Source organism: Streptomyces sp. NBC_00322, from assembly GCF_036147535.1.
Classification (GTDB): Bacteria; Actinomycetota; Actinomycetes; order Streptomycetales; family Streptomycetaceae; genus Streptomyces.
The window spans coordinates 2,303,493-2,361,163 of sequence record NZ_CP108019.1 but is presented as its reverse complement, the minus strand read 5'-3'; the positions used below and the strand labels follow the sequence as shown (position 1 = coordinate 2,361,163).

Below are 57,671 nucleotides of genomic sequence, written 5' to 3'. Positions count from 1 at the left end.
GGGCCGCGCAGCTGTCCGAAGTGGCGGATGCGCGCAGGACGTTGATCGGGCTGAGTGTGCTGCTGGCGGATGTGGGCATCGCCCTGGTCGGGGTCGCGTGCTCCACCGACGAGGAGGGGCTGTACTGGCAGTGCATCGAGGCGATCGACGCCGCCGACGAGTCGAGCGACCGGGTACGCGGGATGCTGCGGCGGCTCACGGTGCGGGACGGCGACAGGCCTCCCGAAGCTGTCCTGGGCAGAGCGGGTCCGGCGCCTGCGCCGGAGGTGCGGGAGGCTCCCGTGGCGTCGAAGGTGCCGAGGGTGACCGGGGTGCGGGAGCCGTCGGGCCCGCCGGCCCCTTCCCGAGCGCCGGGCTCCCCCGGACGGTCGGGCTCCTCGGGCCCGCCAGGCTCCTCAGGACTTCCGGGCTCATCCGGACTTCCGGGCTCGTCCAGCTCGGCGGACGGCGCGGGCATATCCGTCGATGCGGTGGACGCGTCGGCGCGGTCGTCGTGAGGTCGGACGCACTGCGCGATGGGCAGCGGGCGCCGCCGGGCTGAGGACTCTCACCCGACCGGGCCAGTGCGGGTCTGGCCAGGACCGTGGGGTTGGCGGCCGTTCGAAGGTGCAGGATGGATGCATGGATCTTCGAATCTTCACCGAGCCCCAGCAAGGGGCGAGCTACGACACCCTGCTGACCGTTGCCAAGGCCACCGAGGACCTCGGATTCGACGCCTTCTTCCGCTCCGACCACTATCTCGCCATGGGGTCCGCCGACGGACTGCCCGGACCGACCGACGCCTGGATCACCCTGGCCGGGCTGGCCCGGGAGACCAAGCGGATCCGCCTCGGCACGCTGATGACCGCGGGCACGTTCAGGCTGCCGGGAGTGCTGGCCATCCAGGTCGCCCAGGTCGATCAGATGTCGGGCGGCCGGGTCGAGCTTGGCCTCGGCGCGGGCTGGTTCGAGGAGGAGCACAGGGCGTACGGCATTCCGTTCCCCAAGGAGAAGTTCGCGCGGCTGGAGGAGCAGCTGGCGATCGTCACCGGGCTGTGGGGCACGGAGACCGGCAAGACCTTCTCGTACGAGGGCAGGCACTACCAGCTCGCCGACTCGCCCGCGCTGCCCAAGCCTGTCCAGGGGAAGGTGCCGGTGCTGATCGGCGGGCACGGGGCGACCCGCACCCCGAGACTGGCCGCGCAGTACGCCGACGAGTTCAACATCCCGTTCGCCTCGATCGAGGACAGCGAGCGGCAGTTCGGCCGGGTCCGCGCCGCCGCTGAGGCGGCCGGGCGTGGCCCGGACGACCTGGTGTATTCCAACGCCCTGGTCGTCTGCGTGGGCAAGGACGACGCAGAGGTGGCGCGCCGCGCCGCCGCCATCGGACGGGAGGTGGAGGAACTGAAGGCGAACGGCCTGGCCGGCTCGCCCGACGAGGTGGTCGACAAGATCGGGCGGTACGGCGCGATCGGTGCGTCCCGTATCTACCTCCAAGTCCTGGACCTCGACGACCTCGAGCATCTGGAGCTGATCTCGGCCCAGGTCCAGTCCCAGCTGAGCTGATCCCTGTGCGCCCCGCCCGCCTCCTCGCCTCCGCCCTGGCCGAAGGTGTCGTCGTCCTCGACGGCGGCCTCTCCAACCAGCTGGAGGCACAGGGCTGCGATCTGTCCGACGAGCTCTGGTCGGCGCGGCTGCTCGCCGACGATCCCCGCGAGATCGAGACGGCGCACGCGGCCTACGTGCGGGCGGGTGCGCAGGTGCTGATCACCTCCAGCTACCAGGCCACCTTCGAGGGCTTCGAGCGGCGTGGAGTCGCACGGGAGGAGGCGGCGGGGCTGCTCGCCCGCAGTGTTGAACTGGCGCACACTGCAGGTGAGTTGGTTCCGCACGAGGTGTGGGTCGCGGCATCGGTCGGGCCGTACGGGGCGATGCTGGCTGACGGCAGCGAGTACCGGGGGCGGTACGGGCTGTCCGTGCGGGAGCTGGAGCGTTTCCACCGGCCGAGGATCGAGGCCCTCGTCGCGGCGGGCCCCGATGTGCTCGCGCTGGAGACGGTGCCGGACATGGACGAGGCGGAGGCCCTGCTGAGGGCGGTGGACGCGTACGGGCTGCCGGTCTGGCTCTCGTACACGATCACCGGCGAGCGCACCCGGGCCGGGCAGGAGCTGGCGGCGGCCTTCGCCCTTGCCGCAGGACGCGACCAGGTGATCGCGGTGGGGGTGAACTGCTGCGATCCGCACGACGCGGACCGCGCGGTGGAGCTGGCGGCGGCGGTCACCGCCAAGCCGGTCGTTGTCTATCCGAACAGTGGGGAGCGGTGGAACGCCGAGGAAAGGAGGTGGCGGGGCGGGTCGACGTACGACCCGGGCAGGGTGCGGGACTGGCTGGGGTCCGGGGCCCGGCTGGTGGGCGGCTGCTGCCGGGTGGGGCCGGGGCAGATCGCCCAGCTCGCGAGGGCCGTCACGGAGGTCACCGAGGGCGGCGGCCGGTAGGGACGCGGGGGGCGCGGTGCGTGTCGGACAGCGCGCCCCGGGCTGCCCGCACGCGGCGGGAATTCCCTGGTCGGGACGGGTGAATCCAGCCATACTCGGACGCGTGTTCCTGACGATCAGTACGACCGGTACCCCAGAGCGTCCCGCGACCGACCTCGGTTTTCTGCTGCACAAGCATCCCGACAAGGCGCAGACGTTCTCCACCTCGCACGGCACGGCGCATGTCTTCTATCCCGAGGCGTCCGCCGAGCGCTGCACGGCCGCGCTGCTGCTGGAGGTGGATCCGGTGGCGCTGGTGCGGCGCGGCAAGGGGAAGGGCCGCGGTGGAGCGCCCGATTCGGCGCTCGCGCAGTACGTGAACGACCGGCCCTACGCCGCGTCCTCGCTGCTGGCGGTCGCGCTGAGCAGTGTGTTCAAGAGCGCCCTGCGAGGCGTGTGCGCCGCGCTGCCCGGGCGGGCCGAGGCCCCGATGCCGCTGCGTGTCGAGGTGCCCGCGCTGCCCGCGCGCGGTGGCGCCGAGCTGGTCCACAAGCTCTTCGGGCCGCTGGGCTGGACATCGGTCGAGGTGGAGCCGGTCGCGCTGGATGAGAAGTTCCCGCAGTGGGGCGACTCGCGTTACGTACAGCTGGTGCTGGAGGGGGAGCTGCGGCTCGCCGACGCGCTGCGGCAGTTGTACATCCTGCTGCCGGTGCTCGACGACGCCAAGCACTACTGGGTCGCGCCCGACGAGGTGGACAAGCTGCTGCGCGCCGGCGAGGGCTGGCTGGCCGAGCACCCCGAGCAGAAGCTGATCACCAGCCGCTATCTGTCCCGGCGCTGGGGGCTGACGCGGCAGGCGATGGAGCGCCTTGAGCTGGTACGGCTCGCCGAGACCGACGACCTGGAGGTCGAGGCCGTCGACAACGCCGTGGACGAGACGACCGATACGGAAGAGAAGCCGGTGCCGCTGGCCGAGCAGCGGCGGGACGCGATTCTCGAGGCGCTCCGCGGTGCCGGGGCGAGCCGGGTGCTCGACCTGGGCTGTGGCCAGGGCCAGTTGGTGCAGGCGCTGCTCAAGGACGTTCGCTTCACCGAGATCGTCGGGGTGGACGTCTCGGTGCGTGCGCTCACCATCGCCGGGCGGCGGCTGAAGCTGGACCGGATGGGCGAGCGGCAGGCCGCGCGGGTCACGCTGCTCCAGGGCTCGCTCACGTACACCGACAAGCGGCTCGCGGGTTATGACGCGGCCGTACTGAGCGAGGTCATCGAGCACCTGGATCTGCCGCGGCTGCCCGCGCTGGAGTACGCGGTGTTCGGATCCGCACGGCCGCAGACGGTGATCGTGACCACGCCGAACGTCGAGTACAACGTGCGCTGGGAGACGCTCCCCGCCGGGCATGTCCGCCACGGCGACCACCGCTTCGAGTGGACGCGTGCGGAGTTCCGCGCATGGGCCGGGGCGGTGGCCGAACGAGACGGCTACGACGTCGAGTTCGTGGCCGTGGGGTCCGACGACCCCGAGGTGGGGCCGCCCACTCAGATGGCTGTGTTCAGCAGAAACGACAAGACCGAGACCGAGAAGGAGGCGAAGGCCGCATGACCACGTCCGCCACGACCACCGCGCCCGTGAAGCGCAGGCTCCCGGTGACCGACCTGTCCCTCGTCGTCCTCGTCGGCGCCACCGGATCGGGCAAGTCCACCTTCGCCCGCAAGCACTTCAAGCCCACCGAGGTCATCTCCTCGGACTTCTGCCGCGGCCTCGTCGCCGACGACGAGAACGACCAGAGCGCGAGCGGCGACGCCTTCGACGTACTGCACTACATCGCGGGCAAGCGCCTCGCGGCCGGACGGCTGACCGTCGTCGACGCCACCAACGTCCAGCCGGAGAGCCGCAAGCAGCTGGTGCGGCTGGCGCGCGAGTACGACGTGCTGCCGATCGCGATCGTCCTCGATCTGCCGGAGGAGGTGTGCGCCGAGCGCAATGCCGGGCGCCCCGACCGGGCCGGGATGCCCCGTCATGTCATCCAGCGCCACCGCCGCGAACTGCGTCGTTCGCTGCGCGGCCTGGAGCGCGAGGGCTTCCGCAAGGTGCACGTCCTGCGCAGCGTGGAGGAGGTCGAGGCCGCCGAGGTCGTCCTGGAGCGCCGCTATAACGACCTCACCCATCTCACCGGCCCCTTCGACATCATCGGCGACATCCACGGCTGCAGCTCCGAGCTGGAGACCCTGCTCGCCAAGCTCGGCTATGTGGACGGAGCACACCCCGAAGGCCGTACGGCCGTCTTCGTGGGTGACCTGGTCGACCGGGGACCCGACAGCCCCGGCGTCCTGCGCCGTGTGATGAGCATGGTCGCCTCCGGCCACGCTCTGTGCGTGCCGGGCAACCACGAGAACAAGCTCGGACGCTGGCTCAAGGGCAGGAACGTCCAGCACACCCACGGACTGGCCGAGACCATCGAGCAGCTGGAGAAGGAGGACGACGCCTTCCGCGAGCAGGTACGGGAGTTCATCGACGGACTCGTCAGCCACTACGTCCTCGACGAGGGCAAGCTCGTCGTCTGCCACGCCGGTCTGCCCGAGAAGTACCACGGGCGCACCTCGGGACGGGTCCGCTCGCACGCGTTGTACGGCGACACCACCGGCGAGACCGACGAGTTCGGCCTGCCCGTGCGCTACCCGTGGGCGGAGGACTACCGCGGCCGGGCCGCAGTGGTTTACGGCCACACACCCGTGCCCAACACCTCATGGATCAACAACACCATCTGCCTGGACACCGGAGCGGTTTTCGGCGGCAAGATGACCGCGCTGCGCTGGCCGGAGCGCGAGCTCGTCGACGTACCGGCCGAGAAGGTCTGGTACGAGCCGGCCAAGCCGCTCGGCACCGAGGCTCCGGGCGGTCGCGAAGGCAGGCCGCTCGACCTCGCCGATGTGCAGGGGCGCCGGGTCGTGGAGACCCGGCACATGGCCCGCATCGGCGTGCGCGAGGAGAACGCCGCGGCGGCGCTCGAAGTCATGAGCCGTTTCGCGGTCGACCCGCGGCTGCTCACCTACCTGCCGCCGACGATGTCGCCGACCGCGACCTCGAAGGAGGAGGGCTATCTGGAGCACCCGGCCGAGGCCTTCGCCCAGTACCGGGCGGACGGCATCGCCAAGGTCGTGTGCGAGGAGAAGCACATGGGCTCCCGGGCGGTGGCGCTGGTCTGCCGTGACGCCGGGGCGGCGCGGGAGCGCTTCGGGGTCGACGGCCCCACGGGCGCGCTGCACACCCGTACCGGACGACCGTTCTTCGACGACCCCTCGGTCACCGAGGAGATCCTCGACCGGCTGCGCACGGCCGTCACGGCGGCCGGGCTCTGGCAGGAACTGGCCGCATCCGACAGCGCCTCCGGCGCGTGCGACTGGCTTCTGCTGGACGCCGAGCTGATGCCCTGGTCGCTCAAGGCGTCCGGGCTGCTGCGCTCGCAGTACGCGGCGGTGGGAGCCGCATCCGGCGCCGTCTTCCCGGGCGCCACGGCTGCCCTCGAAGCGGCCGTCGCACGCGGCGTCCCGGTGGACGCGCTGCTCGCCAAGCAGCGCGACCGGGCCGCCGACGCCGCTGCCTTCACCGAGTCGTACCGGCGCTACTGCTGGACGACCGAGGGGCTGGACGGGGTGCGTCTCGCGCCGTTCCAGATTCTCGCCGTGCAGGGGCGTTCGCTCGCCTCCGTGCCGCACGACGAGCAGTTGGCGTGGCTGGACCGGCTGGTGGAGCACGACCCGACGGGTCTGCTCCAGGTCACCCGTCGCCTCCTCGTCGAGACAGCCGACGAGGCCTCGGTCGGCGCCGGAGTCGACTGGTGGCTGGAGATGACCGGCAGGGGTGGCGAAGGCATGGTCGTCAAGCCGCTGCAGGCCCTTTCGCGGGACGGCAAGGGCAGGCTCGTGCAGCCGGGCATCAAGGTTCGCGGCCGCGAGTACCTGCGGATCATCTACGGCCCCGAGTACACCCGCCCGGAGAACCTGGAACGGCTGCGCAACCGGTTCCTGAACCACAAGCGCTCGCTGGCGCTGCGGGAGTACGCGCTGGGGCTTGAGGCCCTGGACCGGCTTGCCGGCGGGGAGCCGCTGTGGCGGGTCCACGAAGCGGTGTTCGCGGTGCTGGCACTGGAGTCGGAGCCGGTCGACCCCCGCCTCTGAGGGGTGTCCGGCGGATCGGGCTGGATCCGCCGGACATCCTAATCGGACTCCTGATCGACGGTACGAGGGGCGCACGGGTGCGGGTGAGGGGCGCACGCCGGTTTCTCGTTGACGCTCAAGTGCCGGGACACCTAGCGTTTTTCACCCACCCCGCTGTGTGACGTGACATCAACTCTGAGGCTGAGAACGCCACTTGACGTGGGAGGAAGCACACACCGACAGAAGCCGTGGTCCCCCGGAAAAGGGCCAGATGGATCGTTGTGGGGGAGCGATGAGTCTGTTCGGCCAGGACCGCTCGTTCCTCGAAGCCCTCAGCGTTCAGGACCGCCGGGCGCTGCTTGCCGAGGGTGCACCCCGTACCTACGAACCCGGCGACGTGATGATCCGCGAACGGGACACCACGACCTATGTGCTGGCGCTGCTCTCCGGATGGGCCGTCGTCTCGGTCGAGACGGAGCGCAGCGCCCGGCTCATCCTCGCGCTGCGCGGCGCGGGCGAGGTCGTGGGTGATCAGGCCGCCGTCGACCAGGGTTCTCGCAGCGCCACCGTCACCGCACTCGGCCGGGTGGACGCGGTGGCCGTGTCCGGCGTGCGTTTCCGGGGCTTCCTCGCCGCCCGGCCGCACGCCACATCGCTGATCATGCGTCAGCTCAGCACCAGGCTGCGCAGCTCCGACATCGAGCGCCGCTCCCTCGCCTCCGGGACCGTCCTGCAGCGGCTGGCCGCCCGCCTCGTCGAGCTCGCCGAGCGGGCCGGTCGCCGTGCCGACGAAGGCATCGTGCTCGAACTTCCCTTGCCGCAGCACGACCTGGCGGCAGCCATAGGAGCGACCCGGGAGGCGGTCGCCAAGGCATTGCGCCTGCTCAGGGAGCAGGACGTCGTCCGTACAGCCAATCGCCAAGTGATCGTCACCGATCTTCAGGTGCTCCTGCTGCTCGCCCAGGGCCGGGGGCAGCCACCGGGGACACGTCCGTCGGAGAAATCTCCGCCGGCTGTGTAAACGGCTACATCGCCGGTTGCCGAGCGCGGCAAGAGTTGTCCTGTCACCAAGCGCCACAGCACACGCAGGGAGTCCCAGTGAGCAGTGCGGGAGCCGTCCACAGACTGGTCGTCTTCGGAGACGCCTGTGGTTCGGGGGAGTTGGGCCTGGAAGCCAAGAAGCGCATGCGCGCCGCGATGTACGAGGCGTTCGCGGAGGCTTACGCATCCGTCGGCATCGAGCCGGGCCGGGTTCACCAGGAGGACAGGGGGGACGGCATACTCGCGGCCCTGCAGCCCGAGGTGCCGCCGACCCTCATGGTCGGCAGGTGGGTCGACACCCTCTACGAGAGCCTGCGGGAGCTCAACGACGGCAGCGCACAGCGCTTGCGGTTACGTGTCGGCATGAACGCGGGCCTCGTCCTCAACGACGGCAAAGGCCTTGTGGGACGCGCGGTGGACCTCGCCTGCCGGCTGTGCGACAGCGCCGCGGCGAAGCGGGTCATGACCAACGCCGCCGACGCCGACCTGCTGATCGTGGTCTCCGACTGGCTGTACGCCAATGTGGTCGCCGAGGGCGGGCGCTATGTCGAGCCGGGCCACTACCGCCAGGCGCCGGTGAAGAACAAGGAGACCGACGAGGCGGCATGGTTCCTCATTCCCCGCCGGCCGGAGCCGCCGCTCGGCGGTCCGGCCGGGCATCAGACCGGCGGTGGGCCGAAGGGGGACGGCCCACCGCCTCCTTCCCCGCCGGAAGTGAACCCCGCAGCGGGCGATGAGCCGCCGACGAAGCCGACGCCGACGCCGACGCAGCAGTACAACGCCCAGGGAGACATGCAGATCTTCAAGGGCAACAAGATCCACGGTGGATTCACCGGCATCCGCAAAGACCGCCCGGGCACGGGAGGCGACGCCGCATGAGCGACGAGGACGAGGCCCAGCCCCAGGACGAAAAGAGCGAGGAACCGCAGCCGCAGTCCTCCGCCTCCGAGAACAGCGGCGACTCGGGCGAGCCGCAGCAGCCCGAGGCCAACCCCTTCGAGAAGGCCGGACGCAACCCCCTCGGCGGCGCGGGCGGCACCGGCGGCGCCGGCACCGCGCACGCCGCCCGGCGCACCTTCGCGCCCGGCCGTGCCGAGCGCACGTACGACATCCGCGGCGACGGCCAGGTGTATGAGGGCAATCTCTTCATCGGCCAGTTCGGCCCCGACAGTCAGCCCGTGGTCCAGGGCAGGGTCCCGCAGGAGACGCTGAAACAGCTCGCCGACGTCTACTGCGAGGCCTCCGGCTACCACCGGATGAAGCAACTGCTGCGCACCGACGGCCTTCTGGTGCTGTGCGGCGAACCCGGCAGCGGCCGCAAGGCCACCGCGCTCGCCCTGCTCTCCGAGCTGACGGGCAACCAGGTCACCCGCCTCGACCCCACTCACGCGGTGCACGAGATCAACGAGCAGATGATCGAGAGCGCGGCCGGGCATCTGCTGGAGCTGCCGCAGGACGACGGGCGGCGCGAACCCGAGCGCGGCCGGGGCGAGCACCGCAGGGAAACCCGTAGGCCCAGCCGCCTCTCCGAGCTTCACCTCGACCGCTTCGCCGAACTGCTGCGCAAGGCCGATGCGTACGGAGTGGTGCTGATCGAGAGCGGAGACTTGGCCGACCGGGTGCTCCGCGGCCGCTACGGCATGTACTGCCCGCCCGCCCCCGCCGATGAGGTGCTCCACCGCCACCTGCGGGTGCTGCTCAAGGGCGAGCCGGACGGTGCCCTGGAAAGCGCGCGGGCGCTGGCCGTTCGTACCGATGTGACCGAGGCACTCGGCCTCGACGAGCTGCGGCCCCGGGAAGCCGCCCGGCTCGCCGACCATCTGGCGCGCCGCCAGAAGGGCGAGCTGACGGACGAGCAACTGCTCGACGACTGTGCTTCCTTCGTCCGGGCACAGGCACGCGCGTGGTTCGCGGGGGCCGACCGGCCCGGCACCCTTCCCGAGGCGCAGCCGACGCTGAGCGCCGCCGCCTTCCGTATCGCCGTGGCCGTGTTCAACGGCTCTCCCTACAGCCTCACGGCGGAGGCCGCCGAACTGCTGGCCTGGGAGCTTGCGGTGACCCTCGACCCCGAAGAGCCCACGGGGCGACGGCTCTTCGGCACTCATGCCGAGATCCGCCCGATGGTCGCCCGCTCCGTGCTGGAGGACGGTGAACTCGACCTCGGAGATGCCAAGGTCCCCATGCGGGCCATCCGCTTCCAGGGCGAGGCGCTCGCGACCGCCGTGCTCCGCGAGGTGTGGCACGGCTACCACAATGTGCGCGGCCCCATGGCCCGCTGGCTGCGGGTCCTGTGCGACGACCCGCGCCCCGAGGTGTGGGTGCGCGCCTCCATCGCGGCCGGTGTTCTGTGCTCGTGGGACTGGATCTACGGATTCGGTGAACTGGTGCGCCCCATGGCCACGCTGGACGGCATCGTCCCGCAGATGGCGGCGGCCACGGCGCTCGCCGAGGCGGCGCGCGAGCCGAAGGTGCAGCCTGCTGTCAAGGCGCTGGTGAAGGAGTGGGCGAAGAGCGAGGACGACTCGCTGCGCGACACGGCCGTGCTGGCCCACGGCTATGCCCTGCCGGCCGGATCGGTCAGGTCCTCGCTCGACGCGCTGGCGAGCGTGGTGCGCAAGCTCGACGACGAGGACGCCGCCGTGATCGGCACAGCGTCATTCAGCGTCATGCGGCTCCTTGCGTCCGGTGAGCCCGAGACGGTCGTCGAACGGCTCGTCGACTGGCTGGAGGACGGGCGCCGCAAGCTCGTCGATCTTGTGCTGATCTCCATGATTGGGACGCTCACCATGCGTACCACCTACCTCTGGGGCCTTGACGAGGTCCCCGAACTCGAGCCGTACGACGCACAGCCGCTGCTCGTCGCGCTGCTGGCGACCCGGCCGGAGCTCGCGCCGGATCTGGCGGCCCTGGTGCGGCGCGCCGTGTCCACCGCCCGCGCCGGCGGGACGGCGCTCGACGAGCTGAGCAGCCTGCTGCGCCGGGCCGCCCGCAATGAGGAGGCGCTCGGGCTGGTCTGCGGGTTCCTGCCGCTGCTCGCCACGACGCGCAGGGACCGCGACCGGCTGCGGAGTCTGCTGGCGGACCTCGTCGGGGACCGCGACAGGCCGATGGACAAGGCGGCAGCGGGGCGGATGTGGGACGCCGTGGGTGAAGGAGCTGAGCGATGACCACACGCGGGGAGGACGAGGAGCCGGCGGCGGCCAAGCAGAACCAGGGCTGGGAGTGGAAGCAGAACCAAAGACCGCAGCAGGAGCAGCGCCAGGGGCAGCCCGCGCAGCCGCCGCAGGAGCGGAACCGGGCGCAGAACCCGGCGCAGAACCGGGAACAGCGCCCGTGGCAGCGCGCGGAGCAGGACGGGAACCGGGACGGGAACAGGGACAGGGATATGGACCGGGACAAGGACCGGGAGCAGCACCGGGAGCGTCCCAAGGGGCCACTCGTACGCGAGTGCTCGCCGCCGTACAGACGCCGCAGCGGCCAGATCGTGGCGGTCGTGATGTACGGCAACGGCGGACACAGCGTGGTGTGGCCGGGGCGCCGCGAGAACCACGAGAGGCGGTGGCTGCTCAGCCGCGCCTACACCGTGTTCGAGGTGCTTCTCGGCCGGAACGTCACCGAGTTCGACCTCCGGCTGCCCGCCTCGGGAGACGGAATCTTCTTCGACGCGTCGGCGAAGGTGCACTGGGAGGTCACGGACCCCTATGTGGTGGTCACCCAACGGGTCTGGGACGTCGCCGAGTTGCTGCACGACGAACTTCTCGACGGGCTGCGCGCCGTGTCGCGGCGATTCGCACTCACCGATGCGCAGCGCGCGGACGAGGCGGTACGGGAGGAACTGCGGGCCGGCCGACTGGTCCTGGGCCGCGACCTCGGCCTGCGCACCTGGGTCCATGTCTTCATCGATCTCAACACGGTGGTCCAGCAGAACGTTCAGAAACAGTACGAGGACGCGGCCGAACGGCGGATGGTCGCCGAACGGGCCCGTGAACTGGAGATCCTGCTGCGCCGCGGCGAGGAAGCCGAGATCGCGCACCACATGGCGCAGAACCCCGACAAGCAGTGGGAGATCCGGCGCGCGATCCGGCAGGAGAAGCGTGATGGCCAGGCCGACTTCCTCGCGGTGTTCAACCGGCTCATCGACAGCGGCGTCCTGGAGCGTCACGACATCGGGGAGCCGATGTACGAGGTGCTGCAGTTCCTGCGGGAAAGCACCGGCGGTGTGCTCGGCGGAGTCGTCGACCATGTGCTGCCCCGGTCGGGCGCGCAGCGCCCCGCGCTCGAGGAACGGGCGATGCGGCCGGAGCCGCGGCGGCCCTCCTGGGACGAGGAGGCACCGGCCGGGTGGGACGAGGAGGCACCGGCCGGGCTCGGTTCGGGCTCCGGTTCGCGCGACAATTCGGGTTCCGATTCGGGAACCGGTTCGCCGGACGGTTCGCCGGACGGTTACGCCGCGGGCCCGGGCGATCCGCATGTGTACGAACCGACCCGGGTGGAGTCGGCCGCCGAACGGGACCTCGACGAGCGGCGCCGGTCCCGGCGCCGTCCCGCCAAGCCCAGCGAGGCATTCGACGACTGGGACGACGAATGAGCTCCGGCGCCTTGGGGCCCGGCCGGCCGGGGCCCACCGCGCCCGAGGATGTCCGCTTCATGGCGGAACGTCTGCTGACCTCGGTCCGCGAGGACATCGGCAGAGCCGACACGAAGGCGGCGATCCTGCTCTCCGGCGCCGTCGCCTTCCTCGCCGTCGTGGCCTCCAAGGGGCAGACCCCGCTGCCCGCCGCGGACTCGGTGCCGCCGCTTCTCGTCGTGGGTGGACTGTTCTGGAGCGCGGGCGTGCTGATGCTCGTCGCCGTGATCCTGCCGCGAACCCGGATCGGCGCCGACCGCACCCTGCTGCGCGACCTGGCGACCCGCGCCACGTCCGAACAACTGCTGGCTCGCCTCGCCGCGTCGGGCGAGGACGTCACCGGCTGGCTGCTCGACCAGGCGAGCGTGCACGGAGCTGTGCTCGCCGCGAAATACCGGTGGCTGCGCCTGGGCGTGTGTTCCCTCGCGCTCGGCGCGCTACTGGCCCTCTTCAGTGAACTGTGGTGAGAAGACGATGCAGCTGAGAAGCAAGGCGGGCGCGCTGGTTGTGACCGGTGTGCTGCTGGCCCTGTCCGGGCCGCTGAACGCGACGGCGACGGAGCCCGCCCGCGCCCCCGCCCGTGCCGTGGCCCCCGGCGCGGCGAAAGCCGCGGCGGCCGCGGCGGCCGAAGGCCCGGATCCGATCGACTTCGCCGTGGTCGTCGACCAGTCGAAGTCTCTCGCCGACAAGGATCTGATACGCGAGGTGGAGGCGGCGGCGCTGCTCAGCCAGGGCGAGATCTCCGAGCGTTCCCGCGCCGCCGTCATCGGTTTCGGCAGCTCCGAGAAGGCGGGACAGTCACCGGTGCGGGAGGTGTGCGGGCTGACGGTCGCCGACGCCGCCGGACGGCAGCGCCTGAGCGACTGCGTGCAGCAGCTGTCCCACAGAGACCCCAAACACACAGGCCCCGGAACCGACTTCCCGGCCGCGGTGCGCCAGGCCGTCGACCGGCTGTCCGAGGGCACGGACACCGCCGTCCCGAAGGTCGTCTTCCTGCTCACCGACGGCAAGCTCGACGTCAGTGACAGCCCGGAGTACGGCACCGACGCCGCCAGCCGCCAGGCCAACGGCGCCAAGCGGCTGACCGAAGAACTCGCCCGCGCCCGCAGCGAGTCCGTCCAGATCTGGCCGCTCGGCTTCGGCAGCGAGATCGACAAGGCGGCCCTGACCGCGATGGCCGAGGGCGGCTACCGCAACGGCTGCGCCGATCTGCCCGGCGCCACCCCCCGGATGCGCGTGGTGGACAGCTCGGCGGAGATCGACCAGGCGCTCCAGGAGACCTTCGCAGCGGCCCGCTGCGCCCAGATCGCGCAAGGAACGGTCGGAAAGCCCCCGGCCAATCTGACGGTGACGATCCCGCCGATCGCCACCGACGGCTCGATCACCGTCAGCAAGCACGACCCCAAGGTGTCGGTCACGTACTACGATCCGAGCGGCCGAAAGGTGCCCACCCAGGGGGAGTTCGACGGCTCGAGCTTCGAGACCAGCGGCCAGGACGGACCGGTCGAGGCGCTGCGGGTGAAGAACCCGCTGCCGGGCCGCTGGCGCGTCCACGTCGAGGCGCCCGAGGGTCACCGGGACCGGGAGGTCGCCGTCCGCGCCATCTGGCAGGGCAGGCTGCGTTCCGCGGTGACCCTGGACCCGGCATCCCCGAGGGCGGGAGAGCGTGCCGTCGTCGAGGTACGCATGCAGACCAGGCGCGGCGTCGTGGTCACCGACCCGAGCCAGCTGGCGGGCGTCAAGGTATCCGCGCGGCTGTCCGGAACAGGATTCGCGCCGGTCACCGTGAGCCTCGCGGACGACGGCAGGGAACCGGACCGCCAGGCCCAGGACGTGCGCTTCACGGGCACGCTCACCGTGCCGGCCGGCGCCTCGGGCGATCTCGAACTCACCACCCAGATGGCCGCTCCCGGGGTCACCGCCGACCACCGCCCCCTCCACGCCCGCGTCGCCTCGGGCGCCGAGAAGGTCACCGCGGGACTGACCGTCGAGCGGAAGACCGTGCACCCCGGCGACACCGTCGAAGGCACCCTCGACGTCACCAACAACGACACAGGCCCGCACACCCTGCGCCTCGCCCTCGACGACCAGTCGCCCGGCGCCGCGGTGCGTATCAGCCCGGCCACCGTCACGGCGGCCCCCGGCGAGCGCACCCGCGCCAGGTTCACCCTCTCGCTGGGCCCCGGCACCCCGCTCGGTGAGGTGGGCGGAAGCATCACGGTCGTCGACACCGGCGACGAAGGACGGGTGCTCGACACCTCGTTCCTCGATGTCCGCGTCGAGGCGCCGCCCACCTGGTGGGACCGCTGGTGGGGCCCGGTGACCGGCGGCGCGACGCTGGCGCTGCTGCTCGCGGCCTTCGCGGTCGTACGTCTCGCGGCACGCAGGCGGCGCCGTGATCTGTCCGGCGTACAGCTGGAGTTGAGCACGGATGGCCGGGCGCTCGATGAGCTCACCATCCGGTCGGGGCAGAGCACCGGCGGCGAATTCCACTTCACCGTGGACCGGGCCAGGGGCGCCGCGCCCTCGCTGCAGCGCAGTACCCCCGGAGCGTCCGGGGCCCACCGGCTGCGGCGCACCGGAGGGGGCGAGCTGCTGCTGCGCCCGTCCCAGGGACGCGAAAGCGCCGTACGCGCGGGCGAGGCCACCGGTATCGCCGACGGCCTGGAGCTCGTCGTACGCGACCGGCGCGCTCCGGCCGCACGGCCTTCACGTGGCGGGTGGTCCGGGAGCAGCCGGGGCCGCGGACGTGGCGGGTGGTCCGGCAGCAGCCGGGGCGGCGGACGGACCGAGGGCGAGGGCGAGGCGGGCAGCGCACAGCCGCGAGGCCGCTGGTCGAGGCCCGACCGTGGCGGCGATGCGCCGGACCGCCCGCGCCCGGAGGCCGACCCGGCCGGTAGTGGAGAACAGCCCGCCGGCACGCGCCGGTTCGACCCCAATTTCTGAGTGATGACGGGCTGTCGCGGACAGCCTCAACGGGAGACGAGATGAAGATCTACCAGCCCATGCTCTTCGTCGGCCTGGGCGGAACCGGCGGTCGGATCGGCGCCGAGCTCGAACGCGGTCTGCGCCGGGAGCTGTGCGGCCCCGACGGCACCAACCTGGTGGCCTCCGGCCGCCGCGCCCCCTTCCAGCTGCCGGACCATCTGCAGTTCGTCTACGCGGACTTCAGCGAGGCGGAGCTCGACCGGTTGCCGCAGTTCAGCGCCAAGGGCGTCGAGGCCGCCGCGTACGCGCGTACCTCACGCGTCGTCCACGACCTGCTGCCCACCGGCTATGACAGCTCCCCGGAGGTGACCCGCATGCTGCGGGTCGCCCTGCACGACGAGACCCACAGCTGGCTGCCGCCCCAGGAGCGGCAGCCGCGCGTGGCACCGCTGCACAACGGCGCCGGGCAATTGCCCACGGTGGGCCGGGCTGCCCTCTTCGCCACGCTCCGCAGCGGCCTGGAGCCGGTACTGCGCCAGCTGCGCGCGGCCATCAGCACCATCAGCAACTCCGCCGGAGACCTCCGCGACCTGGGCGGGCGGCAGATCCGCGGCTGCGACGTGTTCGTGGCGTTCTCGGTGGCGGGAGGCACCGGAGCCGGGATCTACTACGACTTCATCCACCTCATCGGGCACGAGTTCCGCAAGTCCAAGGTGCCCGGGGTGAAGATCTATCCGCTGGTCGTCATGCCGTCGGCGTTCCCGCCCGAGGCGGGCGGCGGACGTGAGGCCGAGCTCAACTCCGCCCGCGCGCTGGTGGATCTCTCCCGGCTGGTCGACGACCAGAACGTCCCCGACGCCCACGGCGAGCTCGGGGATGTGGAGCAGCGCGGCTCGATCAGCGTGCGCTATCCCGTGGACGGGGTCGTCGCGCTGCGCCCCTCGACCGTGCAGACGGCCTTCCTCTTCAGTAGGCCCGCCGTCATCCGCCCGGAGGACCTGCGCCGTTCCATCACCGCGATGGTGATGTCGCTCATCGGTACGGAGCTGGGGGACGAGAGCAACCAGGGGCGCTCCGAGGACGACTACCAGTCGTTCGCGGCCAGTTTCGTCAACAAGAGCGTGGAGCGCTCGACCCCGGCCCGCTCCGGCATCGGCTACCGCGGCATGTCGACCAGCCTGGCCGCCTCCCTGACCGTCCCCGTCGACGATCTCGCCGAGATAGTGGCGGGCCGGATGCTCGCCCACGCGGTCCGGGGCATGGCCGAGGACGCCCGGCGTCCCCGCGAGGACGGCACCGAGCGGGTCCGGGAGCTCTTTGAACGCTCGGGCATCGGCAGACTGTGGACCCGTGAGGCTCCGGAGGTCCCGGTCCCCGATCCGCTGCCCAAGGGGTCCAAGCAGATCGGCCAGGCGCTCCGCGACCGGATCGGTGACATGGAGGACCGCCTCGGCCGGCTGGGCCGCGACCTGGAGCGGGAGATGCCGCGGCTGGTCGAGGACTTCAAACCGCAGGCCGGCGCGCGTGAACTCCTGGGCCTGATCGGGCCGTTCCAGCTGGAGCGGACCCTGGCCGGGCTGCCCGGCCATCCTCAGCGGCCCGCGGAGGTCGGGTTCGCCGGGATGCTGGAGAACCGCAAGAACGACCCGGATCGGCCGGACGGTATCCAGCCCTCCGCTCCCAAGATCCCGCGGATCAAGGGCGCCGTGGGCGGTCTCGTACCGGCCCGCTGGGGCGACCCGGACGTCCAGGAGGCGATCGACGAACAGGACGCCTGGTACCGCTGGCGGGCCAACCGGCTGTGGCACCAGGCATGGAAGGAGCAGGAGTCACGGTGGCGGCCCCCGCTGGCCCGCGCGAGCAAGGAGATCGGTGAACTCGCCAGGGCCCTGCGTGCCCACGAGGAGGGCGAGCGCAAGCTGTTCATGGAGCGCCGCAAGGAGCTCTACCGTGACGACCGTACCGGTGTCTCGTATCTGCTCCCGCCGCAGAGCAACCTCAGGGCCTTCTACGACGACGTCTTCGACCGGCTCGTCCAGCACGAGGGTCTGCCGGAGAACACCGATCCCGCCGGGCTGCTGGCCAGACTGATCGAGCCCGAGGACTGGCAGCGCGCGCTGGAAGCCGGACGCCGCTCCCCGCGGGCCGCCGTCAAGGAGATCAAGCAGGTCGTCGAGCAGCGCGTGAAGGGTCTCTTCGGGGAGGCGAGCGTGCTCAACGACCGCCCCCTGCTGCCCTCGATGGCGGTGCTGCTGCGGGCCGCGGCCGGGGACGAGGACGCCGAGGCCACCGTGGACAGCCGCTGGCTGGACCAGTTCCGCTCGCAGCTGGCGGGACTGCTGCCGGTCGGCTTCACCCCCGACGGCAGCGGTCCGCTGAAGGTACTGGTCGTACACCCGCAGAGCGAGGCCGACGGCCGGGCCGCACAGTTCCTGCAGGGGGAGCTGAACCTGCCGCGCGACCCCCAGGCGACCCAGGAGTACCGGGCGGTGGACACCGAGTCCATCACGGTGGTCCTGTTCCGCAGTGGCATGAGTCTGACCGATGTCTCCGAGGTACGGCATGTGCTCAGGCTCTGGGCGGAGGCGCGGGACGCCGCCGGGGTGGACGACTTCCTGCACTGGCGGCAGCGGCTCGGCTACCGCGACGACTGGCTGGCCAGCACGGAGGACGACCGGCAGCGGATTCTGCACCGGATCCTCTGCGCGATGTGGAACGGCCGCGTCGACGTCGAAGGGCCGGCCACATCGCCCCAGTTGATGAGGATCCGGCTCCAGGACGGCGACTCGGCGACCATGACTCTGCGCCTGGAGGCCTTCGACGGATCCGTCTCCAGCTGGGCCGGGCTGCTGCCTGCGTACGAGAGGTGGGCCCTGCTGGACGAGGGGCAGATCATCGAGGACTTCTGCGACCGGCTGATGCGCACCCAGCCCACCGGGCTCGCCACCACGCCCGTGGCTCCCTCGCCGCTGTTCAAGACACTTGTGCACGAGGTGGCTCCGCGGCAGATCGCGCTCCTGGACGAGCTCACCGGGCAGTACGGCAAGGAGGACGAGGAGTGGCTCGTACCCCTGCGGCACTTCTGGGAGCAGACCCTCAAGGGAGCCCTGGAGCTGCGCTTCCCGGGGGCGTCGCGGCCCACCCGGCCCTCGCTTCGGGCACTGGACGAGCGCTGTGCGCGGCAGGCCGCCGAGCAGCCGGACGGGCGCTCCAACGGCGGGCGCAGCGCCGGGGCACCGGCGCCCGGGTGGCTCGAGCCCGAGGCCCCGCGGCGTGAACCGGAACGGCGCGAGCCCCCGAGGCCACGCCAGTCCCCGGAGCACGCGGCGCCGGAAGCCGACACGTCTTCGGCGAGGTACCCCTGGGACCGGGACGGCGGGGAGGAGTGAAGCCGGCCGTGACACCCGAACACCACACTCCGTCCCATGCGGTCTGCCTCGACCTGCGGTCCTCTGCCCGGCCGCCCGACGGCAACCCGCCGCTGGAGCGCGCGGTGGCCGACGCCCTGGACGAGCCTCAGCAGGGCGACGAGCGGCGCTTCCTCGTCATTGACGACGCGTGCGACCTCATCGCCCATCAACTCCTCTACGAGCAGCTCTACTCCTACGGACCGGCACAGGTGATCTGCCTCGCGCTGGGCGCGGGAGACGACCGGACCCTGCGAAGGCCGCTCACCCTGCGGCCACCCGCAGCCGGTGTGCTGTGGCTCCTCGATGTGTCCGGCGGGGCGGGCACCCCGGGAGGCGGCCCGCGGCCCGGGACACCCGCTGCGGACGAGGCCCTGCGCCCGCTCGTCGAACTCCTCGTCATGCCCGGGGTGTTCGACGCCGTGGTGAGCGCGCTCGGGGATGTCGTCCACGGGGTCGCGGTGCCTGCCGTGCGCATCCTGGAACACGATCTGACGGACGACGCCAGGACCAGGTCCTGGTGGCAGGCGCTGGAGAGCCTCGTCGGACAGGAAGGCCCCGCCCCCGCGCTGGGAGACGCCCTTCCCGCCGAACTGGCGCTCCTCCTCGGCGACTTCGTCCCGCGCAACCTGGAGAACCGGGCCTGGCTGCTGCCCGGCGGCCCGGCCGAGGCGCGGCACCGGAAGTGCGGCGCGGCGCTGCGTGACACCGTGGACGGCTACGAGCAAGTGCGCGGCTGGGCAGGGCTGTTCACCATGAAGGCCGGGGAGGCGGATCTGCCCGGCCGCCTCGAACGGCTGTCGTTCGCTCTGGCCGGGTACCAGGAGACGATCGCCGGGGCGCTGTCCGACGGCGGCGGAGTACGGCTCACGTCCGAGCAGCGCAGCCGGCTCGTGGAGCGCGGTATCGATCTGCCGGAGATCCCCGAAGTCTCCCGCAGCAGTGTCGGACCGGGCCTCCGCGGCTTCACGGAGAGCCTGATCGCCAGGCGCCTGCCGCTTCGTTCGGTCGCCGCCCGGCTCGCGGCGCTCTCGGACCGTTCGGCCCCGGCAGGCAGTACGGCCCGGCTCGCCCGGCTCGACGAGATCTGTGACCGGACCTATCTGGCGCATCTCACGTCGCCCGTGCCCTTCACCGCGGGCGGTTCACGGCGCATCGCGGCCGTGGTGGCCTTCGTGCTGGCCTTGGCCGCCGGGCTGTGGCCCGGACTCGGCTGGGCGCTGGGACCGGCCACCGGGCTGGCCGGGGCGGCACTCGCCGTCCTCATGCTGCGCCGGCGGCCCAACCGCTCGCCCGACGGCAGACTCGACGGCGGAGGCAGTACGGGGGCTGCGCCCCGCCTCTTCGGCGGTCTGGCGGGCGGGCTCGCCGGGGCGCTCACCGGTCAGCTGCTTGCGCTGCCCGCCTGGGCCGGTGCGCTCGCCCTGGTGATCTCGCTGGTCCTGCTGGTGCTGCTGGCCGTACGCCACTGGACCGCGGCCGTCGACTCCTGGTGGCGCGGTACGGACGCGGAGTTCGCCGCCCGGATGGTGGGGGAGGTCGATCAGCTGCTCATCGAAACGGCCGTCCACGACTGGCTGTTCGCGGATGCGCGTTACCACTGCTCGGACGGCGCGCGAGCCGTCTCCCTGCTCCTTCGGGGCCTCGCGGACACGGCGGAGCAGCACACTCCGGGCGTCTCGCCGCAACCGGTGGCGGCGCGGGAGGAGGAGCGGGGGCGGGAGCCGTCGACGGGAGCGGATCCGCGGTCCGCGCCATGGAGCTGGGACAGCTGGGGCGACAGCGCGGCCGAGGACGGCTGGCTCGATGCCACGGCGACGGCCGGGCCCGCGGGTGGTCCGCAGCCCGCCGGTTTTCCGGAGGACGCCGACCCCTTCGAGCCCGCCCGGACCCAGGACGCGTTCCGGGAGCCCGACGGGCAGGACCAAGCACCCGCCGACCCCTGGAACGCCGAGCCCGTCGCCGATCCCGCATGGCTGGAGCGGGAGCGGGGAGACGGCGGCCCGGCACTGGTCGACACGCTCGTCTCCGACCTCATGGACGGAGTGGCCCTCATCGTCAAACCCTGTTGGGGAGCCGTCGAACGTGACCCGTCGAATGCGGGCCGGATGCCGCTGGAGCGGCCCATGGGCGAGCTGCTCGACGAGGTGCACACCCGGCTGCAGCGGGACGGAGCAGCCTCTCCGCCGCCGTACGCGTCCCATCCCGAACGGCGGCCGGGCGCACCCCAGTTGCTCGGGGTCTCGGCCGAGCGGGTCGCCTGGCTCCTCGGATCGGGCGGTGTGGCCGAGCAGGCCGTACCCCTGTGCGGCGCCGAACACCGGCGGATGCTCTCCAAGGACCCCGTGGCGGTACGCCAGGTGCGGTTCGTCCCGGAGGCGATGCGCCGTGGCGCGGAACAGGACGAGACCCAGGACAGCTGGCGCGGCGCGGCCGAGGACGTGGTGTGGACGGCTACCGGCCGTCACGCCGGCGTACTGCGGCTCGTGCCGCTGCGCGCGGAGACCGTCCGCACCGTCAGGGGAGAGGAGGGCGGTGCGCCATGAACCGGCCTGAAGGCGGCGCGCACTTCGCGCAGGGACCAGGACCGGACGAGCTGGAATTCTTCACCCACAAGGAGGACCCGGTCCGGTTCGCGGCCCGCTTCGGCGCGGACCGGCCGTCACCCGAGCGGCCGTCGTTGCTGGCCCGCAAGGTGATCCTGGGTGCGGGCTGGCAGGTGAACCAGTACCGGCTTCCGCTCTCGGCCCAGGGCGATCCCCAGGCGTACGGGACGCTGGAGCGCGAGGTGGCAGCGGCCGTCGCCCTGGAGCGGCGCTACGGCTCGGAGCGGTACGGCGAGGTCTTCACCCGGATGATCGGCTTCGACCTGGAGGCCCCGGAACCGTTCATCATCTACCGGATCCACGGCGGTGAGCCGATCAGCGGCCGGCGGGGCGCCCTGAGCGTGGACGAGCAGCACCGTGTGCTCGCCCAACTCGCCCTGTCCGTACGGCTGCTGGAGGACGTGGGCCTCGTACACCGGGCCATCGCGCCGGAGACCGTCCGCTGGGACGGCACCCATGTGCGGCTCACCGAGCCGTATGGCGCGCTGCGCACCAAAGAGCCCAGGAGTGCCTTCGGCACGGCTCCCTGGGCGTCGCCGGAGCAGCGCGAGGGCACCGGCGTGACCGATGCCAGGGACGATCTGTGGGCCGTGGCCCAGCTGATGTACTTCCTGCTCTCCGGGCGGGCGGACAAGGGGGCGGGCCCGCCCGCCGACCTCGCCGACTTCCGGCGGCTGGCCGCCCTGGACCACGGTGGTGTGTTCGCTCCGCTGGCGCAGGCGAGGCCCACGCCGGCGGAACTGATGCGGCTGCTCAACGTCTCCGACCCGCTGGCCACGGCCGCCGGGGCCGGCGACTCCCTCGGCCGGGCGCGTGCCGAATACGACGCGCAACGCGCCCGCAAGCGAAGGGAGCTGGGCCTCGACGGGCACGCCGACGAGGCGATCACAACCCCGCCCGCACCCGCCCGCCGCTCCCTGCGCTCGCTGCTGGGCGTGCCACCGACGGCGAACGGTGCAGCGCCCGCGCAGCCCGCCCCCGGGCCGCCTGCGCCCACCCGCTCGCGGCTCTGCCCCCACTGCCTGCTCCCTGTCACCTTCGACGAGAGCATGCTGATCACCATCTCCGCCAAGGGCGATCGCGTACCGCTCGACCTCAGTACGGAACACCGCCCCACACACCGTGAGGACGCGATGCGCCAGGCGTTCCACCGCTGCCCCCACGCCGAGGGGGACAGGTCCCACGAGCTGCCGGTCCCGTATCTGACCAACGGCGAACCGCTGTCCATCGCCCTGGTGGGCAGCTCGGCCGTGGGCAAGACGCATCTGCTGGCCGCCATGCTCGGCGAGATCGAGCAGGGCGGCCTCAAGTCGTACGGACTCACGTGTCGGCCGCTCAACCCGGCTTCGCACCGCACCTTTCTGCGGGAGCGGGTGCAGGGACTGCACCAGGGCAAGAAGCTTGCCAGCACGGGGCAGCAGACCTTCGCGCGCTTCGCCGACGGTCTCCTGGTCACCGGGCGCGGGGCGACCAGGCCGGTCGTCTTCTTCGACCTTGCCGGTGAGGACCTGGCCGAGGAGGGGGAGGTGACCGGATTTCTGATGGGGGTCGGCGCCTTCATCTTCGTACTCGATCCGCTGCGGGCACTGCGGTTGCCGTTCCTCGACCCGGTGCGCGAGCGCAACAAGCTGCGGCGGCGCGATCTGGGCGACGAGGCGTTCACCACCGTCCTCAACCGGATCCCGCGGCGCGGGCCCTATATCGAAGCACCGGCGGCGGTCGCGGTGAACAAGAGCGACCTGGTGCGCTTCGACCCGTCCGTGGACCGCTGGCTGGGCCGTGCCCTGCCGCCGCACTTCGACGCGGAAGCGGTACGGGCGGAGAGCCGCGACGCCTATGCGTTCGTGTCGCATCACGCCAGCTCCGCCTGGCTCAAGCCGTTCGACGACTGTGCCCGCTGCACGCTGCACTTCGTGGCGGCGACCGGGGGACAGGCGAGGGGCGACGAGTTCCCCCACGGTGTCAGGCCACGTCGGGTGCTGGCGCCACTGCTGTCGATCTTCGCCATGTGCGGGCTCCTGCCGGGAGCGGAGCCGAGAGAGGTGGGCGCCTGATGGTCCGGCAAGAGGAATCGGTGGACCAGATCGTCTTCCGCTGGGATGCGGACAACGCTTCGGGCACCACCGGATTCGGCCCGGTGGCCTGGTCCTGCGGTCAGGAGCACGCCGACGTCGTCTTTCGCAGCGCGGCCGCGCTGCTGCGGGCGACCGGCGAGGACACGGTGCCGGCACTGGTCCGCCTCGAGCGCGACAACAGTGCGCTGCTGCTGCACCGCACTCCCTGGCGCGACGAGAGCGGACGCACCCAGACGATCTGTCATGCACTGCTCGGGTCGTCCCAGACACTCGACCCCGAGACCTGCCTCGGGCTGCACACCTGGCGCTGGGAGGGCAGCCAACTGCCGCTGGACGAAGTCCGCGGCCCCCTCGGCCAGGTGCGGGCGGCCGAGCTGATCGGATCGGCCATGGAGGGACAGCGCCGGCTGGCGGGGAGCCTGGCGGATGTGGATGAGGAACTGACCGGCCTGGTCGCGGAGTATCTGCGCCATCCGCGTCACTGCTTCACGGTGCTCGACAGGCAGGGCGGCGACAGCGCCTGCCGGGTGCTGTGGGGAATGGCGGGCATCTTCGGCGGGCTCTTCGAGAAGGGCTGGACCTTCGCCACCCACGACACCGCCGAGACGACGCTGCTGCGCTTCGTCTTCGTGCGGAGCTGGCCGGGCGCGGCGGCTCAGGACACCCAGCGGCTGCGTACGGATCCGCTGGAGCGCCGCCGGGATCGCGCCCAGCAGCTCGCGTCCGAACTGGTCCGTCACCATGTGCGGGCGCAGGTCGAGGGGCGGGAGTTCGAGGTCGACAGGGAGCTGCGGCAGGCCGCCGCGCGGCGGGCGGGGAACGGGGGCGGACGGGAGACCCTGCTGGACACGGTGGAACGCGCCGTGTCGGCCCTGGAGAGCGCGGGACGGGCCCGCACCCGCCGGGCAGAGGAACACCGTCCGCCGCCGTGGGAGGCGCCCGTGCCCCAGGCACGTGAGCCCTACGCCAGGCAGCCGGACCCGTACGGCGAGGGCGAGACCTACGCCAAGCCGGACCCGTACGGCGAGCGCGAGAGGTACGCCAAGCCGGACCCGTACGGCGAGCGCGAGAGGTACGCCAAGCCGGACCCGTACTCCCGGCGCGAGCCGCAAACGACGCATCAACGGCCCCCGGTGCAGCAGCCCCGGCCCGCCGCGCAGCCGGTTTCGCACCCGAGCCCGCTCGCCGGCCCGCGCACGGTCCCGCAACCGTCCCCGGGCCCTGCGGCCGAGCCCGAAGTCCGCGTCGTCCGGCCGCAATGGCCGCTCCCGCAGGGCAGCCCGCGCCGCCTCGTCCTCCGCGGCCGGCGCGGACGGCGACCCACCGTCCAGCACCAGGAACTCCTGACCGTCCTCGCCGCCTTCCCCGATCGCTACAACGGCTCCGCGGCCCAGGCCAGAACCGTGGTGCGGGGCGCCGCGGACGAGGATCTGCTGTACGCGCTGCGGGCGAGCATCCACTACGAGGCCCTGACTTTCGTGATGGCGGAGATCGCCCGCAGATGGCCCCACTGGCCGCAGCGTCATCGCCGTCACCTGTGCGACACCCTCCTCGACCTGGACCTCTTTCTGACTCAGACGCACGGGCTCGGCATCGGAGGTCCCGGTGACGAGATCCGGGCCGCCAACGCCGCAGCGCTGTACAGCTGGGCGATCCGGCCTCTGCTGAAGGACCCGGCCGCGAACACCCGGCTGGCCGAGCTGCTGCCGCGTCTGAGCACCGGACCGCACCGGGCCGGGCGAGCCGCGGTCTGGCAGATCGTGTCGGGCGAGCGGCCCGGACTGCCCGAGGCCGTGTGGTTCTCCCTGCTCAGCGCGGCGCACGGAAAACGCCGGCCGGACACCGTCGCCCCGGGAGCCCGGGCGGTCCCGCACGGGCTCCCGGACCGCGCTGTGCCGGACCAACCCCCGCCGCCGTCGGCGGCCCCGCGCGATCCCGACCGCTCCGCTCCACAGGACGGCCGGATGATCGTCGTCGCCCTCGCCGGGGTGCTCGTGGTGGCCGTTGCCCTCATCGTGATGCTGTGGAACGTCATGTGATCGCTCGCCGACCGTCAAGATTCACCGGATGAGTAGCTCTTCGCAGGTTGAATGGCGCTCAGTGCGGGTGAGGATGGGGTCATGGGATTCCATGTCGACTCCGAGACCGGGCGGCTGCGCCAGGTCATACTGCACAGGCCCGATCTGGAGCTGAAGCGCCTCACGCCCAGCAACAAGGACGCGCTGCTCTTCGACGACGTCCTGTGGGTGCGCCGTGCCCGCCAGGAGCATGACGGGTTCGCCGACGTGCTGCGCGACCGCGGGGTGGAGGTGCATCTCTTCGGCGACCTGCTGCGCGAGTCGCTGGAGCTCCCGGAGGCCAGAAAGCTCGTCCTGGACCGGGTCTTCAACGAGAAGGAGTACGGTCCGCTCGCCACGGATCACCTCCGCGCGGTCTTCGACGAGCTGCCCTCGGCCGACCTGGTGGAGGCGCTGGTGGGCGGAATGACCAAACGGGAGTTCCTCGCAGGTCATCCCGAGCCGACCTCCGTCCGTTTCCATGTGATGGACCTGGACGACTTTCTCCTCGGCCCGCTGCCCAACCACCTCTTCACCCGCGACACCTCCGCCTGGATCTACGACGGCGTCTCGATCAACGCCATGCGCTGGCCCGCGCGGCAGCGCGAGACGGTCCACTTCGAGGCGATCTACAAGCACCACCCGCTCTTCACCAGTCCGCATGCGGGGGAGTTCCACCACTGGTCGGAGGGGCAGGACGACTATCCCTCGACCATCGAGGGCGGTGACGTCCTGGTGATCGGCAATGGCGCGGTGCTGATCGGCATGAGCGAGCGCACCACCCCGCAGGCCGTGGAGATGCTGGCGCGCGGGATGTTCGCGGCCGGTTCCGCGCGGACCATCGTGGCGCTCGACATGCCCAAGCGGCGGGCCCTGATGCATCTCGACACCGTGATGACGATGGTCGACCGCGACGTCTTCACCCAGTACGCGGGGCTCGGGATGCTCCGCTCGTACACCATCGAGCCGGCCGAGGGCAGGCAGGCGCTGAAGGTCACCGACCATCCGCCGGAGCACATGCACAGCGCGATCGCGGCGGCGCTCGGTCTGAAGGAGATCCGGGTGCTCACGGCGACGCAGGATGTGCACGCGGCGGAGCGCGAGCAGTGGGACGACGGCTGCAATGTCCTCGCCGTCGAGCCGGGTGTCGTCGTCGCGTACGAGCGCAATGTCACGACGAACACCCATCTGCGCAAGCAGGGCATCGAGGTGATCGAGATCCCCGGCAGCGAACTGGGCCGGGGCCGGGGAGGCCCTCGCTGTATGAGCTGTCCGTTCGAGCGCGATGCCGTCTAGCCGACCGGGACTGCCCGGCCGGACCGTCTGTATAGCAATGCAGGAGTACGTATATACTTCCACGGTCCCCGCATTCGTGACACAGGAGCAGCAGCCACCATGGCGATACATCTCGAAGGCCGCCACTTCCTCAAGGAGCTGGACTTCACCGCCGAGGAGTTCCGCGGCCTGATCGATCTGGCCGCGGAGCTGAAGGCGGCCAAGCGGGCGGGAGCCGAGGTGCAGCGGCTGCGGGGCAGGAACATCGCGCTGATCTTCGAGAAGACCTCCACCCGTACCCGCTGCGCCTTCGAGGTCGCGGCCGCCGACCAGGGCGCCGCGACGACCTATCTCGACCCCGTCGGCTCGCAGATCGCGCACAAGGAGTCCGTGAAGGACACCGCGCGCGTACTCGGCCGGATGTACGACGCCATCGAGTACCGCGGGCAGGGCCAGGGCGTGGTGGAGGAGCTCGCCGTGCACGCCGGTGTCCCCGTCTACAACGGGCTCACCGACGAATGGCACCCCACCCAGATGCTCGCCGACGCGCTGACGATGACCGAGCACGCCGACAAGCCGCTGGATCAGGTCGCGTACGCCTATCTCGGCGACGCCCGCTACAACATGGGCAACTCCTACCTGGTCACCGGCGCGCTGCTGGGCATGGACGTGCGGATCGTCGCCCCCCGGCTGCTGTGGCCCGACGACACGATCGTGGACCTGGCGCGCGGGCTGGCCAAGGCGTCCGGTGGCAGCGTCACGCTGACCGACGACGTCATCGAGGGCGTGCGCGGTGCGGACTTCGTCGCCACTGACGTATGGGTCTCGATGGGGGAGCCGAAGGAGGTGTGGGACGAGCGGATCGCGCTGCTCGGTCCGTACGCCGTGACCATGGACGTGCTGCGTGCCACCGGCAACGCGAACGTGAAGTTCCTGCACTGCCTCCCCGCCTTCCACGACCTGGGAACCAAGATCGGCCGCGAGATCTATGAGAGGCACGGTCTGACCGAGCTCGAAGTCACCGACGAGGTCTTCGAGTCGGAGCACTCCGTCGTGTTCGACGAGGCGGAGAACCGGATGCACACGATCAAGGCGATCATGGTGGCCACACTCGGCTGAGGGGCCGCCGTCAGCTCCGCGACGGAAGGGTGAACCAGACCGCCTTGCCCGAGTCGGTGGCTCGGTGCCCGCAGGCCGAGCTCAGTGCGCGTATCAGCAGCAGCCCCCGGCCGTGCTCCTGCAAGGGGTCGGGCTCGGGCGCGTGCCGGGACAGATGGCCCGGCGGGGCCGGGTCATCGTCGTGGACCTCCACCTGGCAGCCCGTCGGGAGCAGCTCCACCACCAGCTGGATGGGGCCTCCACCGCGCGTGTGCTCCACCGCGTTGGCGACGAGCTCGGCCGTGAGCAGCTCGGCCGTGTCGCGGTCCGCCGACACCTCGATGTCCGCCAGCGCCGTACGCACCAGGGCGCGGGCGATGGGCACGGCGGCCGCCGAGTGCGGCAGGGCGACGCGCCAGGAGGCGGGGCCGGAGGCTTCGAGCAAGGCGGGGGGTTCCGTTCGACGTGGGAGGTCCGGATTTCAACCCTAGAGAGGCCAGGGGGCAAGCAAGGGACCCGGGCCCGTCTTGGGCAGGACCTGTGCCACGGCTGATACGGGACCTTTGTCTCGGTACAAACCGGCTACAAAGCTCGTATCGCGTACTCGTGACGGGAGTCACGTAAGAGTGATAACTTCGGAAGGGCGGGCAGCAGCAGACCGCCCGCCTGAAGGAGGCCACACTCCATGAGCCCCTTTTCCGGCTCCGCGCAGCGCACCGAGCGCTGGCGCCATCTGCGGCTCAGCACGCACGACGGCGTCGCGACCGTCACCCTCGCCCGCCCCGAGAAGCTCAACGCTCTCACCTTCGGCGCCTACGCCGACCTGCGTGATCTGCTCGCCGAGCTGTCACGGGAGCGGCACGTACGGGCGCTGGTGCTGGGCGGCGAGGGGCGCGGGTTCTGCTCCGGCGGGGACGTCGACGAGATCATCGGCGCGACCCTCTCCATGGACACCGCCCAGCTCCTCGACTTCAACCGGATGACCGGCCAGGTGGTACGCGCGCTGCGCGAATGCCCCTTCCCCGTGATCGCGGCGGTCCACGGCATCGCGGCGGGTGCGGGGGCGGTACTGGCGCTGGCCGCGGACTTCCGTATCGCGGACCCGTCCGCGCGTTTCGCCTTCCTGTTCACCAAGGTGGGCCTCTCGGGCGGCGACATGGGGGCGGCGTATCTGCTGCCGAGGGTCGTCGGCCTCGGCCACGCCACGCGACTGCTGATGCTCGGCGAACCGGTCCGCGCGCCCGAGGCCGAACGGATCGGCCTGATCAGCGAGTTGACGGAAGAGGGCCAGGCGGACGCGCGGTCGGCCGAGCTGGCCCGCCACCTCGCGCAGGGCCCGGCCCTGGCCTACGCCCAGACCAAGGCCCTGCTCACCTCCGAGCTCGACATGCCGCTCGCGGCCTCGGTGGAACTGGACGCGGCGACGCAGGCGCTGCTGATGAACGGCGAGGACTACGCGGAGTTCCACGCGGCGTTCACGGAAAAGCGCGCCCCGAAGTGGCGGGGGCGCTGACCATGCGACCCCCGTCGCCCCGGGGCGCCATCTCGGCCCGTCCGGCGTTTGAGCACACGGCCGAAGGCCGTACGGGGTCTGGGGCGGCGCCCCACCCCCTCCGCGTCGCCGTCATCGGCGGCGGCCCCGGCGGCCTCTACGCCGCCGCCCTGCTCAAGCGCCTCGACCCCGACCGCGAGATCACCGTCTGGGAGCGCGGTGCCCCCGACGACACCTTCGGCTTCGGCGTCGTCCTCTCCGACGAGACCCTCGGCGGGATCGAGCACGCCGACCCTGTCATCTACCGCGCGCTCCAGGACGAGTTCGTCCGCTGGGACGACATCGACATCGTCCACCGCGGCCGCACCCTCACCTCCGGCGGCCACGGCTTCGCCGCCCTCGGCCGGCGCCGTCTCCTGCAGATCCTCCACGACCGCTGCGCCGGTCTGGGCGTACACCTCCGTTTCCGCACCCCCGCCCCGCCCGCCGCCGAACTCGCCACCACCCACGACCTGGTCATCGCCGCGGACGGTGTGAACAGCCTCACCCGCGAGGCGCACGCCGACGCCTTCGCCCCGCACATCACCACCCACCGCTGCCGCTATATCTGGCTTGCCGCGGACTTCGCCTTCGACGCCTTCCGCTTCGAGGTCGCCGAGACCGAGTACGGCGCGATGCAGCTGCACGGCTATCCCTACTCCCCCGGCGCCAGCACCGTCATCGTCGAGATGCGTGAGGAGGTCTGGCGGGCGGCCGGTCTCGACGGCTGCGACGAGCAGGAGTCCATCGACCGGTGCGCCAAGATCTTCGCCGACGCGCTCGACGGCCGGCCGCTGCACGGCAACAACTCCGCCTGGATCGCGTTCCGTACCGTCGTCAACGACCACTGGTCCCACGGCAATACGGTGCTGCTGGGCGACGCCGCCCACACGGCCCACTTCTCCATCGGCTCCGGCACCAAGCTCGCCGTCGAGGACGCCCTCGCGCTCGCCGCCTGCATCGAGGAGCAGCCCGATCTCCCCGCTGCCCTCGCCGCGTACGAGGGTGAGCGCCGCCCCGTCGTCGAGTCCACGCAGCGCGCGGCCGCCGCCAGCCTGCGCTGGTTCGAGGAGCTGGGCACGTATCTCGACCAGCCGGCCCGGCAGTTCGCGTTCAATCTGCTCACCCGCAGCCGCCGCGTCACCCATGACAATCTGCGCCTGCGCGACCCGGCGTTCACCGACGCCGTCGAGCGCGACTTCGGCTGCCCGCCCGCCACCCCACCGATGTTCACGCCCCTCACGCTGCGCGGGCTGACCCTGCGCAACCGCGTGGTCGTCTCGCCCATGGACATGTACTCCGCCAAGGACGGCGTCCCCGGCGACTTCCACCTCGTCCACCTGGGCGCGCGGGGCCTCGGCGGTGCGGGCCTGGTGATGACCGAGATGGTGTGCGTGAGCGCACAGGGCCGTATCACCCCCGGCTGCACGGGCCTCTACACCCCCGAGCAGGGCGCCGCCTGGCGCCGGGTCACCGACTTCGTGCACCTCCACGCACCCGGCACCGCGATCGGCGTCCAGCTCGGGCACTCCGGCCGCAAGGGCTCCACCAAGCTCATGTGGGAGGGCATCGACCAGCCGCTCGACGAGGGGAACTGGCCTCTCGTCGCGGCCTCACCGCTCTCCTACCGCCCCGGCGTGAACCAGATCCCCCAGGCGCTGGACCGCGACGGACTGGCCGAGATCCGCGAGCAGTTCGCCGACGCGACCCGGCGTGCGGACGCGTGCGGTTTCGACCTGCTCGAACTCCACTGCGCCCACGGCTATCTCCTCTCCGGCTTCCTCTCGCCGCTCACCAATCAGCGCACCGACGCCTACGGCGGCTCCCTTGAGAACCGTCTTCGCTTCCCTCTCGAAGTCTTCGACACCATGCGCGCCATCTGGCCCGACGACCGGCCCATGACCATCCGTATCTCCGCCACCGACTGGGCGCAGGGCGGCAACACCGCCGAGGACGCCGTCGAGATCGCCCGCGCGTTCTCCGCCCACGGCGCCGACGCGATCGACGTCTCCACGGGCCAGGTCGTGTCGGACGAACAGCCGGAGTACGGCCGCTCGTACCAGACCCCGTACGCCGACCGGATCCGCAACACGCTCGGCATTCCCGTCATCGCGGTCGGCGCCATCTCCTCCTGGGACGACGTCAACTCGCTCCTGCTGGCGGGCCGCGCCGACCTCTGCGCGCTGGCCAGGCCGCATCTCTACGATCCGCACTGGACCCTGCACGCGGCCGCCGAACAGAACTACAAGGGGGCGGGAGCGATCTGGCCCGACCAGTACGCGGCAGGCAGTCGCAGGCCCCCGACCGGCCGGACGGACGCGCCAAAGCCCCGGCTCACTCTGAGCTGAGCGCAGGGGGTGTCTTTCGGATCTTGCCGGGCTCGCGTGCCCTGGCACACACTCCCCCGTAGCCCTTCGGGCACGGGAGGTGCCCCCATGCCGCGTTGCGTCAGTCGCCGACGCTCCGCCTCGACTCCTCCTCCGCCTTGCAGCTGCACGCACCAGACCCGCTCGCTGATCGGGCCTGATCCAAACGACACCCCCTCGGACTCTCACGCCTGCACGAACGCCGCTCCCGCGTCCCGCAGCAGCGCGTGCAGCCGGGCGAAGACCTCCGCCGACCGTCCCCCCGGCCAGCCCTGCGGCAGCAGTTCGGCCGGCAGTCCCGGATCGATGTACGGCAGCCGCCGCCAGGAGTCCAGCGCCGGAAGATAGTCGCGGTACGCCTCCATCGGGGGCAGCTCGCCGCGCGCCTCCCACTCCCGCAGCCTCGGCTCGTGCAGATCGAGGAACTCCTCGTGCTCCTTCGCGATCGCGCCCAGGTCCCACCAGCGCGCCACCGCCTCCGCCGTCGCCGCGAAGCCGAGATGCTCACCGCGGAACAGCTCGACGTACGGGTCGAGCTGGAGCCGGCGCAGGGTGTGCCGCGCCTCCTCGTACAGCCGCGCGGGCGCGATCCACACGCCCGGGGCGGCCGAGCCGAAGCCGAGCCGTCCGAGCCTTGAGCGCAGCAGATGGCGCTTGTGGCGTTCGGCCTCGGGCACCGAGAAGACCGCGAGCACCCAGCCCTCGGACAGCAGGGGCGAGTGGTGGGCGTAGATCCGCCGGTCGCCGTCGTCGAGCAGCTGGCGGGCGTCGTCCGACAGGGCGTACCCGGCCGCGTCGTCATCGGTGCGTTCGGGGACCAGCAGGCCGCGGCGTTTGAGCCGGGAGACCGATGAGCGCACGGACGGGGCGTCGACGCCGAGAACCGCCAGCAGACGGATGAGTTCGGCCACGGGAAGGGGCCCCGGCCGTTCGCGTCCGTACGCGCCGTACAGGGAGACGATCAGGGAACGGGGTGTGTGCTGCTCGGCCACGTGATCACTTTAGAGCCCGCAGGCGGAAGCGCTGCAGCTTGCCGGTGGGCGTGCGCGGCAGCGCGTCCAGGAAGACGATCTCGCGCGGACACTTGTACGGGGTCAGCCGCCGCTTGACCGCGTCGGTGAGCGCCGCCACGGTCTCCTCGCCCCTCGGGACGCCTTCCCGCAGGACGACATACGCGACCACGATCTGTCCGCGCAGTTCGTCCTCGCGGCCGATCACCGCGGCCTCCGCCACGTCCGGTTGCTGCAGCAGCGCGTCCTCCACCTCCGGCCCGGCGATGTTGTACCCGGCCGAGATGATCATGTCGTCGGCGCGGGCGACGTAGCGGAAATAGCCGTCGGATTCACGCGTATACGTGTCACCGGTGAGATTCCAGCCCTCGCGCACATACTCCAGCTGTCGCGGGTCGTTCAGATAGCGGCAGCCGACCGGGCCGCGCACGGCGAGCAGTCCGGGCTCGCCGTCCGGAACAGGAACCCCGGAGCGGTCCACGACGCGGGCCTGCCAGCCCGGTACCGGTATCCCGGTGGTGCCGGGTCTGATCGCGTCGTCCGCCGCCGAGATGAAGATGTGCAGCAGCTCGGTCGCGCCGATGCCGTTGATGATGCGCAGCCCGGTCCGCTCCTGCCAGGCCTGCCAGGTGGCCGCGGGCAGATTCTCGCCGGCCGACACGCACCGCCGCAGCGAGCCCGTGTCGTACTCCTCGATGCGCTCCAGCATCACGCGGTACGCCGTCGGCGCGGTGAACAGCACCGACACCCGGTGGGCCGCGATCGCGGGCAACAGCCGGTCCGGGCCCGCCTGTTCGAGCAGCAGCGCCGACGCCCCCGCCCGCATCGGGAAGATCACCAGGCCGCCGAGCCCGAAGGTGAAGCCGAGCGGCGGGCTGCCCGCGAAGACGTCGTCGGGCTCCGGCCGCAGCACCTGCGCGGAGAAGGTGTCCGCGACGGCCAGTACATCGCGGTGGAAGTGCATACAGCCCTTGGGCCGCCCGGTGGTGCCGGAGGTGAAGGCGATCAGCGCGACATCGTCGGCCGCGGTCTGCACCGCCTCGTAGGGCTCCGGGGGGCCGGCGGCGGCCAGCCGCAGCAGATCGTCGGGCCCGTCGCCGCCGTACGCCGTGATGCTCAGCCCCGGCACCTCGGCCTTGGCCAGGTCGTCGAGGGAGCGGATGTCGCACAGGGCGTGGCTGACGGCGGCGATCTCGCACACCGTGGCCAGTTCCTTGGCCCGCTGCTGGGCCAGCACGGTGACGGCCACCGCGCCCGCCTTCATCACCGCCAGCCAGCAGGCGGCGAGCCAGGGCGTGGTCGGGCCGCGCAGCAGGACGCGGTTTCCGGGGACGACGCCCAGGCCGGAGGTGAGGACATGCGCTATCCGGTCGACCTGGTCCCGCAGCTCTCCGTAGGTCCAGACCTCGCCGCCGCCGGTCCGGAAGACGGGCCGGTCGGCGCCGAAGCGCTCGATCGTACGGTCCAGCAGTTCGGCTCCGCAGTTGAGCCGCTGTGGATAGTGCAGCGCGGGCAGATCGAAGAGAAGTTCCGGCCACTGCCCGGGCGGCGGGAGGTGGTCGCGCGCAAAGGTGTCGCGGTGGGCCGAGGGTGACAGTTCCATGGTTCGCCCCCTTCTCGTGGTGGGGTCGCGAATCGAGCGTATCGTGAAGGTGACGACAGTCAACAGTCCGCGATACCGTGCTTTCCCGGGGCCCACCCCGGATCCCCGGGCCGCATGAAATGGGGGCACGAATGCCCGTATTCTCGCTCGATCCGGAACAAACCGCCCGATGTGCTCAGCTGCGTACGCTGGCCGCCGAGCAGCTGCGCCCGATCGCCGACAAGGGGGAACCGGGCCACGTCAATCGCCCCTTGGTGGCCGCCCTCGGTGAACTGGGGCTCCTGGGCCGGCTGTTCGGAGCCGGGGCCCTGGAACTGTGCCTGCTGCGCGAATCCCTCGCCCACGGATGTACGGAGGCCGAGACCGCCCTCGCCCTCCAGGGTCTGGGCAGCTACCCCATCGTCCAGGCGGGCACCGCGGCCCAGCAGGAGCGCTGGCTCCCCGACGTGATCGTCGGGCGGGCCGTGGCCGCCTTTGCGCTCAGCGAGCCGGACGCGGGCTCGGACGCGGCGGCCCTTGCACTCAAAGCCGAGCCGGATCGTGGGGGCTGGCGCCTGAGCGGCGAGAAGCGCTGGATCTCCAACGCACCCGAGGCCGACTTCTACACCGTCTTCGCCCGTACGACCGAGGGCGCTGGAGCGCGCGGCGTGACGGCGTTCCTCGTCCCCGCCGACCGGCCGGGGCTGACCGGAACCGCCCTGGAGATGCTCTCACCGCACCCCATCGGCGCGCTGACCTTCGCCGATGTGCCCGTGAGCAGGGACGATGTCCTCGGTGACGTGGACGGTGGCTTCCGTGTCGCGATGAACACCCTGAACCTCTTCCGGCCCAGCGTCGGTGCCTTCGCCGTCGGTATGGCCCAGGCCGCCCTGGACGCGGCCATCGACCACACCGCCCGCCGCACGGCCTTCGGCGGCCCGCTCAAGGACCTCCAGTCCGTCGCCCACCAGGTCGCCGAGATGGCCACCCGCACCGAGGCCGCGCGGCTGCTGGTCTACGCGGCGGCCGCGGCGTACGACGAAAGGGCCGCAGACGTGCCGAAGCGGTCCGCGATGGCGAAGCTGTTCGCGACAGAGACCGCGCAGTACGTCGTGGACGCGGCCGTCCAGCTGCACGGCGCCCGCGGGCTCCAGCGCGGTCATCTGCTGGAACATCTGTACCGGGAGGTCCGCGCGCCGCGGATCTACGAGGGCGCGACCGAGGTCCAGCGCACGATCATTGCCAAGGAGCTGTACGCATGAGCGTCAAGGAGCCGCACGCATGAGCCTGCACCGTCACAATCCGGCCGAGCTCTCGCCCCCCACCGGCTTCTCGCACGCCATCACGGCCACCGGCTCGCGGCTGGTGTTCCTGGCCGGGCAGACCGCGCTGGACACCGGCGGCAAGATCGTCGGGGAGACGCTGCCCGAGCAGTTCGAGACGGCCCTGGCGAATCTGCTCACCGCACTCGCGGCCGCCGGCGGCGCCCCGCAGGACCTCGCCCGTGTCACGGTCTACGCCACCGATGTCGCCGGCTATCGCGCGCACGCCCCTGAACTGGGCCGTATCTGGCGGCGGTTGGCGGGCCGGGACTATCCCGCGATGGCGGTGATCGGAGTGGACCGGCTCTGGGACGAGGAGGCCATGGTGGAGCTGGACGGCACGGCGGTGCTGCCCTGACCGGACTCTGGCGGGCCGCCACCCCCTTTACATAACATCGTTATGACCCGAGGGAGACGCCATGCCGGAGATCGAGCTCAGCGCAGGGACGATCACATACGAGGACAGCGGAGGCACGGGCCCGGTCGTCGTCCTGCTGCACGGGCTCGTCCATGACGCGACGGTCTGGCGCAAGGTCGTCGCCGACCTGCGGCGCGACCACCGCTGCATCGCCCCGACCCTCCCGTACGGCGCCCACCGCACCCCCATGCGCCCGGGCGTCCCCCTGAGCCCCGACTCCGTCAACGAGCTGATCGCGGAGTTCCTGGACCGCCTGGACCTGCACGACGTAACCCTCGTGGAGAGCGACTGCGGCCGCGCCCAGACCGTCGCGGCCCGCCACCCCGAGCGGCTCGCCCGGCTGGTGCTGATCTCCTGCGAGGCTTTCGACAACTACCCGCCGGGAGCGCCCGGAAAGATGATCTCGTTCGTCTGCAAGGTGCCCGGCGGCATCGCGCTGACGGCCCGGATCCTCGGGCTGAAACCGCTGCGCCGGCTGCCCATCGGCTTCGGCGCGCTCACCAAGCGTCCCGTGCCCGACGAGATCATCGACAACTGGCTGCGTCCACTGCTGACCGACAAAGCAATCAGGGCCGACTTCAAGCGCTACAACGCGGGCCTGCGCAAGACCGAACTTCTCGAGGCGGCCGAGGGGCTGCGGAAGTTCGACCGGCCCGCGCTGGTGGTCTGGGCCACGGAAGACCGGATGATGCCGCGCGAACACGGCAGGCGGCTCGCCGAACTGCTGCCCGAGGGGCGGCTGCTGGAGATCGAGGACAGCTGCACGCTCATTGCCGAGGACCGGCCCGACGCGCTCACCGAGGCACTGCGCGCCTTCGTCGCGGAGCCCTCCGGCGGCGGATCTTGATCGACTGGTGGCGGGCTCGCCGTAGGTTTACCGTTCATTAGTGGACGGAACCGTCTACAGACCCTCGTGTGAGGGCTCGATGCGTCATGACGACCCCGCAGCCGGTACCCACATCGCAGATCGCCGCCTCGAACAAGATGAGCGGCGGCGATGTGATCGCACTCCTCGTCATCGCCTCCTGTCAGTTGATGGTGGTCCTCGACATCACCATCGTGAACATCGCGCTCCCGCACATCCAGAGCTCGCTGGGCTTCTCCACCACGACCCTGTCCTGGGTGGTCAACGCCTACACGCTCACGTTCGGCGGCCTGTTGCTCCTCGGCGGCCGTATGGGCGACATCCTCGGCCGACGCAGGGTCTTCATGTTCGGAGTGCTGCTGTTCGCACTCGCCTCGCTGCTGGGCGGCCTGTCCCAGAACTCCGGTCAGCTGCTGGCCTCGCGCGCCCTGCAGGGCGTCGGCGGCGCCATCGCATCGCCGACCGCGCTCGCGCTGATCACCACCACCTTCACCGAAGGCCCGAAACGCAACCGGGCGTTCGGTGTTTTCGCGGCCGTCTCCGCGGGCGGCGCCGCGATCGGCCTGCTGGCGGGCGGCATCCTCGTCGAATGGCTCGACTGGCGCTGGGTGTTCTTCGTCAATGTGCCCATCGCCCTGCTCATCGTTCTGGCAACTCCCCGCCACATCAAGGAGTCCGAACGCCATCCGGGCCACTTCGACCTGGCGGGTGCGTTCACTTCGACCCTCGGCATGGTGGCGCTGGTCTATGGCTTCATCCGGGCTGCCCAGGAAGGCTGGCGCGATCCGTGGACGATCGCGTCGTTCGGCGCCGCGGTGGTGCTTCTGACCTCGTTCATCCTGATCGAGCGCCGGTCCAAACAGCCGATCACGCCCCTGCACATGTTCGCCGACCGTAACCGGTCGGGCACGTACGGAATCATGCTCAGCGTTGCTGCCGCGATCTTCGGCATGTTCTTCTTCCTCACGCTCTTCGTGCAGAACGTGCTCGGCTTCAGCCCGCTCGAAGCCGGACTCGCCTTCCTGCCAGTGAGCGCGGTGGTCGCGGTGGGCGCGGGCTTCGCCTCCCAACTCCTGCCGAAATTCGGCCCGAAGCCCTTCATGGTGACCGGTTCGATCCTGTGCGCGGTCGGTCTGTCCTGGCTGACCCAGACCGATATCCACTCCACGTATCTGGGCAGCATCCTGGGACCGATAGTGGTCTTCGGCTTCGGCATGGGCCTGAACTTCGTGTCGCTGACGCTGATGGCCGTCTCCGGTGTGGCCACGTACGAGACGGGCGCGGCGTCCGGCATGCTCAATGCGACCCAGCAGGTGGGCGGTTCGCTGGGTCTGTCCATCCTGGTCACGGTGTTCGGCACGGCCAGCCGCAACGAGGCCAACGACCAGGTGCCGAGCTTCCTCGCCCAGGCGACCCCGGTGGAGAAGCTGCAATTCCAGCGCACCGGCCAGCTTCCACGGCCCTTCAGCGACCAGGTCCTCACCTCTGGAGTCTCCGCCGCGTTCGTCGCGGCCGCGATCTTCACCGTCGTCGCGGCCGTGATCGCCGTCCTGGCCATCCAGGTCCGTCCCTCCGACCTGGCACGCCTCCAGGGCGGTGTCACTGCTGGCCAGCCCTGAACCCCTCCCGCCATCCGGCCCGCATCCTCGCCCGGGTGCGGGCCCGGACCTGTGATGCGCGGGGACGAGGGGCGCAATCGACACCTCCCTCGCCCGCCTGGCCCACGTCCACCCCGACCCGGGCGGCGCACTCGACGACCTGGTCGACGAGGTCCTCCACGAACTCGACGCCGCCCACGCGGAGGACGACGTAGCGGTGATGGCGGCGCGCATCCGCCGCAAGCCGACGCCGGACGACGAGTGACGGAACCTCCGGCCGACGCCGGGCCCTGGGCTCAGATTCTGGTCTGCGCCACCCGGGCCGATTGCGGATGCCGTTCCCGCCAGCGTGCGTACACAGGGCTGGCCGCGCAGGTGTCCAGATAGCCGTCGGCGACTCTCCGGTGGATTTCGGCACCGTGTGCCGCGAGTGGGCCGTCGCGGCGCCAGGCCAGGACATGCCGGTACCACAGAGGATTTCCGGCGAGGGGACGGACAGCGACGCCCGGGGCTTCGATGAAGGTGGCCTGGCAGAGGCTGACGGCCAGGCCCGCCCGGACGATCTCGATCAACTGCCGCCCCTCGGCTTCGTACGGGGTGAACGGACGGCGATCCACCTGAGCGCAGACGGATGACCAGTATTCGCGGGTGCGGTCGCCGTCGGGGCGGGGGACTGCCCAGTCCTCGTCCATGAGTTGGGCCAGCGAGACCTCCTCCTGTGCCGCCAGCGGGTGGGCCGTCGGCAGGAGGGCGAATACGGGCTCGGTGACGATCAGGTTCAGCACCACGCCCTCACGCGACGGCAGCTCCTGGTCGGGATGATCCCCGAGCACCGTCGCTTCCAAGCGGTCGGCCGCGAGGTCGTCGAGCAGAGTCGCCGGGGAGTACTGGCAGCGTGAGGTCACTTCGGCATGGGGCAGCAACTGCTTTACAGCCAGGATGAGATGGCCGAGCAGTGGAGCGCCGACCGAGCCGATGCGGACTCGATCAGGGGTCGACGTTCGGCGCGTGGCCCGGGCAGTGTCGGCGAGGAGGCCGTCGATGCCCGGCAGGATGGCGCGAGCCCGGCTCAGTACTAGTTCGCCGAAGGGTGTGGGGACGGCGCCGGCGTGCCTCCGGTCGAACAGGTTTCCGCCCAGCATGGCCTCAATGCGGCGCAGTTGGGTGCTGATCCCTGGCTGAGTCAAGGACAGCGAGGCGGCGGCGCGAGTGAGGCTGCCCGCCTCGGCGATCGCGCACACCACCCGCAGATGCCGTACCTCCAGATCCATGGCGTGGATGTTATGGAGCGACGACAGCTTTCGGACAGGTGTCTGCATCCGCAGTCTTATGTGAAATGTCACATGCCATACATCGAGAGGTGCTGATCCTGTGAGTCATTCACGGACTCCGCGGCCGGTGTACGGATCGACGTGCTGAGCGCCGATGGCTACGGAGGGACGGTGCGAGTCACCAAGTCGTAGCCAGGATTGAACAGTCGTGCCCCGGATCCGTTGTGCGGATCCGGGGCACGACCGTGTTCAGGCCGCCTCTGGGAAGTGGCAGGCGACCTCCCGCGGCTCGCCGGGTGCGGCGATCCGCAGCAGTGGTGCCTCGGCGCGGCAGATGGGCTGAGCCTTGGGGCAGCGCGGGTGGAAGGTGCAGCCCGGTGGGGGAGAGGCCGGGCTGGGCGGGTCGCCCAGGAGTGTGATGCGCTCACGGGCCCGCTCGGCTGCGGGGTCGGGCAGGGGCACCGCGGAGAGCAGTGCCCGGGTGTAGGGGTGGGCGGGGGCGGCGTACACCCGCTCCTTGTCGCCGATTTCGACGATCCGGCCGAGATACATGACGGCGACCCGGTCGCAGACCCGCTTGACGACCGAGAGGTCGTGGGCGATGAAGAGGTAGGCCAGGCCGAGCTCCTGCTGGAGGCGTTCCATGAGGTTGACGATCTGGGCCTGTACGGAGACGTCGAGTGCGGAGACGGGCTCGTCGGCGACGACCAGCCGGGGGCTGGTGGCGAGCGAGCGGGCGATGCCGATGCGCTGGGCCTGGCCGCCGGAGAACTCGTGCGGATAGCGGTCGATGTGCTCGGGGATGAGTCCGACCAGGTCCATCAGCTCGGCTGCCCGCTTGCGTGCGTCCGCCGACGAACTCCCTTGCGCCAGAAGGGGGTCGGAGATGATCCGGGCCACGGTCTGGCGCGGATTGAGGGAGGAATGCGGGTCCTGGAAGACCATCTGGAGTTCGCGGCGCAGTGGCTTGAGTTCGCGCTGGGACAGGTGGCTGATGTCGTGGCCGTCGTAGGTGATCGAGCCGGTGGTGGGTTCCAGGAGCCGCACGATCATGCGGCCGGTGGTGGACTTGCCGCAGCCGGATTCGCCGACCAGGCCCAGCGTCTCCCCGGCGGCCACATCGAAGCTGATGCCGTCGACGGCTCGCACGGGATCCGCACGGCGGCGCTTTCCCGGGAAGGCCATCGTTACGTCCCGCACGCTGAGCAGTGGCCGCACGCTGAGGAGTGGCTGAGCTGTACTGGTCATGAGGCGACGCCTTCGTACGCGGGGAGGTGGCAGGCAGCCGGATGCTCGGCCGGTCCGGAGAGCAGGGGCCGTTCGGTCTCGCAGCGCAGCCGCTCGCTCTCCGAGGCGCCTGCCGCCCGGGGGCAGCGGGGCGCGAACGCACAGCCGGGGGCGGGTGCCAGCAGGGACGGCGGGCTGCCGGGGATGGCCCGCAGCGGTTCGTCGTCGCTGTCGTCGAGCCGGGGCAGGGAGTCGAGCAGCCCGCGGGTGTAGGGGTGGGCGGGAGTTGCGAACAGGGTGTCCACCGGGGCCTGTTCGGCCGCGCGCCCGCCGTACATCACCAGCACCTCGTGGGCGACCCGGGCGACCACCCCGAGATCGTGGGTGATCATGACGACGGCGAGTCCGCGCTCCTCCTGCAGCCGGGCGATCAGCTCCAGGATCTGGGCCTGGACGGTGACGTCGAGAGCGGTGGTCGGCTCGTCCGCGATGAGGAGTTCGGGCTCGCAGGCCAGCGCCATGGCGATCATCACGCGCTGGCGCATCCCGCCGGAGAACTGGTGCGGATACTCGCCCGCCCTGCGTTCCGGCTCGGGGATGCCGACTTCGGCGAGCATCTCCACGGCCCGCCTGTGGGCCACCGCACGGCGGGAGCCGAAGTGGACCCGGTGGTGTTCGGCGATCTGCTCGCCGACCGTGTAGTACGGGTGGAGGCTGGAGAGCGGGTCCTGAAAGATCATGGCCATCCGGCGGCCCCGCAGCCGGTTCAACTCCCGTTCCGGGAGCCCCAGCAGCTCCTGTCCTTCGAGGCTGATCGAGCCGGTGACCTCGGCGGCGGTGTGCAGCCCGAGCACCGCCATCGAGGTGACGGACTTGCCCGAACCGGACTCGCCGACGATGCCCAGGGTGCGGCCCCGGTGGACGTCGAAGCTGAGCGAGTCCACGGCCCGCACCGGGCCCCGCTTCGTCGCGAAGGTGACACTCAGGTCCCGTACGGTCAGCAGAGATTGGCTTCCGGTCATCAAAACCTCACCCTCGGGTCGACGACGGCGTACAGCAGGTCGACGGCCAGGTTGGCGACGACGATGAAGGTGGCGGCGAGCAGCGTGACCCCGAGGATGACGGGCTGGTCCCCGCTGGAGAGCGCGCCGTAGAAGAGCCTGCCGATGCCCGGGAGTCCGAAGATGGACTCGGTGATGACGGCGCCCGCGAGGAGCCCGCCCAGGTCCATGCCGAAGATGGTGAGGATCGGCGTCATGCCGGCCCGCAACCCGTGCTTGACGACGACCGTGCGACGCGGCAGGCCCTTGGCGCGGGCCGTGCGGATGAACGGCTCCGCCATCGTCTCGATCATCGAACTGCGGCTCTGGCGTGCGTACATGGCCGCGTACAGAATGGCGAGTGCCAGCCACGGCAGGAGCAGGTTGGTCGCCCAGTGGACGGGGTCGCTGCCGAAGGACACGTACTGCGGGTAGGGGAACAGCCCCGCCACCCGGATCAGCCCGTAGATGAGCATCATCGAGGTGAAGTACACGGGCATCGAGGCGGCGCCGACCGCGCCGACCATCAGGACCCGGTCGAGCAGGGTGTCCTTGCGCAGGGCGGCGGTGACTCCGGCGGTCAGGCCGAGCAGCAGCCACAGCACCGCCGCGCCGAACGCGAGCGAGGCGGAGACCGGAAGCCGGTCCATCAGCAGGCCCCAGACGGACTCGCTGTTCTCGTACGAGTAGCCGAGGCAGGGAAAGCCGCAGTGCAGCGCGTACTGGCCGCTGCCCAGTGTGCGGCCGGTGAAGATGCCGCTGAGGAACTCCCAGAACTGCACCCAGATCGGCTGGTCCAGGCCCATGTGCGCGCGGATCGCCGTCAGGCGTTCGGCGCTGCACGACTTGCCGCAGGCCGCGGCGGCCGGGTCGGAGGGCAGGACGTAGAAGATGGTGAAGGTGACGGCGGCGATCGCGATCAGCACGCCGACCACGCCGAGCAGCCGGCGGCCGAGGTAGCGGGTCATGTGCGGCTTCCCCTCGGGTCGAGGATGTCCCGCAGCGCGTCTCCGAGGAGGGTGAAGGCGAGCACGGCGAGGAAGAGGCAGAAGCTCGGGATGACGAAGTACATGGGATCCGTGTCGTAGAAGGCGACGCTCTCGGCGATCATCTGGCCCCAGGACGGGGTGGGCGGGCGCACGCCGACGCCCAGATAGCTCAGGGCCGCCTCGGTGGCGATCATGCCCGGGATGATCAGGGTGGTGTACGCGATGACGGGCCCGGCGACGCCCGGGAGGATGTCGCGGGTGAGGATCCGCCATGCCCCCGATCCGCCCACCCGCGCGGCGTCGACGTACTCGCGGTGCTTGAGCGAGAGCGTCTGGCCGCGCACCACGCGGGCGATGCCGGGCCAGCCGAACAGCCCGATCACCGCGGTCATCAGCACGATCCGGTTGACGTCCTTGGCCACCGACATCATCGCGATCATGAAGATGAGGGAGGGGAAGGACATGGTCAGGTCCATGATCCGGCTGAGGACCGCGTCGGTGCGGCCGCCGAAGTAGCCGGCCGCGATACCGGCCGCCGTGCCCGCGACCACGACGATCGCGGTCGCGGTGAAGGCGATCAGGAGGGAGACCTGGGCGCCGTGCACGACCCGGGCGAACAGGTCGCGGCCGGTGACGGGTTCGACGCCCAGCCAGTGGTCGGCGGAGATCCCGCCGAGCGGTCCGAGCGGCAGCCCGCCCAGGTAGGGATCGACGGCAGACTTGTCGAACTCCTCGGGCGACCAGCCGCCCAGTGCGCTCAGCAGGGGCGCGGCGGCGGCCATGACGACGAAGAGCGCGACAATGACGAGGGAGATCTTGACGGAGGTGCGGCGGCGTAGTTCCGCGCGGGCCAGCTGCCAGGGGCCGCTGCCCGCCGGAACCTCCACCGGTGCGATGGTGAGAGCCATGATCTTTACGAGCCCTCAGCCCTGGCTCTTGGACGGGTCCTTGAGGCCGACCGTGGCGTAGTCGAGCTGACCGCCGAAGGAGGTCTGACCGTAGGCGCCGGCGATGTTGCTGCCGAGCACGAGGGGCCAGCGGCGGACCAGGACCGGTACGGCGGGTGCCTTGGCGAGGATCTCGCCGTCCAGCTGCTGCCAGGCGGTGTTGGCCTGCTTGGCGTCGGTCATGGCGGCGATTTCGTCCATCCGCTTCATGGTCGGCTCGTCGCGGAAGAGCGAGTGGTTGCCGGAGTTGCCCTTCTCCTTGATGTAGCGGCCGTCGAACACGAACGGCAGGAACGTGGAGCCGGACGGGTAGTCGGGGCACCAGCCCGTGTACGCGATGTCGGTGCGGTTCTTGGTGTCGCCGATCGTCGCGTAGAACGCCGACGGGTCGACGGTCTCGATGGTGACCTTGATTCCGGCCTTGCCCAGCGACTGCTGTATCGCCTCGGCCCGCCCCTTGTCCCCGGTCGAGACGGTCATCTTCGTCTCGAACCCGTCCGGCTTGCCCGCCTCCTTCAGCAGCTGCTTCGCCTTCTCGATGTCACCAGTCGCGGGGATCTTCAGAGTGTCCGGTTCCTTGCCGTCGAAGAGGGTGGCGGGCATGTAGGAGGTGGACAGGTCGTTGAAGGCGGGGCCGCCCGAGGCGGTGAGCACCGAGTCCCTGTCGAGCGCGTACTGCACGGCCTGACGGACCTTCACATCATTGAACGGGGCCCGCCCGGTGTGCATTTGGACCATGTCCGTGCAGTTGGTCGACTCGGCGATCAGCCGCTTGCGCACCTCGGCGTCGGGCAGCACCTTGGCCGCGCTCTCCGGCCGCAGCGCACCCCAGGAGACGGCGGAGGTGTCAGCGCCCTGGCTGGCGATCAGCCGGTCGTCGATCTGGTTCGCCTTCAGCCCCATCACCATGACCAGCTTGTCCGGGTACGCCTTGCGCACCTGGTCGGTCGAGGCGTCCCAGCTGGTGTTGCGCACCAGCACCAGCTTCTTTCCGCGCTGGTAGGACTCGATCTTGTACGGGCCCGAGGAGAACGGCCGGTTGTCGTACTGAGGCCCCTTGTCCTTGGCCTTGGGCACCGGGGCGAAGGTCGGCATGACGGTGGCGTTGGGGAACTCCGCGAAGGGCTTGCGGAGTTCGAAGACGATCGTGTGGTCGTCGGGCGTCTTGATGGAGGCGAGGTGCTTGCCCTCGGCGGGCCCCTGGTAGCCCTCGGCGCCGGCCAGGTAGCGGGCGGCGTAGTCGGCTCCGCCGGGCAGGTCGGGGGAGAAGGACCGCTCCACGTTGTACTTGATGTCCTGCGCGGTGACGGGGGTGCCGTCCTCGTACTTGACTCCCTGCTTGAGGTGGAAGGTCCAGGTCTTGGCGCCGTTGGAGGAGGTGCCGAGGTCGGTGGCGAGGTCCGGGACGAGTTCACCGCCCGCAGTGCCGGGGGCTGCCTTGTAGGTGACCAGGGTGCGGTAGAGCAGCCGGGTCCCGAACTCCATATCGCTCATCACCCAGTTGCGGGCCGGATCGAGGTGGGTGAAGTCCTGGTTGGACAGGACTGTGAGGGTGCCGCCCTTCTGCGGAGTGCCGCCGACTACGGCTCCTTGGTTGGCGGTCGCAGGGTTCTTGCCGTCGGCGCCGCGGCCGCCGGACGGGTGCTTGGAGCCGGAACAGCCGGCTGCGCCGAGTGTGACGGTCGCCGCCAGGGCGGTGGCGACGGCGGTGAGGGTGCGCTTGTTCATTAGTGGTCACTCCGAGAACAGTCGGTCAGCCAGCAGCTGGAATGTGACAGGTAACATAGTAATGTGAAATTGCACTGACAAGGTGCTGGCGAGCTCGTTACTCACCTGTGTCCGAGTGGGCGCCGCCGAGGACACCGGATGCCGTCGAGGAGCGGATGGGCGCCTTGCTGGAGAGGTGAGTGCGGGCGGGTCGCGCGTAACCCTTGCCCTCGGTTGTGCAATGTGAAATATTACTGCTGTGCCCAAGAGAAACACCTCGGACGTCATCGTCGTCGGTGCGGGCGTGATCGGCGCGGCCTGCGCCTATTACGCAGCCCGAGCCGGCCTCTCCGTCACCGTGATCGACCGCGGCCCCGTCGCGGGCGGCACCACGGGTGCCGGCGAGGGCAACCTCCTGGTCTCCGACAAGGAGCCCGGACCCGAACTCGATCTCGCGCTGCTGTCCACCGGGTTGTGGCGGGAGCTGGCCGAGCTCCTCCCGCCGCAGATCGAGTACGAACCCAAGGGCGGCCTCGTCGTCGCCTCCGGGGAGGCCGGGATGCGCGCCCTGCGCGACTTCGCGGCCGGACAGGACAAGGCCGGTGTGCGGGCGGAGGAAGTCCCGCAGGACCGGTTGAACGACCTGGAGCCGCATCTGGCACCCGGCCTGGCGGGTGGCTTCCACTACCCCCAGGATGCGCAGGTCATGCCGGCCCTGGCGGCCGCGCATCTGCTGCGTGCGGGCGGCGAGCGGGTGCGCCTGAGACTCGGCGAGGAGGTCACCGGCCTGCTCACCACGGCGGACGGATCGGTACGCGGGGTGCGTACGGTGTCCGGCGACGTACATGCCCCGTACGTGGTCAACGCCGCCGGCACCTGGGGTGGCGAGCTGGCCCGGCTCGCGGGCGTCGAGCTTCCCCTGCTGCCCCGCCGCGGCTTCGTTCTCGTCACGGAACCGCTGCCGCGTGTGGTGCGGCACAAGGTGTACTCCGCGGACTATGTTGCCGATGTCGCGAGCGGCTCCGCCGCGCTGCAGACCTCGGCCGTGGTCGAGGGCACCCCGGCCGGCCCGGTCCTGATCGGTGCCAGCCGGGAACGGGTCGGCTTCGACGTCACGTTGTCGACCGAGGTGGTGCGCCGCCTGGCGGCGCAGGCCACCGCACTGTTCCCGGTCCTGGCCGGGGTCCGGGCGATGCGGACGTATGCGGGGTTCCGCCCGTACCTGCCCGACCATCTCCCTGCCATCGGCCACGATCCGCGAGTGCCGGGCCTGCTGCACGCCTGCGGCCACGAAGGCGCGGGGATCGGGCTTGCCCCGGCCACCGGGCTGCTCATCGCGCGCTGCTTGGACGGCGGTGAACTGCCGCTGGACCTGGGCCCGTTCCATCCCGGCCGCTTCGAATCCGCCGCTTGACCCGTCTGCTACGAGAGGAGGCCCGCAGTGGCCCGTACCCCCACCGACCTGGTCGGGGCGAACCCTGGCCCGTCCTTCGAGATCACGATGGACGGCAGTCCGGTCACCGCCCTGCCCGGGCAGTCCGTCGCCGCAGCCCTGTGGACTGCGGGCATCCTCGCCTGGCGCACCACGCGCAACGCCGGCCGCCCGCGGGGTGCCTTCTGTGGCATCGGGCAGTGCTACGACTGCCTCGCCACCATTAATGGGGAGCCCAACCGCAGGGCGTGTCTGGTGCCTGCCCGTCCCGGCGACGTGATCACCACCCAGGAGGGACACGGCCATGCCCGCCTCAGCGTCTGACCCGTACGACCTCGTGGTGATCGGAGCGGGATCGGCCGGTCTCGCAGGCGCCGTCACCGCCGCCGAACTCGGCCTGTCCGTTGCCCTGTTGGACGGATCGCCCCAGCACGGCGGTCAGTTCTACCGGCATCCGGCGCCCAGCCTGGGGGCGGCGCGGCCCGAGGCTCTGCACCACGACTGGGCTGCCTTCGCCGAGCTGCGCCGACGCCTGGAGCAGAGCGACGTCAGCCACCTGTCCGGACACCATGTCTGGGCGGTCACCAAGGAGGACCATGGTCTGTGGGCGGTGCACGCCGTCACCGGGTCCGACGGCACCGCGGAGCGGTCGGCGCGGGTGCGGGCCCGTACGGTCCTGCTCGCGACCGGGGCGTACGAGCGCCAACTGCCCTTTCCCGGCTGGACCTTGCCGGGTGTCGTGGGTGCCGGTGGAGCGCAGGCCATGCTCAAGTCCGGCCTGGTGCTGCCCGGTAGGCGCATCGTCGTGGCGGGCAGCGGCCCCCTGCTGCTGGCGGTCGCCACCTCACTGGCTGCCGCGGGGGCGCGCGTCCCGGCCGTGGTCGAGGCATCCGGCTATCTGCGGTACGCCCGCCGCCCCCGGGCGCTCGTCACCAACCCGCACAAGCTGGCGGAGGCGGCGGTCCACGGTGCCGCTCTGCTGCGGCACCGGGTGCGGCTACGGCTGCGCAGCGCGGTCACCCAGGTGCACGGCACCGACCGGGTGGAGGCCGTAACCGTCGCCCGGCTCGACCGCGACTGGCGGCCCGTACAGGGGGCGGACCGGCGGATCGAGTGCGACGCGCTCGCTGTGGGGCACGGCCTTGCCCCGCAGATCGAACTGGCCACCGCACTCGGCTGCGCCACCCGCCCCTTGGCGGACGGGACATCCGCCCTGGCCCTGGACGGCCTTCAGGAAACCTCGGTGCGTGGCCTGTGGGCGGCGGGGGAGACCGGGGGGGTCGGTGGCGCGCAGCTCGCCCGCTCGGAAGGAGAACTGGCCGGGCTGGCGGCTGCCGCCAGACTGCTCGGGCACCCCGTCCGTGAGGGGCGCGTTCGCGAGCTGCAACGCCGCCGGGACCGCATGCGCGCCTTCGCCGACGCGATGACCGCCGCCCATGCCCCGGCACCGGGCTGGGCGGGCTGGCTGACCGACGACACGGAGGTGTGCCGCTGTGAGGAAGTGTCGGCCGGAAGCATCCGCGAAGCCGTCGCCGACCTCGGGGCCCGCGACGCACGCACCGTCAAGCTCCTCACTCGGGCCGGTATGGGATGGTGTCAGGGGCGTATGTGCGCAGCGGCTGTAGCGTGCCTCGCGGCCCGCGATGGTGCCGTGGAACCACCCGCTGAACGCCGTCCGTTCGCCGTGCCTGTTCCGCTCTCGGCACTCGCCTCGCTCGACGAACCCGCCGAGATCCGGCCCGACCCGACCCCGGGCGCCGACCACTGACCCGCGGTTTGCCCTTGTGGGCACCGCACACCTGGCAGTAAAATGTCACACATTATAGAGAGGGCTTACACATGACAGGCACCGCCTGGAACAGCACCCGTCCCTGGCGCGGGATCATGGTGGCCACCGCGCTGCCCCTGCGCGACGATCTGTCCGTCGACTACGACGCGTACGCCGAGCACGTCCGCTGGCTGATCGAGAACGGCTGCGACGGTGTCGTGCCGAACGGTTCGCTCGGCGAGTACCAGACCCTCACCGACGAGGAGCGGGCCCGCGTGGTCCGTACCGCCGTCGACGCTGCGGGCGACGGCGCGCGGGTCATGCCCGGTGTCGCCGCCTACGGCAGCGCCGAGGCCCGCCGCTGGGCGGAGCAGGCGGCCGAAGCCGGCTGCGGCTCGGTCCTCCTGCTGCCCCCGAACGCCTACCGGGCCGACGAGCAGGCAGTCCGCGCCCACTACACCGAGGTCGCCGAGGCGGGGGTGCCGGTCGTCGCGTACAACAACCCCATCGACACCAAGGTGGATCTGACGCCCGGGATGCTGGCCCGGCTGCACCAGGACGGCAGCATCGTCGCCGTCAAGGAGTTCACCGGCGATGTACGGCGCGCGTACGAGATCGCCGAACTCGCTCCGGAACTCGACCTGCTGATCGGCGCGGACGACGTCCTGCTCGAACTCGCCCTGGCCGGTGCGGTCGGCTGGATCGCCGGATACCCCAACGCCTTCCCCGCCACCTGCGCCGAGCTGTACAACGCCGCCGTCGCCGGTGACCTGGACACCGCCCTGCCGCTCTACAAGTCCCTGCACTCGCTGCTGCGCTGGGATTCGAAGACGGAGTTCGTCCAGTCCATCAAGCTGTCCATGGACATCGTCGGCCGCCGTGGTGGCCCCACCCGCCCGCCGCGCTTCCCTCTCACGGGGGAGATCGAGGCCGGAGTCCGAGCTGCCACCGAGAAGGCCGTCGCCGACGGTCACCACTGACCGCATCCGCGCTGCTTCGAAAGGATTCATCGTGCGCACGCGACACGTCTTCCACGCCGTCGATTCGCACACCGAGGGCATGCCCACCCGGGTGATCACCGGCGGCGTCGGGGTGATCCCCGGCGCCACCATGGCCGAGCGCCGGCTGCACTTCATCGAGCATCTGGATCATCTCCGGACGCTTCTGATGTACGAGCCGCGCGGCCATGCCGCGATGAGCGGAGCGATCCTCCAGCCGCCGACCCGGCCCGACGCCGATTTCGGGGTCCTCTACATCGAGGTGTCCGGGCTGCTGCCGATGTGCGGGCACGGCACGATCGGCGTCGCCACCGTTCTCGTCGAGACGGGCATGGTGCCGGTGAGCGAACCGGTCACCACGGTGCGGCTCGACACCCCGGCCGGCCTTGTCAGCGTCGACGTAGCGGTCCTGGAGGGCGTGGCGAAGTCGGTCACGTTCACCAATGTGCCTGCCTTCTGTGTCGGCCTGGACCTCAAGGTGGACGTCCCCAGGTACGGGACGGTCACCTACGACCTCGCGTTCGGCGGCAACTTCTACGCCTTCGTCGACCTCGACGACCTGGGGCTGCCGTTCGACCGCGCCCGCAAGGACGACCTGCTGGCTGCCGGGCTCGCGGTCATGGACGCGATCAACGCCTCGCCGGACCGGCCCGTCCACCCGGAACAGCCGGAGATCGCCGGGGTCAAGCATGTCTACCTGACGGCACCCGGCTCGAACGCCGACCACTCGCGGCACGCGATGGCGATTCACCCGGGCTGGTTCGACCGCTCCCCGTGCGGCACCGGCACCTCGGCACGGATGGCACAGTTGCACGCTCGCGGTGCATTGCCCCTGGGCCGCGATTTCGTCAACGAGTCCTTCATCGGGACGCGCTTCACCGGCCGCCTCCTCTCCGAGACGGAGGTCGGCGGGCTGCCCGCCGTCGTGCCGGCCATCACCGGCCGCGCCTGGATCACCGGCACCGCCCAGTACTTCCTCGACCCGGACGACCCCTTCCCCGGAGGCTTCCTCCTGTGACCAGCATCGTCTCCCACAACCCGGCCGACCCCACCGACGTACTCGTCGACATCCCGGCTCCCGGCGCGTTCGCGACGGTTGACGTCGTCGAGCGGGCCCGTGCCGCCCAGCCCGGCTGGCTGATCGGTGGCGCGGCCGCCCGTTCGGCGGCCCTCAGCGCGGTCGCCGCAGGCATCGAAGCCGCCGCTGACGAGCTTGCCGAACTCGCCGTGCGCGAGGTGGGCAAGCCGCTCGCCGAGGCCCGGGCCGAGGTCGCGCGGACCGTCGCGATCTGGCGGTATTACGCGCAGGCCCCCTACGAACCCACCGGCGCCGTGCACGAACCCGCGGCCGGCCCCGGACTCCTCCTCACCCGCCGGCGCCCGCACGGCGTCGCGGGCCTCATCACGCCCTGGAACTTCCCCTTCGCCATCCCGAGCTGGAAGGCCGCCCCGGCACTCGCCGTGGGCAACGCGGTCGTCCTCAAGCCCGCTCCGGAAGCGACGGCCTGTGCCCAGCGGCTGGCAGAGATCGTCCAGCAGAGCCTGACAGCAGGAGTGTTCACCGTGCTGCCCGGCGGGGCGACCGAGGGCAACGCCCTCGTCTCCGCCGCCGACGTCGTCTCCTTCACCGGCTCTACAGCCGTCGGCCAGGCGGTCGCGCGTGCCGCCACGGCGCGGGGCATCCCGGTCCAGTCGGAGATGGGCGGCCTGAACGCGGCCCTCGTCCTGCCGGACGCCGACATCGAGCAGGCCGCGGTCCACATCGCCGCCGCGATCGCCGGATACGCCGGCCAGAAGTGCACCGCCACCAGCCGCGTGATCGCGGTCGGCGCGGCGCTCGACCCGCTGCGCGAGGCACTCTCCGAGGCGCTGCGGACCGTCCCGGTCGGCGACCCTGCCGACCCGTCCACCGTGTGCGGACCACTGATCAACGAACATGCTCGCGATCACGTCAGCAGTTCCTGGGACGGGTCCTCGGTGCTTGCGGGCGGTACCGTGCCCGACGGCCCCGGCTGGTACGCGGCCCCGACCCTGGTCGAGAAGGTGTCCCCGGGCCACCGGCTGCTGCGCGAGGAGGTCTTCGGGCCCATCGCGGCCCTGCTGCCCGCCGACGACCTCGCCCATGCGGTACGGATCACCAACTCGGTCCCGTACGGCCTGGTCACCTCGGTCCACACCGCGGACCTGGACACGGCCCTGAACGGACTGGATCAGCTCGACACCGGGATGATCCGGATCAACGCCCCGTCCAACGGCGTCGACTTCCATCTGCCTTTCGGCGGCGCCAAGGCATCCAGCCACGGGCCGCGCGAACAGGGTCACTCGGCCTTGGAGTTCTACACCTCCAGCCGTACGTACACCCTGTCACCTGTGAAAACAACGTGACATTGTACGCTGGTGATCCGCTCCGGCATGAAGGGATCACCACCGTTATGGGGCACCTGAAGCAGCGCGACCTCAACGCCACCCGCGAGCGGCTGCGCGACCAGGTCGCCCATGCCCTGCGGGCCGCCCTGATCTCCGGCGAGCTCCGGCCGGGCGAGGTGTACTCGGCGCCGGTCCTCGCCGAGGACTTCGGGATCTCCGCGACGCCCGTGCGCGAGGCGATGCTCGACCTGGCCCGGGAGGGCCTGGTCGAGCCCGTCCGCAACAAGGGGTTCCGGGTCACCGAGGTCAACGAGCGCGATCTCGACCAGTACACCGAGATCCGTGCCCTGATCGAGATCCCCACGGTCGGTCGGATCACCCGGTCCGCCGCTCGTGAGGCACTGGAGGCGCTGCGGCCGGTCGCCGAGGAGATCGTCCGGGCCGCGCGCGACCACGACCTCATCGGCTACCTGGAGGCCGACCGGCAGTTCCACCTCTCGCTCCTCGCCCTCTCCGGCAACGAGAGGCTCGTCGAAACCGTCGGCGACCTGCGCAAGCGATCCCGCCTGTACGGGCTCACCGCCCTCGACGAGCGCGGCGGGCTGATCCCCTCGGCCGAGGAACACCTGGAACTCCTCGACCTGATGCTCGCCGGCGACGCGAAGGGAGCGGAGAAGCTCATGGCCAAGCACCTGAGCCATGTCCGCTCCCTCTGGGCCAAGAGCGGGACCGCGGCGAAGACCGCCGGATAGCGGCCCCGGTCGCGTCGGGCTGCCGCGGCCGACTCGGGCGGCGAGCCTTCCATAACGTGGAGTCATGCGGACCCGGGGGCTCCCCACCGAGAGCCGGCCGCACCTCGGGCTCTCCTTCGGAGCGTCCCGAGGCCCCGCTCGTGTACAGGTCAGCCGCGGAGCGGGCCCTCGCAGCCGTAGGCCCTCTGTCGGTGCTCCTGCCGGTCCGATGGGGGGTGCGGCGGCATTCCCTGATCAGATGTCGCGGAAGATCTCGATCTGCGCCCCCACCGAGTTCAGCCGCTCCGCCAGCTCCTCGTACCCCCGGTTGATCACATACACATTGCGCAGCACCGATGTGCCCTCCGCCGCCATCATCGCCAGCAGTACCACCACCGCGGGCCGCAGTGCCGGCGGGCACATCATCTCCGCCGCGCGCCAGCGGGTCGGGCCCTCCACCAGGACGCGGTGGGGGTCGAGCAACTGCAGGCGGCCGCCCAGGCGGTTGAGGTCCGTGAGGTAGATCGCGCGGTTGTCGTAGACCCAGTCGTGGATCAGCGTCTTGCCCAGCGCGACCGCCGCGATCGCCGCGAAGAACGGGACGTTGTCGATGTTCAGGCCCGGGAACGGCATCGGGTGGATCTTGTCGATCGGCGCCTCCAGTTTGGAGGGGCGCACCGTCAGGTCCACCAGCCGCGTACGGCCGTTGTCCGCCGCGTACTCGGGGGAGCGGTCGTGGTCCAGGCCCATCTCCTCCAGCACCGCGAGCTCGATCTCCATGAACTCGATCGGGACCCGGCGGATCGTCAGCTCCGACTCCGTGACAACCGCCGCCGCCAGCAGGCTCATCGCCTCGACCGGGTCCTCGGAGGGGGAGTAGTCGACGTCCACGTCGATGTTCGGGATGCCGTGCACGGTCAGCGTGGTGGTGCCGACGCCCTCGACCTTGACGCCCAGCGCCTCCAGGAAGAAGCACAGGTCCTGGACCATGTAGTTGGAGGACGCGTTGCGGATGACGGTCACGCCGTCGTGCCGGGCCGCGGCCAGCAGCGCGTTCTCGGTCACCGTGTCGCCGCGCTCGGTGAGGACGATCGGGCGGTCCGGTGCGATCGCCTGCTCCACCTTCGCGTGGTAGAGGCCCTCCGTCGCGGTGATGTCCAGGCCGAAGCGGCGCAGCGCGATCATGTGCGGCTCGATGGTCCGCGTGCCGAGGTCGCAGCCACCGGCGTACGGCAGCTTGAAGCTCTCCATCCGGTGCAGCAGCGGGCCGAGGAACATGATGATCGACCGGGTCCGGCGTGCGGCCTCCGCGTCGATGGCGTCCATGTCGAACTGCGCGGGCGGCACGATCTCCAGGTCCACGCCCTCGTTGATCCAACGGGTGCGCACCCCGATGGAGTTCAGCACTTCCAGCAGCCGGAAGACCTCCTCGATACGGGCCACCCGCCGCAGCACCGTACGGCCCTTGTTGAGCAGTGAGCCGCAGAGCAGCGCGACACACGCGTTCTTGCTCGTCTTCACGTCGATGGCCCCGGACAGCCGGCGTCCGCCGACCACCCGAAGATGCATGGGCCCGGCGTAGCCGAGCGAAACGATTTCACTGTCGAGCGCCTCGCCGATGCGCGCGATCATCTCAAGGCTGATGTTCTGATTGCCCCGCTCGATGCGGTTCACGGCGCTCTGGCTGGTGCCGAGTGCCTCGGCCAACTGCGTTTGTGTCCAGCCCCGATGCTGACGGGCGTCACGGATGAGCTTGCCGATGCGTACGAGGTAGTCGTCTCCCATGGCGGCAGGCTATCTCAGATATGAGATGTGATCGCGTGGGGTGGGCCATCAGGGTGACAGGCTATGAGCAACAGGGTGTTTCGGTTCATACAGGGGCAGTTCGGCCCCGCTCGGCATCCGCACCGCGGCCAGTACCCCCCATCCCTGGTCGCTCGGCGGCTGCGAGACCTCTACCCCGCGCGCCGTGAGCCTGGCCAGGGTCCGCTGAAGGTCGTCGCACATCAGATAGAACTCCGCCTTCGGCTGATCCCCTGCTGGATGCACGGCGATCTCCGCCGGCGGCAGCTTGAAGACGAGCCAGCCGCGTCCCGCGTCGACGTGCGCGAAGCCGAGCACGTCCTTGACGAAGGCCCGGTCGGCATCCGAGTCCCGGCTGTAGAGGATCACGTGCGCACCGCTGAACATGCTCCGATACTGAATCGGGTGCACGCGCACGGCAATCCCTGGGCCGCCGTACGGGCGCCCAGGTCCCGCCGTCGGGGGAGGTCCGGGCATGACCGGGCAGCGGTCATGTACTAGAGTTATCTCGACATCGAGATATCTATCGAAGGCGTACCGCAGCCGCCACCTGGTAAGGGCTACCTAACTAAGTCTTACCTTAGCGGATCGGCGAGGAGCCATGGCGGCAGCATTGCGGTAGGTACGCGCACATTGATGAAGGAGACTGTCGTGTCGGCGAACAGCTTCGACGCCCGCAGCACGCTGCGCGTGGGCGACGAGTCGTACGAGATCTTCAAGCTGGACAAGGTCGAGGGCTCCGCGCGCCTCCCTTACAGCCTGAAGGTGTTGCTGGAGAACCTGCTCCGCACGGAGGACGGCGCGAACATCACCGCCGACCACATCCGCGCGCTCGGCGGCTGGGACTCGCAGGCTCAGCCGAGCCAGGAGATCCAGTTCACGCCGGCCCGCGTGATCATGCAGGACTTCACCGGCGTTCCCTGTGTCGTCGACCTCGCCACCATGCGTGAGGCCGTGAAGGAGCTCGGCGGCGACCCGGCGAAGATCAACCCGCTGGCCCCGGCCGAGCTGGTCATCGACCACTCCGTCATCGCCGACAAGTTCGGCACCAACGAGGCCTTCGCGCAGAACGTCGAGCTGGAGTACGGCCGCAACAAGGAGCGTTACCAGTTCCTGCGCTGGGGCCAGACCGCCTTCGACGAGTTCAAGGTCGTCCCCCCGGGCACCGGCATCGTCCACCAGGTCAACATCGAGCACCTCGCTCGTACGATCATGGTCCGCGGCGGCCAGGCCTACCCCGACACCCTCGTCGGCACCGACTCGCACACCACCATGGTCAACGGCCTCGGCGTGCTGGGCTGGGGCGTCGGCGGCATCGAGGCCGAGGCCGCGATGCTCGGCCAGCCGGTCTCCATGCTCATCCCGCGCGTCGTCGGCTTCAAGCTGACCGGTGAGCTCAAGCCCGGCACCACCGCCACCGACCTGGTGCTCACCATCACCGAGATGCTGCGCAAGCACGGCGTCGTCGGCAAGTTCGTCGAGTTCTACGGCGAGGGTGTGGCCGCGACGAGCCTCGCCAACCGCGCCACCATCGGCAACATGTCGCCGGAGTTCGGTTCCACCGCCGCGATCTTCCCGATCGACGACGAGACCATCAAGTACCTGAAGCTGACCGGCCGCAGCAAGCAGCAGCTCGCGCTGGTCGAGGCGTACGCCAAGGAGCAGGGCCTCTGGCTCGACCCGGCCGCCGAGCCCGACTTCTCCGAGAAGCTGGAGCTGGACCTCTCCACGGTCGTCCCCTCGATCGCCGGCCCGAAGCGCCCGCAGGACCGCATCATCCTGGCCAACGCCAAGGAGCAGTTCGCGCAGGACGTCCGCAACTACGTCGACAACGACGACGAGGCGGGCAAGGAGTCCTTCCCGGCCTCCGACGCCCCCGCCGAGCACAACGGCGTACCGACACGCCCGACGTTGGTCACCGCCCCCGACGGCTCGACGTACGAGATCGACCACGGCGCCGTCACCGTCGCCGCGATCACCTCCTGCACCAACACCTCGAACCCGTACGTCATGGTCGCCGCCGCGCTGGTGGCCAAGAAGGCGGTCGAGAAGGGCCTGACCCGCAAGCCGTGGGTCAAGACCACGCTCGCCCCGGGCTCCAAGGTCGTCACCGACTACTTCGACAAGGCGGGGCTCACCCCCTACCTCGACAAGATCGGCTTCAACCTCGTCGGCTACGGCTGCACCACCTGCATCGGCAACTCCGGCCCGCTGCCGGAGGAGGTCTCCAAGGCCGTCAACGACCACGACCTGGCTGTTACGTCCGTCCTCTCGGGCAACCGTAACTTCGAGGGGCGCATCAACCCCGACGTCAAGATGAACTACCTGGCATCCCCGCCGCTGGTCGTCGCGTACGCCATCGCGGGCTCCATGAAGGTGGACATCACCAAGGACGCGCTGGGCATCGACCAGGACGGCAAGCCGGTCTACCTGCAGGACATCTGGCCGACCGAGGCAGAGGTCAACGACGTGGTGGCCAACGCCATCGGCGAGGACATGTTCAACAAGTCCTACCAGGACGTCTTCGCGGGCGACGCCCAGTGGCAGGCGCTGCCGATCCCGACCGGCAACACCTTCGAGTGGGACCCGCAGTCCACCTACGTCCGCAAGCCCCCGTACTTCGAGGGCATGACGATGGAGACCACCCCGGTCTCGGACATCTCCGGCGCCCGCGTGCTGGCCAAGCTGGGCGACTCGGTCACCACCGACCACATCTCCCCGGCGGGTGCCATCAAGGCGGACACCCCGGCCGGCACGTACCTCACGGAGCACGGCGTCGAGCGCCGTGACTTCAACTCCTACGGCTCGCGCCGAGGCAACCACGAGGTCATGATCCGCGGCACCTTCGCCAACATCCGCCTGCGCAACCAGATCGCGCCGGGCACCGAGGGCGGCTACACCCGCGACTTCACCGTCGAGGGCGGCCCGGTCTCCTTCATCTACGACGCCTCGCAGAACTACCAGGCCGCCGGCACCC

At 70.8% G+C, this 57,671-nt stretch carries 41 protein-coding genes and 1 pseudogene (2 of these 42 cut by a window edge); 31 read left to right on the top strand and 11 right to left on the bottom strand.

Going from position 1 to position 57,671, the window contains the following annotated elements:
- The 17 genes and pseudogenes from OG905_RS10630 to argF all read left to right on the top strand — a co-directional run.
- Positions 1-263, top strand: a pseudogene (locus OG905_RS10630) (DUF6099 family protein) (its annotated part extends 232 nt beyond the left edge of the window); the annotation flags it as partial.
- A 358-nt stretch (positions 264-621) separates the two neighbouring features.
- Positions 622-1,545 carry an LLM class F420-dependent oxidoreductase gene (locus OG905_RS10625; RefSeq protein WP_328667489.1) on the top strand — a complete coding sequence of 308 codons (924 nt, stop codon included), beginning with the start codon at positions 622-624 and terminating at the stop codon, positions 1,543-1,545.
- A gap of 5 nt (positions 1,546-1,550) precedes the next feature.
- Positions 1,551-2,474, top strand: coding sequence for a homocysteine S-methyltransferase (gene mmuM / locus OG905_RS10620; protein WP_328667488.1), 924 nt, complete (start codon positions 1,551-1,553; stop codon positions 2,472-2,474).
- Positions 2,475-2,577: 103 nt separating this feature from the next.
- On the top strand, positions 2,578-4,053 hold the full coding sequence (locus OG905_RS10615; RefSeq protein WP_328667487.1) for a 3' terminal RNA ribose 2'-O-methyltransferase Hen1: 1,476 nt from the start codon (positions 2,578-2,580) through the stop codon (positions 4,051-4,053).
- Positions 4,050-6,629, top strand: coding sequence for a polynucleotide kinase-phosphatase (locus OG905_RS10610; RefSeq protein WP_328667486.1), 2,580 nt, complete (start codon positions 4,050-4,052; stop codon positions 6,627-6,629). The genes OG905_RS10615 and OG905_RS10610 overlap by 4 nt, the downstream gene beginning before the upstream one ends.
- Positions 6,630-6,900: 271 nt before the next feature.
- On the top strand, positions 6,901-7,629 hold the full coding sequence (locus tag OG905_RS10605) for a Crp/Fnr family transcriptional regulator (protein ID WP_328667485.1): 729 nt from the start codon (positions 6,901-6,903) through the stop codon (positions 7,627-7,629).
- Positions 7,630-7,706: 77 nt separating this feature from the next.
- Positions 7,707-8,528, top strand: a complete 822-nt coding sequence (locus OG905_RS10600) for a hypothetical protein (protein WP_328667484.1) — start codon at positions 7,707-7,709, stop codon at positions 8,526-8,528.
- On the top strand, positions 8,525-10,816 hold the full coding sequence (locus tag OG905_RS10595; protein WP_328667483.1) for a hypothetical protein: 2,292 nt from the start codon (positions 8,525-8,527) through the stop codon (positions 10,814-10,816). Before OG905_RS10600 ends, OG905_RS10595 begins: the two co-directional genes overlap by 4 nt.
- Complete coding sequence (locus OG905_RS10590) at positions 10,813-12,237, top strand: hypothetical protein (protein ID WP_328667482.1); 1,425 nt, start codon at positions 10,813-10,815, stop codon at positions 12,235-12,237. Before OG905_RS10595 ends, OG905_RS10590 begins: the two co-directional genes overlap by 4 nt.
- 59 nt (positions 12,238-12,296) lie before the next feature.
- Positions 12,297-12,743 carry a Pycsar system effector family protein gene (locus OG905_RS10585; RefSeq protein WP_266481952.1) on the top strand — a complete coding sequence of 149 codons (447 nt, stop codon included), beginning with the start codon at positions 12,297-12,299 and terminating at the stop codon, positions 12,741-12,743.
- Positions 12,744-12,750: 7 nt separating this feature from the next.
- The gene (locus tag OG905_RS10580) at positions 12,751-15,222 is read left to right on the top strand and encodes a vWA domain-containing protein (RefSeq protein WP_328667481.1); all 2,472 of its coding nucleotides are present in this window, start codon (positions 12,751-12,753) and stop codon (positions 15,220-15,222) included.
- Positions 15,223-15,263: 41 nt separating this feature from the next.
- The gene (locus OG905_RS10575; protein WP_328667480.1) at positions 15,264-18,593 is read left to right on the top strand and encodes a tubulin-like doman-containing protein; all 3,330 of its coding nucleotides are present in this window, start codon (positions 15,264-15,266) and stop codon (positions 18,591-18,593) included.
- 8 nt (positions 18,594-18,601) lie between these two features.
- A complete protein-coding gene (locus OG905_RS10570; protein WP_328667479.1) occupies positions 18,602-21,157 on the top strand; it encodes a hypothetical protein in 2,556 nt (851 codons plus the stop codon).
- Entirely contained in the window at positions 21,154-23,271 is a 2,118-nt protein-coding gene (locus OG905_RS10565; protein ID WP_328667478.1) for a hypothetical protein, read from the top strand. Before OG905_RS10570 ends, OG905_RS10565 begins: the two co-directional genes overlap by 4 nt.
- Positions 23,271-25,331 (top strand): hypothetical protein, encoded by a 2,061-nt coding sequence (locus OG905_RS10560; protein ID WP_328667477.1) that lies wholly within the window; start codon positions 23,271-23,273, stop codon positions 25,329-25,331. The genes OG905_RS10565 and OG905_RS10560 overlap by 1 nt, the downstream gene beginning before the upstream one ends.
- Before the next feature lie 81 nt (positions 25,332-25,412).
- Complete coding sequence (locus OG905_RS10555; protein WP_328667476.1) at positions 25,413-26,645, top strand: arginine deiminase; 1,233 nt, start codon at positions 25,413-25,415, stop codon at positions 26,643-26,645.
- Positions 26,646-26,744: 99 nt separating this feature from the next.
- Positions 26,745-27,743: an ornithine carbamoyltransferase gene (gene argF, locus OG905_RS10550; protein ID WP_328667475.1), complete on the top strand. Its 999-nt coding sequence runs from the start codon at positions 26,745-26,747 to the stop codon at positions 27,741-27,743.
- Between the two features lie 10 nt (positions 27,744-27,753).
- Here the strand turns inward: argF and OG905_RS10545 are convergent, their stop codons facing one another.
- Positions 27,754-28,167: an ATP-binding protein gene (locus OG905_RS10545; protein ID WP_328667474.1), complete on the bottom strand. Its 414-nt coding sequence runs from the start codon at positions 28,165-28,167 to the stop codon at positions 27,754-27,756.
- 240 nt (positions 28,168-28,407) lie between these two features.
- Between OG905_RS10545 and OG905_RS10540 the strand changes: the two genes are divergently transcribed.
- Both OG905_RS10540 and OG905_RS10535 read left to right on the top strand, forming a co-directional pair.
- Positions 28,408-29,235, top strand: coding sequence for an enoyl-CoA hydratase family protein (locus OG905_RS10540; RefSeq protein WP_328667473.1), 828 nt, complete (start codon positions 28,408-28,410; stop codon positions 29,233-29,235).
- Positions 29,236-29,237: 2 nt separating this feature from the next.
- Positions 29,238-31,601, top strand: a complete 2,364-nt coding sequence (locus OG905_RS10535; RefSeq protein ID WP_328667472.1) for a bifunctional salicylyl-CoA 5-hydroxylase/oxidoreductase — start codon at positions 29,238-29,240, stop codon at positions 31,599-31,601.
- A gap of 203 nt (positions 31,602-31,804) precedes the next feature.
- Here the strand turns inward: OG905_RS10535 and OG905_RS10530 are convergent, their stop codons facing one another.
- Both OG905_RS10530 and OG905_RS10525 read right to left on the bottom strand, forming a co-directional pair.
- A complete protein-coding gene (locus tag OG905_RS10530; RefSeq protein ID WP_328667471.1) occupies positions 31,805-32,611 on the bottom strand; it encodes a PaaX family transcriptional regulator in 807 nt (268 codons plus the stop codon).
- 4 nt (positions 32,612-32,615) lie between these two features.
- Positions 32,616-34,232: an AMP-binding protein gene (locus OG905_RS10525; RefSeq protein ID WP_328667470.1), complete on the bottom strand. Its 1,617-nt coding sequence runs from the start codon at positions 34,230-34,232 to the stop codon at positions 32,616-32,618.
- 131 nt (positions 34,233-34,363) lie between these two features.
- Between OG905_RS10525 and OG905_RS10520 the strand changes: the two genes are divergently transcribed.
- The 4 genes from OG905_RS10520 to OG905_RS10505 all read left to right on the top strand — a co-directional run bounded on the left by OG905_RS10520 (position 34,364) and on the right by OG905_RS10505 (position 38,435).
- Entirely contained in the window at positions 34,364-35,473 is a 1,110-nt protein-coding gene (locus OG905_RS10520; RefSeq protein ID WP_328667469.1) for an acyl-CoA dehydrogenase family protein, read from the top strand.
- A 19-nt stretch (positions 35,474-35,492) separates the two neighbouring features.
- Entirely contained in the window at positions 35,493-35,891 is a 399-nt protein-coding gene (locus OG905_RS10515) for a RidA family protein (protein WP_328667468.1), read from the top strand.
- A 61-nt stretch (positions 35,892-35,952) separates the two neighbouring features.
- Complete coding sequence (locus OG905_RS10510; protein WP_328667467.1) at positions 35,953-36,798, top strand: alpha/beta fold hydrolase; 846 nt, start codon at positions 35,953-35,955, stop codon at positions 36,796-36,798.
- A gap of 86 nt (positions 36,799-36,884) precedes the next feature.
- A complete protein-coding gene (locus OG905_RS10505; protein WP_443043921.1) occupies positions 36,885-38,435 on the top strand; it encodes an MFS transporter in 1,551 nt (516 codons plus the stop codon).
- Between the two features lie 275 nt (positions 38,436-38,710).
- Here OG905_RS10505 and OG905_RS10500 read toward each other — a convergent pair whose 3' ends face one another.
- The 6 genes from OG905_RS10500 to OG905_RS10475 form a co-directional block, all read right to left on the bottom strand.
- A complete protein-coding gene (locus tag OG905_RS10500; protein ID WP_328667466.1) occupies positions 38,711-39,685 on the bottom strand; it encodes a LysR family transcriptional regulator in 975 nt (324 codons plus the stop codon).
- A 249-nt stretch (positions 39,686-39,934) separates the two neighbouring features.
- Positions 39,935-40,933, bottom strand: a complete 999-nt coding sequence (locus OG905_RS10495) for an ABC transporter ATP-binding protein (RefSeq protein ID WP_328667465.1) — start codon at positions 40,931-40,933, stop codon at positions 39,935-39,937.
- A complete protein-coding gene (locus tag OG905_RS10490; protein ID WP_328667464.1) occupies positions 40,930-41,934 on the bottom strand; it encodes an ABC transporter ATP-binding protein in 1,005 nt (334 codons plus the stop codon). The genes OG905_RS10495 and OG905_RS10490 overlap by 4 nt, the downstream gene beginning before the upstream one ends.
- Entirely contained in the window at positions 41,934-42,920 is a 987-nt protein-coding gene (locus OG905_RS10485; RefSeq protein WP_328667463.1) for an ABC transporter permease, read from the bottom strand. The genes OG905_RS10490 and OG905_RS10485 overlap by 1 nt, the downstream gene beginning before the upstream one ends.
- Complete coding sequence (locus OG905_RS10480; RefSeq protein WP_328667462.1) at positions 42,917-43,849, bottom strand: ABC transporter permease; 933 nt, start codon at positions 43,847-43,849, stop codon at positions 42,917-42,919. The genes OG905_RS10485 and OG905_RS10480 overlap by 4 nt, the downstream gene beginning before the upstream one ends.
- A 15-nt stretch (positions 43,850-43,864) precedes the next feature.
- Positions 43,865-45,616 carry an ABC transporter substrate-binding protein gene (locus OG905_RS10475; RefSeq protein ID WP_328667461.1) on the bottom strand — a complete coding sequence of 584 codons (1,752 nt, stop codon included), beginning with the start codon at positions 45,614-45,616 and terminating at the stop codon, positions 43,865-43,867.
- Positions 45,617-45,854: 238 nt separating this feature from the next.
- Here OG905_RS10475 and OG905_RS10470 point away from each other — a divergent pair, with 238 nt between their 5' ends.
- The 7 genes from OG905_RS10470 (at position 45,855) to OG905_RS10440 (ending at position 52,912) form a co-directional block, all read left to right on the top strand.
- Entirely contained in the window at positions 45,855-47,009 is a 1,155-nt protein-coding gene (locus OG905_RS10470) for an NAD(P)/FAD-dependent oxidoreductase (protein ID WP_328667460.1), read from the top strand.
- A gap of 27 nt (positions 47,010-47,036) precedes the next feature.
- Positions 47,037-47,351, top strand: coding sequence for a (2Fe-2S)-binding protein (locus tag OG905_RS10465; RefSeq protein WP_328667459.1), 315 nt, complete (start codon positions 47,037-47,039; stop codon positions 47,349-47,351).
- Positions 47,332-48,795, top strand: a complete 1,464-nt coding sequence (locus OG905_RS10460; RefSeq protein ID WP_328667458.1) for an NAD(P)/FAD-dependent oxidoreductase — start codon at positions 47,332-47,334, stop codon at positions 48,793-48,795. The genes OG905_RS10465 and OG905_RS10460 overlap by 20 nt, the downstream gene beginning before the upstream one ends.
- A gap of 71 nt (positions 48,796-48,866) precedes the next feature.
- Complete coding sequence (locus tag OG905_RS10455; RefSeq protein WP_328667457.1) at positions 48,867-49,775, top strand: dihydrodipicolinate synthase family protein; 909 nt, start codon at positions 48,867-48,869, stop codon at positions 49,773-49,775.
- A 31-nt stretch (positions 49,776-49,806) separates the two neighbouring features.
- Positions 49,807-50,811: a proline racemase family protein gene (locus OG905_RS10450; protein WP_328667456.1), complete on the top strand. Its 1,005-nt coding sequence runs from the start codon at positions 49,807-49,809 to the stop codon at positions 50,809-50,811.
- Entirely contained in the window at positions 50,808-52,178 is a 1,371-nt protein-coding gene (locus tag OG905_RS10445; RefSeq protein WP_328667455.1) for an aldehyde dehydrogenase family protein, read from the top strand. The genes OG905_RS10450 and OG905_RS10445 overlap by 4 nt, the downstream gene beginning before the upstream one ends.
- 47 nt (positions 52,179-52,225) lie before the next feature.
- Positions 52,226-52,912, top strand: coding sequence for a GntR family transcriptional regulator (locus tag OG905_RS10440; protein ID WP_328667454.1), 687 nt, complete (start codon positions 52,226-52,228; stop codon positions 52,910-52,912).
- A 234-nt stretch (positions 52,913-53,146) separates the two neighbouring features.
- On the opposite strand, the gene OG905_RS10435 is transcribed toward OG905_RS10440, so the two are convergent.
- Together OG905_RS10435 and OG905_RS10430 are read right to left on the bottom strand one after the other, a co-directional pair.
- Complete coding sequence (locus OG905_RS10435; protein WP_328667453.1) at positions 53,147-54,676, bottom strand: helix-turn-helix domain-containing protein; 1,530 nt, start codon at positions 54,674-54,676, stop codon at positions 53,147-53,149.
- A gap of 48 nt (positions 54,677-54,724) precedes the next feature.
- Positions 54,725-55,081, bottom strand: a complete 357-nt coding sequence (locus tag OG905_RS10430) for a VOC family protein (RefSeq protein ID WP_328667452.1) — start codon at positions 55,079-55,081, stop codon at positions 54,725-54,727.
- 264 nt (positions 55,082-55,345) lie between these two features.
- Between OG905_RS10430 and acnA the strand changes: the two genes are divergently transcribed.
- Positions 55,346-57,671, top strand: the 5' portion of a protein-coding gene (gene acnA / locus OG905_RS10425; RefSeq protein ID WP_328667451.1) for an aconitate hydratase AcnA. It continues 389 nt past the right edge of the window; 2,326 of the gene's 2,715 nt are visible here — the first part of the coding sequence; it begins with the start codon at positions 55,346-55,348; its stop codon lies off the right edge, out of view.

Excerpts from the sequence above, each read along its gene's own strand:
- OG905_RS10625 (WP_328667489.1), top strand. The coding sequence starts at position 622 with ATGGATCTTCGAATCTTCACCGAGCCCCAGCAAGGGGCGAGCTACGAC.
- OG905_RS10610 (WP_328667486.1), top strand. The coding sequence starts at position 4,050 with ATGACCACGTCCGCCACGACCACCGCGCCCGTGAAGCGCAGGCTCCCG.
- OG905_RS10605 (WP_328667485.1), top strand. The coding sequence starts at position 6,901 with ATGAGTCTGTTCGGCCAGGACCGCTCGTTCCTCGAAGCCCTCAGCGTT.
- OG905_RS10595 (WP_328667483.1), top strand. The coding sequence starts at position 8,525 with ATGAGCGACGAGGACGAGGCCCAGCCCCAGGACGAAAAGAGCGAGGAA.
- OG905_RS10590 (WP_328667482.1), top strand. The coding sequence starts at position 10,813 with ATGACCACACGCGGGGAGGACGAGGAGCCGGCGGCGGCCAAGCAGAAC.
- OG905_RS10585 (WP_266481952.1), top strand. The coding sequence starts at position 12,297 with ATGGCGGAACGTCTGCTGACCTCGGTCCGCGAGGACATCGGCAGAGCC.
- OG905_RS10580 (WP_328667481.1), top strand. The coding sequence starts at position 12,751 with ATGCAGCTGAGAAGCAAGGCGGGCGCGCTGGTTGTGACCGGTGTGCTG.
- OG905_RS10575 (WP_328667480.1), top strand. The coding sequence starts at position 15,264 with ATGAAGATCTACCAGCCCATGCTCTTCGTCGGCCTGGGCGGAACCGGC.
- OG905_RS10565 (WP_328667478.1), top strand. The coding sequence starts at position 21,154 with ATGAACCGGCCTGAAGGCGGCGCGCACTTCGCGCAGGGACCAGGACCG.
- OG905_RS10560 (WP_328667477.1), top strand. The coding sequence starts at position 23,271 with ATGGTCCGGCAAGAGGAATCGGTGGACCAGATCGTCTTCCGCTGGGAT.
- OG905_RS10555 (WP_328667476.1), top strand. The coding sequence starts at position 25,413 with ATGGGATTCCATGTCGACTCCGAGACCGGGCGGCTGCGCCAGGTCATA.
- argF (WP_328667475.1), top strand. The coding sequence starts at position 26,745 with ATGGCGATACATCTCGAAGGCCGCCACTTCCTCAAGGAGCTGGACTTC.
- OG905_RS10540 (WP_328667473.1), top strand. The coding sequence starts at position 28,408 with ATGAGCCCCTTTTCCGGCTCCGCGCAGCGCACCGAGCGCTGGCGCCAT.
- OG905_RS10535 (WP_328667472.1), top strand. The coding sequence starts at position 29,238 with ATGCGACCCCCGTCGCCCCGGGGCGCCATCTCGGCCCGTCCGGCGTTT.
- OG905_RS10525 (WP_328667470.1), bottom strand. The coding sequence starts at position 34,232 with ATGGAACTGTCACCCTCGGCCCACCGCGACACCTTTGCGCGCGACCAC.
- OG905_RS10520 (WP_328667469.1), top strand. The coding sequence starts at position 34,364 with ATGCCCGTATTCTCGCTCGATCCGGAACAAACCGCCCGATGTGCTCAG.
- OG905_RS10515 (WP_328667468.1), top strand. The coding sequence starts at position 35,493 with ATGAGCCTGCACCGTCACAATCCGGCCGAGCTCTCGCCCCCCACCGGC.
- OG905_RS10510 (WP_328667467.1), top strand. The coding sequence starts at position 35,953 with ATGCCGGAGATCGAGCTCAGCGCAGGGACGATCACATACGAGGACAGC.
- OG905_RS10505 (WP_443043921.1), top strand. The coding sequence starts at position 36,885 with ATGACGACCCCGCAGCCGGTACCCACATCGCAGATCGCCGCCTCGAAC.
- OG905_RS10500 (WP_328667466.1), bottom strand. The coding sequence starts at position 39,685 with ATGGATCTGGAGGTACGGCATCTGCGGGTGGTGTGCGCGATCGCCGAG.
- OG905_RS10495 (WP_328667465.1), bottom strand. The coding sequence starts at position 40,933 with ATGACCAGTACAGCTCAGCCACTCCTCAGCGTGCGGCCACTGCTCAGC.
- OG905_RS10490 (WP_328667464.1), bottom strand. The coding sequence starts at position 41,934 with ATGACCGGAAGCCAATCTCTGCTGACCGTACGGGACCTGAGTGTCACC.
- OG905_RS10485 (WP_328667463.1), bottom strand. The coding sequence starts at position 42,920 with ATGACCCGCTACCTCGGCCGCCGGCTGCTCGGCGTGGTCGGCGTGCTG.
- OG905_RS10480 (WP_328667462.1), bottom strand. The coding sequence starts at position 43,849 with ATGGCTCTCACCATCGCACCGGTGGAGGTTCCGGCGGGCAGCGGCCCC.
- OG905_RS10475 (WP_328667461.1), bottom strand. The coding sequence starts at position 45,616 with ATGAACAAGCGCACCCTCACCGCCGTCGCCACCGCCCTGGCGGCGACC.
- OG905_RS10460 (WP_328667458.1), top strand. The coding sequence starts at position 47,332 with ATGCCCGCCTCAGCGTCTGACCCGTACGACCTCGTGGTGATCGGAGCG.
- OG905_RS10455 (WP_328667457.1), top strand. The coding sequence starts at position 48,867 with ATGACAGGCACCGCCTGGAACAGCACCCGTCCCTGGCGCGGGATCATG.
- OG905_RS10440 (WP_328667454.1), top strand. The coding sequence starts at position 52,226 with ATGGGGCACCTGAAGCAGCGCGACCTCAACGCCACCCGCGAGCGGCTG.
- OG905_RS10435 (WP_328667453.1), bottom strand. The coding sequence starts at position 54,676 with ATGGGAGACGACTACCTCGTACGCATCGGCAAGCTCATCCGTGACGCC.
- OG905_RS10430 (WP_328667452.1), bottom strand. The coding sequence starts at position 55,081 with ATGTTCAGCGGTGCGCACGTGATCCTCTACAGCCGGGACTCGGATGCC.